The following is a 40,598-nucleotide window of genomic DNA, read 5'->3' as shown; positions in this document are numbered from 1 at the left end:
ACGAACGCCTTGTCCCGGCTCAACTTGAACGTCTTCGTCAAGTGCGGCTTCAGTTGGTGACGCTGCCAGATGCGCCGGACCGTCGCTTCACTGAGGCCTTGGGCCTGCGCCATCGTGCGCGTGCTCCAATGGGTCGCGTTCGGCGGCGTGGTGTGCAGCGTCGCCTCCAAGACGGCCTGCACTTGCGGCTCGGTGATCTGCGCCAACCGACCAGGGCGCGGCGCGTCCTTCTCCAACCCGCGCAGGCGCAACGCCAGAAACCGCTGCCGCCACAATTGCACGGTCGGGCGCGACACACCGAGCGTGGTGGCGATATCCTGGCTGTCCATGCCGGCGGCCGCGAGCTGCACGATCTGCGCGCGCTGTACCTGGCGCAGCGGCAGGGTCCGACTGCGCCCCCACGCCAACAACGTCGCGTCTTCGTCGGAGCTCAACTCGATGGGCGCAGCCTGTCGACTCATGAACGCAGTATAGCGCCAATGAGTCAATATGTAAAGCTATTTATGACGCACTACACTAGTGCCCGTGACTCATTGTACGTCAGTTTGCTCGGTACTATCGCGTTGAGGACATCAGCGCACGGATCGTACCCCGTGAAGCTTGACAATGTTGCAGTCGAAAGGCTCGCTTGCGGCTTCATGTATTTGAAGCCAGACGCGTCCAACTTCATCGTTGGAATCCCGCCGTACTGAACCCAGGGAAGCGCCGAGGTTGCGCCAGCGGCTCCTCTCATCGGTTGCTCGCAGTCCGGTATTTCGTCGGCGAGGACAGGACCGCAGTCTGGGTCTGGCGGCGACCATTCTGATGCCGCCAATTCAAGATCCAAGACCATACTGTCAGCTTCGATTCGCTCCTGAAAGTATGTCGCGAAAAGCGGCAGCTGCTCATTGCTCAGCAGAATCCGTTCGTTGGGAGTGCCGCTTGCGGTCAGCACACCCGCTGGCAGATCCAACCGAAAGTCTTGTCCCGTCCCGTTATCGTGAAGCACGAAAACTCCGGGAGACTGCTGGTAGCTAGTTGCTCTGACGCGCTCGGGTTGATCGCGCCGATCGTCAGCCGCGAGGATTCCCGAATCACTGCATCCCACTGCCGCACATAGCATGATAGCCGACATGCTGACCTGCTGAATCCGCAATCTCATCTCATCTACTCCGGTAATGGAAAATGACATCCTCGTTTTGCAAAGGTGCAAATCGAGCAAACCGCCGCCCCCAAGTGCATGGCAAATTGATTCGACACATCGACCATTGAGCACCAGAGTCACTACCGCGCGCTCAGTATCGTGGCGGTTCCTGAGGTTGTCAATGTCAAAGAATATCGGAAATAGATTTGAGTCTTAGCGGACTCCACAATGTCGGTGCTCGTCGTGTTCCTCCTGAGAACTCTTCGAGTGCTTGAACGGTCAACGAACGTGTCTCGCAATCGTAAGTGAAATGCGACGCCGAGAGCTGATGAAATCCGTGATGGCTAAATGAGCGCACCCTCGATATTCGCTGTGTACCTTCAGCCATTCAGACTCTACGAAAAGCTGTTGCGTCGGGTCGATCAAGTCATCCCGGTACGCGAGGCGAGCGAGATGTGTGTGAGAAGCCGCGTAGCGGAGGCGCCGAGGGGATCCTGACGAGGGACTTGGCGCGCGTTGACCATGAGGCAACCGCTTCACGCTCCTGCGGAAACGTCGGCTGTTCAATCCGGTGGTGTCATACTATGTCGAAGGTCTGGGCAAGAGGGCGGCAGAGATTAAGCCGTTGCTACTGTACACCCGTCCCTGGATACAAGTGGACCGCGAAGTGTACTCAAAGGGATTTCGCCAATCCGTCGAGCAGTCAAAGTCGAATGGTGAAAGACGCGTCGACGTAACTCGCTGCATGTGCGAGAGCGACGAGCCGCTTCAAGCTGACGGTCGCAGGTACGCCTTTACCAAGATGTGGGGGACGAACACTCTCCCATCGCTCGTGGCGCTGAAGGCGCACTTTCGCGGCGCTCATTTCATCTACTCGCCGAGTCCTGACGAGTAGCAGTCCTGATCGGCATTACGATCTTCGCGTTGGTGCCAGTTGCCTCAGCGCTTCGGCGAGCTGTTGTCCGCCGACGCTGACTTCGGTGCGAGCACCTGCGGCGGCGAGCCCCCAGCCGAGTATCTGAATGGCCGCAACGTTCCCCGCCGCTATCGGGAGCTCGATCTCTGCGTCACCGGCGGAGAGGACGAGCACGAAGGAGATCACGGACTTCGAGCGGGGGACGACCACCTCAAATACGCTGTCGTCGATCTGTCTTGCCGTACCGCCCGCCACAGCCGCCTGGCCGTGGAGCTCGCGCACGACCAGCATGGTCGGCGCATCCCCGTGGAACTCGATGGTCTCCGGGTGCACCAGTGAGACCTCCGTGCTCTGCAGCGAGGCCGACACACCGGACAGAGCTGCCGCTTGAAATGCGTCGGACAGTGTGACTGAGGCGCGTGCCCGCCACGGGGCGTCCGCATCGACGAGAAAGGAGAGGGCGTGCGTGATCATGCGATGACTGGGCCGAAGGGGATCAGGCGAGTCCGAGCGTGTCAAACGCCTTGACCACGGCGCTGACCATCGGGCCTTCACGCTTACCCTGCGGATGCCTCGCAACGACCACTGCGACCCGTTGTCCGTTCGGAAGCGTCCATCGACCGGAGCCCTGCACGAACGCCTCGTCGGGATGCCAGGTCATGCCGTGCGTTAAGAACGGCGCGGCTCAGTCGTGGCCAGCCATAACGAGGAGCCGCTTCGAGCCCAATCGCGCCACGTCGCTCTCGAGTAGACGCGCGCAGGCGGCCGCTTGAAGGCCGATGAGACGTGACCCTGGGTTTCCGCTTATGAGTGGGGCGACGTGATACAGGTTGGTCCACGCGAGGGATGAGGACCAAACTGCGTCGTCAAAGCGTGGAGCGCACACTTGACGGGCCACCTGCCTCGCCACCCGCCAGAAGGCGGAACGGCGCGTGTAGTATCCGTGAATAGGAGTCGCCCAGTATTTTGCGACCCAGTCGAGGTCCTGATGATCTGTCGACCTCTCCCAGCGCTCGATTCGTCGCTCACGCGCTTCGCGTGTGCTGAGATCCTGGACGGTAATCTCGTCCTTGGCGTCGAGTCCGTTTGGTGCCCGACCGCAGACCATCAGCTCTCGGTTCCACTGGCTGCCGGTCCTCGCAAAGCTGAGAACCAATTGGCCGAACTGGCCAGGCTGCGACGCCAACGTCGCAAGCAACTCTCTGTACGCGTTCTTTGTCGAGACTAGACTGTCGGACATTGGCACTCCTGAAGTTGAGGGGAGGATAACGCTCCACTCTGACAATCGTCGGCCATTCCGTAATCCGAGGCGCGGCACGGCTCGTGGTCCCTACGGTCGGCTAGGGAAGGCGGTCTGCCGCATTCCGGCGGTGAACAGCGCGCCCAATTTGTCACATTCGTTGTCACAACTGGACCACTGGAGAGGGGCAGCCTCGATCCCACAGAGGGAAGCGACCCAATGCACCGCTACACGCCGTAGGCTGAGGGGAACTACGGCGCGTACATCGAGGACTTGAAGCGGCGGAAGGGACCGGATGCGGATATGCCGACGCGGATCAAGTACAAGAAGTTGGTGCGCTCGTAATCGCGGTGTGCTGTTGATGGATCGTGGTGCGCGGGGGCTGGGCGCGGCCGAGGGTGTCCCAGTCGCCGCTTCCTGCGCGGGGGGTCGGGCGTGGTGGCTCGCCGGGTAGATTGCGCCCCCCACGCAGAGGCGGCTTTGGGACACCCTCGGCCGCGCCCGCCTGGGCGAGGGCGGTGTGCGCCACAGCTCGCGTGGACTCGCGTTGGCGCGGTGGGGCATACGCCTGCGGGCGAGTCGCTTACCGTATTTCAAACCCCGGATAGCGCGCAAATTCGTTTCGGTCCTGCGTTAGCAGCAGCATGAGTTTCGGATGCACGAAGAGCTTTTCCTTTGACACCGATTCCGTGGTCAGCACGCCGATCGATGTTAGCTGCTTTAAATACACCGATGCTGTTTGCCGCTTCGCGATACTGCGCTCGATGACGTTGCTGATGCGACAGTAGGGAAGGTCGAAGATCATTTCCACGAGTTCGCGGCTGTAGATCTTGGGAAGTTCGCGCGTTACGTACTCGACGGTATGCGCCCTGAGCGCACGGATGGCCGCGATCTTCGCGGTGGTCCATTGAGCGGTTTCGTGAACGCCTCGCAGCATGTACAGCAACCATGATTCCCAGTGGCCGTGACTCGTGACGCGTTGCAGCAGCCGGTAGTACTCCGACTTGCTGTTGTTGATGTAGCGGCTGAGGTAGAGAATGGGCAGCGTCAGCAGATCCTGCTCATTGAGAAAGAGGCTGTTGAGCACTCGCCCCGTTCTTCCGTTGCCGTCGGTGAACGGGTGGATCGCCTCGAATTGGTAGTGTCCGATAGCCATGCGGATCAGCGGATCCAGGTCGGTCGCCTCGTGCATGAAGCGCTCCCAGTTCGTGAGCTTTTGGCGCAGAAGGGGCTCGCCTTCCGGTGGGGTGTACACGACCTCTGTACTCGCCTGATTCGCGAGCGCTGTGCCGGGAAGTCGCCGCACGGTCATCTCCACGCCTTTGATGCGGCTGCAGATCAGTTCGGCAGTGCGCGTGGTCAGTGGGTGCGCAGAAAGTGCGCGGAAGCCGTCGAAGAGCGCGCGGCTGTAGCGTAGTGCTTCCTTGGTAGCAGTGTCCGCGTGTGCGTCATCGCTCACATGTTGGAACAGTCGATCCGCGGTCGTGACGATGTTTTCGATTTCGGAGCTGGCCCCGGCTTCGAGCAGCGGTAACGTACCAATCAGGACAGACTGATTCGGGATGAGTTCGGCCGCTTGCCGCAGCTCGGCGAGTGACGCTCGGGCGGTGATGCATTGTTTGAGCACCGCCTTGGTCTCGACGTCGGCGCGAGGAGGGAGGTTCGGAAGCGTGATGTTTGGCCGATCGGGCCGCCATGCCGCTTCGTCGGCGTCGCCGTGCCCATACGCGTCGGGAAGTTCGTCTGGAACCGGTGCCGTGCCGAGCACGCGAGCTGACGCACGTGGAAACCGTCGGCTATCTCTGCGAGTGTGAGATCGCGCCGAAGGATGCGCGGCGGATCGACATGGCAATCGGGCTCGCGCGGCGATCACTGCCGGTTACACGGTCGTGTTCACCAGCGCGACCACGCAGATCGCGCAGCTCGTCAAAGCGCACACGCAGGGGCAGCTCGACGAGAAGCTGCGGCACGTTGCCAAACCGGAACTGCTCATCATCGACGAGCTGGGCTACCTGCGACTGCGATCCTCGACCCGCGGTCTGCATCATAGTCACGTCATCACGATCCGCAGCGAGCGCTATCGGCTCAAGGACAAGCGCCGGGCCGGGCTCCTGACGGCGCACCGGCAACACGATCAGCACACCGCACCCTCACCCTCACCCTCACCCCAAGGGGTCACTTCCTGATGTCGTGAAGGGGTCACTTCCTGATGTCGCTTGACATGCCCCAATCGCGGCACCACACTCAACACGGCGCTCTGCACCCCCGTCCCGCATGATCCGGGCGCTGGAACGTTTCGTCCCACCCCGAGGTCGGAGCGCGCCCTCGACCGCTCGATACCTGGTAGTGGCGTGCCGGTCGCATCGGGCCTCTAGCTCGTGCTTCGCCCCTCGCTTCCTGCCAAACCGCACTGTGCACGTCGCTGGTCGACTTTTCTGCGCGCCCAGACCTCGCACGGGCGTGCGTCCGACGCCTGTGCCGCCGAATCGTGCACGCGGCCTCGTCGCCTTCCGACTACTCGCGATCCTCGCTGCGTGTCATGCGACCGTTGCGTCGCTCGCCGCGCAGGACCGTGTCGCATTCCGCCACCTCACCATCGCCGACGGGCTGTCGCAGAGCGCGATCTCGTCCATCGTCCAGGACCGCCGCGGCTTCATGTGGTTCGGCACCAAGGACGGACTGAATCGATATGATGGACACGAGTTCGTGGTCTTCCGCCACGACGCCGCAGATTCGACCTCGGTTTCCGGCAGTGAAATCACTGCACTGTTCGAGGACAGCCGGCGGCGGCTCTGGGTCGGCTCACACGGCGGCGTCGATCGCTTCGACCGCATCCGCGAGCGGTTCGAACACGTCGCGTCGAGTCCGACCCAGGACGTCTCCGGATTTGCGGAGGACCACGACGGCAACGTCTGGGTGGCTGCGGGCGCGGAGGGCCTGTTCCGCCTGAGCGCCGGGAGCGCCGGGCCGGTCGTCGTCGAGCGGTTTGCGCACTCTCCCACCGATCCGTCGAGCATCGGCGGCGGCCGAGTGCGGGCGGTGCTCGTCGACCGGCGTGGTGAGCTGTGGGTCGGCACCGATTCTGGGCTCGCTCGGCGAGCGACATCCGACGGCCGCACCGTGACCTTCGCGCGCGTGAGCGGCGGCCTCGAAGCACCCGGTGGCGCGATCGACCCGTCGGTCTCCGCACTGCACGAGGATGCGGGCGGCCGACTTTGGGTCGGCTCGCGCGCCGGTGTGAGCGTGCTCGATTCCGCACGAACCGGCACACGACGCTACTACCACCGGTACCGCTCCTTCCGTTTCGGCTGGGGCGAGGCGATCGGACTCGCCGTGGACCGCGCGGGGTCGCTCTGGATGACGACGCGCTCGGAGCTGATGCGACTCGATCCCGCGACCGGCGCGTTCACGTACTATCGCCACGAGGCGCAGGACGCCGCGAGCATCAACAGCAACCTCCCGACCGCCATCTATCGCGACCGGTCCGATGTGCTCTGGGTGGGCACGAACGGCTACGGCATCAGCGTGCACGATCCGAAGGCGGATCGGTTCCACACGTTCCGTCGCCCCGAGACGTCTCTGTCGCGTCTGTCGGGGTTCAGTGTGTATACGCTGTTCGAGGATCGCACGGGCACGCTCTGGATTGACGCCGGGCTGTTGTACACGTGGAACCGTTCCACGGGCGCACTCCGGAGTTTCGAGACCACGTCCGACCGGCCGAACGACTTCGGCAATACAGGTGTCTGGTCGGTCATTGAAGACCCACGCGGGTTTCTCTGGGCGGCGACGTACCAGGGCCTGTATCGCCACGAGATCGCGACGGGTCGATCGCGACTGTACCGGCACGATCCGCGAGACTCGGCCGGACTGCCGGAGCAGACCGTCTACGACGTGTTCCGCGACCGCGAGGGCGCCGTGTGGGCGGTGACGGAGAACTTCCTCGCACGACTCGCCGATCCGGTGCGCGGCCGCTTCGAGACGTGGCGCCACAAGACGGTCGCGACACAGCGCCGCTGGATCTTCCCGTCGACGATACAGGACGCGCAGGGCGCCCTGTGGCTCGGGTCCGATCAGGGGCTCACGCGGTTCGATCCGCGCACGGGCGCGCTCCGGCACTACCGCCATGACCCGCGCGATCCGCGGAGCCTGAGCAACGATGCGCTCCGCGCGATCCTCCCCGATCCGCGACGCCCCGATCGATACCTGTGGGTCGGCACCGCGGGCGGTGGACTCAATCGTCTCGATCTCGACTCCAACACGTTCACCGCGCTCACGGAACGCAACGGCCTGCCCAACAACGTGGTGTACGGCGTGCTCCCGGACCGTAGCGGCCGGCTGTGGATCAGCACGAACAAGGGGATCTCGCGCTTCGATCCGACGACTGGACAGTTCCGGAACTACGATGCGAACGACGGGCTGCAGGGCAACGAGTTCAATTCGGGCGCCGCCTTCCGCAGTCGCAACGGAGAGCTCTTCTTCGGTGGTACCAAAGGCTTCAGCTATTTCCGCCCGGAAGCGGTGACGGACAATCCGCACGCGCCCGCCGTCGCGATTACGGGCTTTCGGCGGGGCAACCGCTACGAGACGGTCCGCGACAGCGGGACGGCGCTCCTCGCGACAATCTCGGAGACCGACACGCTACGTCTCTCGTATCGCGATGCGGTGCTCACGTTCGAGTTCGCGGCGCTCGAGTACTCGGCGCCGGCAAAGAACCGGTTCGCATATCGCATGGTCGGCTTCAACGATGACTGGTTCGAAGCGGGCGCCGTGCGTGCGGCGACGTTCACCAACCTGCCGCCGGGCCGCTACACGTTCCAGGTGCGCGCGAGCAACAACGACGGTGTATGGAACCGGCAGGGCACGTCGCTCGTAATCATCATCACGCCGCCGTGGTGGCGCACCTGGTGGGCGTACGCACTGTATTCCTCGATTGCGCTGGCGCTACTCGTGGTCGCCCGCCGCTATGAGGTCGGCCGGTTGCGGCTGGCGAGTCGCCTTGAGGTCGAACACATGGAGACGGAGCAGCTCCGGCGCCTCGACCGCGCGCGCAGCCAGCTGTTCGCGAACGTGAGCCATGAGTTCCGCACGCCGCTCACGCTCACGCTCGGACCTCTCGACGATCTCCTCGCCGGCGCGCACGGCCCGCTGTCGCCGTCGGCGGTGGAGCAGGTGGATCTCGCACGCCGCAACGCGGCGCGTGTGCTCGACCTGATCAACGAAATCCTCGAACTCGCACGCGCTGAAGCAGGGCGCGTGACCGTGCGTGCGCGGCGTCTCGACCTCGGCCCGTTCGTCGACGACGTGGCGCGCTCGTTCCTGCCGCTCGCCGAGCGCAAGGCGATCGCCTACGACATCCAGGTGCCCGCAGAGTCGATCGTCGCGGTCGGTGACCCCGAGCTGCTGGAGCGTGCCCTGTCGAACCTGCTCGCGAACGCGTTCAAGTTTACGCCGGACGGCGGCACGGTACGCGTGATCCTCGCCCCCGGCGACGGCACGGCGCTCATCACCGTGCGCGACAACGGTCCTGGCATCCCGGCCGCCGATGTCGATCTGGTGTTCGATCGCTTTCATCGGGCAGCGTCGACTGCGGGTGCGCACCCCGGCACGGGGATCGGGCTGGCGCTGGCGCGCGAGCTGGTGCTCCGCCACGGGGGATCGATCACCGTCAAGAGCGAAGAGGGGTTCGGGAGCACGTTCGTGGTGACGCTGCCGACCGGGAGCACGCATTTGCCTCCGGAGCCCATGGCCGACGACGGCGCCGCGGCGCCGTGGGTGCCGCGCGCGCGACCGATGCTCATGCCAGCCGACTCCCTGGCCATCGAGGCCGCAGTGTCCGGCACAGAAGCGATGGCAGACGCGGACGACGTGACGACGGTGCTGGTGGTGGACGACAACGCCGAGATCCGCGCGTACGTGTCCCGGCACCTTTCGCCCCCGTACCGGGTGCTCGAAGCGGCGGACGGGCAGCAGGGGCTCGAGCTAGCGCGCCGGTACCTGCCCGACCTCGTGCTCTCCGACGTGATGATGCCGGTCATGGATGGCTACGCGCTCTGCCGCGCCCTCAAGTCCGATCCAGAAACCGACTTCCTGCCCGTCATCCTGCTCACGGCGCGGGCGGAGGCGGAGGACCGGCTCGCCGGGCTGACCGAGCGCGCCGATGACTATCTCACGAAGCCGTTCGACGTGCCGGAGCTGATCGCGCGCATCGCGAACACGATCGCGATGCGCCGCCGATTGCGGGAGCGCTACGCAGGGACGAGCATCGGCGTTAACCAGCTCATGCCTTCAGCATCCGCCGACGCAGAGCAGGCCGCCGTCATCCCGGCCGACCATCGCCTGCTCGACCAGGTGCGGGCGGCGATCGCAGCGAACCTCGGAGACGAGGGGTTCTCCGTGGAACGACTGGCCGCGGCCGTCGCGCAGAGTCGTGGCAACCTACATCGCCGGTTGCGCGAGCAGTGGGGTGAGACGCCGTCCGAGCTCATTCGGCGGATGCGGCTCGAGCGGGCGGCCGAACTGCTCGACGCGGGTGCCGGCTCGGTGGCCGAGGTGGCGTACGCGGTGGGGTTCAAGAGCGTCGCGCATTTCTCGAACGCGTTTCAGGCGCTACACGGGAAGAGGCCGTCGGGTTGGCGCGCTCGATCGCTCGTCCCCGGCGCAACGAAACCGGCGCCGCTGGTGCCCACGGCGGGCAGCGAAGGGGGCTGACTCGCTTTTCCGGACCCCCGGGTCCGGCCTGGTCGGAGGCGGGCGCATGCGTCAGGGTCGCACATCGTTGCGCCTACGTCGCATGTGACGTACGCGCATGACCCCGCGACCTGAGCGCTCGGTGCTGTGGGGCGGTTCGGCGCATGGTAGGGCAACCAGCAGCCGCTCGAGGCGTGCACGTCACTCCTCGGTTCCCGGTTTCGCATCGATGCCCACGTTTCATCCCGTCAGGACCATTTCGCCATGGACGTTCAGCCGCTGACTGTACTGCTCGTCGACGGCGACCCGGACATGCGGTACTACCTGCGCGGCTGCCTCCGGCACCACGCGTCCCCGGTCGCGCGCATTGTCGAGGCGGGCGACGGACTCGAGGCGCTGCGCGCGGTGCGCACGGGCGCAGTGGATCTCGTGATCAGCGATGTCGCGATCCAGGCGCTCGACGGACGCCGCCTCGCGCGTGCCATCCGTGATGACCCGGCGCTCGGCCACGTCGCGGTCCTGCTCATCGGCGGCGACGGGCGCGTGGCCGACACCATGGGCGTGACCACGAGCGACAACCCGGCCCACGGCTTCCTGACCAAGCCGTTCAACGCGGCGCAGCTGTTGGCCGCCCTCGCGGCGCTCCCCCCGCGCTCGGCGGCGGCGCGGACCGAGGAGCGCTCTCCGTGACGCTCGCCCTGGACGTCTCAACTGCCGCCGCGGGTCGGCGCGCGCCGTGACGACGGGATTCTACGTCGCGGACTACTACGGCGGATCTCGCCCTGCTACAACGGGCTGCGCGGGCGCGACGATTTCGTGGGGGGCGTGGCCCGCGCTCGGGCGCGGGAAGCGGAGTTCGTGGCGGCCGTAGGCTGAATGCACACTGCTTCCGGCGCTTCCCGAACATCGTGTGCACGGACTTCCCACAGCCGAATGCCGAAGACTCGTTCTCATCCCAACCAACCATAGCCATGTTGAATCTATACGCGCTGCTGCTGGTGCTCGCGCCGCAGATGCAGGAGTCAGTCGTACCACCCACCGCGCGCGAACCGCTGCCGCGTCCTGTCGCGAACGCACCGCTCGCGCGCGTCAACCAGAATCGACATCCCGCTGGCACGCGGGTGCGCGATACGCTCACGCTGTCGCTCGACATTGTTGAGGCGGCGTACCAGCCGGAGGGCGCGCACGATCCCGTCGTGCGCACGCTCGCCTTCGCCGAGCGGGACAAGGCGCCCGAGGTGCCGGGGCCGCTGCTTCGGGCGCCTGTCGGGACGACCGTGCGGCTCTCGGTGCGCAACCGCTCCGACTCCGCAATCACGCTGGGCGGGCTCCGCCGCTCCATGCCCGCCGAGCGCGACACACTGCAGATCGCGCCGGGCGCGACGCGCGAGCTCACGTTTCGGCTGGATCGCACTGGGAACTACTTCTACTGGGGCGCGCTCGCCGGCCGCAGGTCGAACGACGACCGTGAATGGCTCGACGGGCAGCTCACCGGCGCATTGGTCGTCGATGCGGCGGGTGCACTGCCCGACACGGCGCAGGAGCGGGTCTGGCTCATCACGGAATGGTTCCACCCGTTCCCCAAGAGCGGGAGCTTCGACGCTGCGCTGACCTTCAACGGCAAGGCATGGCCGTACAACGAGCGCCTCACGTTCCGGCAGGGCGACTCGGTGCACTTCCGCATCATCAACGCGTCCGCCGTCGTGCACCCGTTGCACTTGCACGGGTTCTACTTCCGCGTCGCGCGACACGGTGGCGCGCGGGTTGACACCGTCGTGCCACCGGCACTGCAACCGCTGCAGAACATGCGGACGGTACCCGTTGGCGGGTCGCTCTCGCTCGCGTTCGTGCCGACCACGCCGGGCAACTGGGTGTTCCACTGTCATTTCGCCGGTCATGTCGGCGACATCGTGAGCCTGCACGGTTCGCCGGACCCGTACGTGCTGCCGGCGGCGAACGGTGAGCACGCAATGCCCGCGCACGATGGCCCGGGCGGTCACACCATGCGCGGTCTCGTCATCGGGATGCACGTCACGCCAGCGCCGAGCTACAAGGGGGTTGGCGTCGCGAACGCGCGCACGATCGACCTGCTGATCCAGAAGCGGCCGAACGGTTTGGTGGGTGGACAGACGGCATACGGTTTCGTCGTGCAGCGCGGCGACGCAGCACCGTCGCGCGACTCCGTGCAGCTCCCCGGTCCGACGCTCGAGCTCCGGCGCGGCCAGCCGGTGCGCATCGTCGTGCGCAACAACCTCGATGAGCCGAGTGGCGTGCACTGGCACGGGCTCGAGATCGAGAGTTTCCCGGACGGGGTGCCGGGATTCAGCGGTATTGGCGAGCGCATCATGCCACCGATCCCGCCGGGTGAGACGTTCGTCGCGGAGTTCACGCCGCCGCGCAGCGGCACGTTCCCGTATCACTCGCACCTGCACGAGCTGCGGCAGATCGGGTCGGGGATGTACGGCGCGATCATCGTCAGCGACGCGCCGCGCGACCTCGCGCGCGATCACCTCGTGGTCGCCGGAGGCGGCGGGTTGCCGGTGTTTCACAAGCAGGCGCCTACGTTCCTGCTCGTGAACGGCAGCGTTTCGCCGGAGCCGCTGCGCATGACAGTGGGTGAAACGAACCGTGTGCGAATCGTGAGCATTCACGCCGACGAGCTCCTGAACTTCCGCTTCGGCACGAACACCGAGGTGGCGCGCTGGCATCCGCTCGCGCGCGACGGCGCCGACCTGCCCACGGCGCTCAGACGCGTGCAGCCGGCGGTGATGCGCATGGGGCCGGGCGAGACCGCGGACTTCACCTACGTTCCCACGCAGCCCGGCCGCATGGTGCTGGAAGTGTGGATCGAGGGCGGGCAGCGCATCGCCCTTCCGGTGGACGTTCGCGCGCGCGCGGTCGCGGCGGGACGATGATCGACGCACGCGGGGCGCAGGCGATGTCGGTCGGCAGCGTGCACGCCGGCGGCGAACGCGCGACATCCGTGCGCTGGCGCATCGTGGCCTGGATCGTCCTCGCGAGTCTCGTCGCCTACGTGCTGCGGTTCAACATGTCGGTCGCCGCACCCACGATGATGCGCGACCTCGGCCTGAGCGAGACGCAGCTGGGGCTCATCCTCGGCGCGTTCGCGTGGACGTACGCCCTCTGTCAGGTGCCGGGTGGAATGCTCGGTGATCGCTTCGGACCACGCCGTGCGATGACGGCGCTCTTCATCGCCTGGTTCGCGACGACGGCGCTCATGGCGTCAGTGCCGCGCGGGCTCCCGGTGCTCGTGGCTGTCGCCCTGCTCGTGATCCTTCGCGCGGCACAGGGCGCCGTGCAGGCGCCGCTGTTCCCAGTGACGTGCGGCGGTTCGATGTTCGCCTGGCTTCCGGCAAGGCACTGGGCCCTCGGCAACAGTCTTTCCACCGCGGGGACGACGGTCGGCGCGGCCCTCGTCGGGCCCGGTGTGACGTGGCTCGTTCTCACCCTCGGCTGGCGGCAGTCGTTCTTCCTTGTCGCCCCCCTTGGTCTGCTGCTGGCGGCGATCTGGTGGCGTGACTACCGCGACGAGCCATCGACGCATCGCGGGGTGAATCGCTTGGAGGAAGCGCTGATCACCAGTGGGCGCGGTGCAGCGGCGCGCGAGGCGCCGGTCGGGTGGACACGTCTCCTCGCCGATCGCGAATTGCTCCTGCTCACAGCGAGCTACTTCTGCTCGAACTACGTCTTCTATCTGTTCTTCAACTGGTTCTACTACTACCTCACCGAGATCCGCCACGTGCCGGCGACCACGGCTGGGTACTTCCTCGCCGCGCAGTGGACGGTCGGCGGCGTCGCCTCGCTGGCCGGCGGGATCGCCTGCGACCGACTCTCCGCACGGCTGGGCCCGCGCACGGGATGCCGTGCGACTGCCGTCGGAGCGCTCGTGCTCGGCGCGCCGTTGCTGATCGCGGGTACGCTCGCGACCGCGCCCTTGTGGAGCGTGGCCCTCTTGTCGGCGAGCTTCGGCTGCGTGCAGTTCTCCGATGCGGCCTACTGGTCGGCGGGCATGCGCATGGCCGGTTCCCAGGCACAGGGTGCCACGGGCCTGATGAACACCGGCGGCAACGTCGCCGGAGGCGTGGGGGCGATGCTCGTGCCCGTCCTCGCCGCGTCGTTCGGGTGGACGGTCGCCGTCGCGTCCGGCGCCGTGTGCCTGCTGGTGGGAGCAGTCCTCTGGCTTGGCATCCGCGCCGACGTGACGATCCAGAGTCGCGCGGTTGCCCAGCCTGCGCCATCAGGTTCGCTCCGAGACACGCTGGTGGTGTCGTGACGGCCGGTGGCCACGCGAGTGGCGTGGTCGCGCTCACCCCCATGCTCACCCCCACGCTCACCCTCATGCTCGCTCCCACGCTCGCTCCCACGATCACGCTCGCCTTCCACCTGAGGAGCCTTTTCATGGCCGACGCCGGGCTCACCGACCTCGCGGTCCGATACGCCGCTGCCTGGAGCAGCGGGAGCCCGGATCGCCTAGCCGCGTTTTACGCCGACGATGGGTCGCTGCAGGTGAACGCGGGCGCGCCGTCGCAGGGCCGCGCGGCCGTGCGCGCGACGGTTGCGGCGTTCATGGATGCCTTTCCGGACATGGTGGTCCGGCTCGACAACGTAGTGCCGACGGACAACGGGGCACGCTTCAGCTGGATCTGGACCGGCACGAACACCGGTGCCGGTGGCACGGGGCGGGCGGTCCGGATCACTGGCCACGAAGACTGGACCCTCGCTGCCGACGCACGCATTACCCGGTCGCGGGGCCACTACGACGAGGCCGAGTACCAGCGGCAGCTGCACGGGCCCACAGCGAGTGCCGACGCCGATGTCTGATCCTTCTCACCTCTCACGAACCCCCTCCCATGACACGAACTGCCTGCCTGATCCTGCTGGTGCTCCTCGCCGCATGCTCGGCCACGCCGTCCGCCGAGGGCGTGCCCGTGGCCACTACAGCCACGACCGCCGTCGATTCCGCCGCGCGCGACTCCGCCGCGCACCAGGCGCACGTGAACTACGTGCGGGTCATCAACTCCAACAAGGTCGACTCGTTCGCGACGATGGTGACCGATGACGTGGTCTTCCTCGCGGCGGGAGCGAAGCCCCTCGTTGGAAAGGCCGCGGTTCGCGCGTGGGTGGATGGCTATTACAAGGCCTTTCGCACGAACTGGGACAAGCCCGTCGAGGAACTCGTCGTCGCGGGCGATTACGCCTACGAGCGATATCGATGGACGTCCACCGACACGCCGGTCGCAGGCGGCACGCCCATCGTGGACACCGGATGGGGACTGCTGGTCTATCGTCGCGAGGCTGATGGTGTGTGGCGTGTCGCACGCGATGCGTTCGGCCCCGATCACGCGCCGGCCGCACGCTGACGCATCACTTCACCCTCGAGGGAGCGTGTCATTGCACAAGACCGTGGTGGTGACCGGCTGCAGCTCGGGCTTCGGCCGCGAGGTCGGGGAGCGCATGGCACGACGCGGTGATCGCGTGTACGCGACCATGCGTGACATCGACGGAAGGCATGCGGGCGTCGCCAACGGCATGCGGGCGCTGGCGAGCGCCGACGGCAACGACCTCCGCGTACTCGAGCTCGACGTGTGCTCGAAGGCATCGGTCGACGCCGCGGCGGCGACGATGCTGGCCGCGATGCGGGTGCGACGCGCGCGGGCGCGCGCGTCGCCGGGAAGACGTGGCCTCAGGGCTTCGCTGGCACGGCAACTCCACATGGAACGGTGTTCTCGCGATAAGCGCCACATTGACAGCAGCAGGCCGCAGGTTCCGAATGAACGACAGAGCGTAGACAGTGACACCCGACTTCCTCGCACAGCTGCAGGCAGATCTGACCGGCACCTTTTCGCTCGAGCGTGAGCTTGGCGGTGGCGGGATGTCGCTCGTGTTCCTCGCGACAGAAACGGCGCTCGGTCGCTGCGTCGTCATCAAGACGGTGCCCGGCGAGATGCTGTCCGGCGCCGCGGCCGAACGGTTTCGCCGGGAGATCCTGACGGCGGCCCGGCTGTCGCATCCGAACATCGTGCCCGTACTCGCTGCAGGCGACGCCGGTGGCGTGCCGTGGTTCTCCATGCCGTGGGTCGAGGGTGCGTCCAACGCGCATGCGCATGGCGTAGCGCATCGCGACATCACCGCTGCCGATGACGGTCGTATTTGCACCCCGCTTTGTATCCCGACAAATCGTCCAGTAACCGCCTGCGTGGGACGTGCCCTGTAGAATGCTGTGGTACAACACCTGGCCGATGGCCCCCGCAGAACAACACGATCCACGTTCGTGGTTTGAGGGGAACTACGGGGCCTACATCGAGGACTTGAAGCGCCGCAAGGGCCCGGATGCGGACATGCCGACGCGGATCACGTACAAGAAGTTGGTGCGCTCGTAATGGCGGTGTGCTGTTGATGGATCGTGGTACGCGGGGGCCGGGGCGGCGGTCCGTGATCGGGTGGGGGGCGATTAGGAACGGTGCGGATGCGCGGATCTGCGAATGGCGCGGGGGCGTCGACGGTGGCGGCGGACACGTAAGTCACCGGCGCGAGAAGCGGCACCAGCGTCGGTGCTTGCGCGGCAGCCGACTACGCCGTACGGTCGACTGACGCTGATTGAGTTTCCTCGTCTCCCGCCGGTCTGTGATTCCCATGACCCGTCTGTCGGCTCGGCTGGTTCGCGCGTCGTGCGTGCCGGTATTCGTCTTCGCCGCCTTCGCGGTGGCTGGCTGCACCTCGGTGCAGGCCCCAGCGCCGGCGGCGCCCGGCGCGACCAGCACCGAGATTCTGTGGGACACGTACGGTGTGCCGCATATCTTCGCGCCCGATCATCCGAGCCTCTTCCAGGCGTATGGCTACGCGCAGATGGAGGCGCACAGTGAGCTGCTGGTGCGGCTGTACGCGCAGGCGCGCGGTCGCGGCGCTGAGTTCTATGGGGTGCAATACCTCGAGTCCGACAAGTGGGTGCGCACCAACGGTCTTCCCGCCACCGCCAAGCAGTGGGCGGCGGGGCAGAGCAATGAATTCGCGCCACTGATTGCGGCCTTCGCCAAAGGGTTGAACGCGTGGGCCGCCGAACATCAGGCCGACCTGAGTCCCGAAGCCAAGGGCGTGTTGCCGATCACCGTGGAAGATGTGTACGCGCACGGATTGCGCGTCATTCACTACGACTGGATCGTGAGTCCGCGCCGCCTCGAGAGCCGCTTGGCGCGCTGGGAGCAGGACGTGCATGGCTCGAACGAATGGGCCATCGCGCCAGCACGCTCGGCCACCGGCAAAGCGCTGCTCATGAGCAATTCGCACCTGCAGTGGGGTGACATCCACACGTATTTCGAAGTACAGCTGACCGCGCCCGGCGTGACGTCGTACGGCGCCGTGTGGGTCGGGTTTCCCGTGCTGCGCCAGTGTTTCACCGAGTACGTGGGTTGGACGCAGACCACCAACAATCCAGCGGAATCCGACCTCTATAAGTTGGTGCTGAAAGATGGAGGCTACGTGCTCGACGGCCAGGTGAAGCCGTTCGATACGCACACCGAGATCATGAAGGTGAAGCAGGCCAACGGCGGGATGAAGGACGAAGCGCTGGTCGTGCGGCGCACGGTGCACGGGCCAGTCGTGGCCGAACGCGGCGGCTCGCCGATTGCGATGCGTGTGGCTGCGCTCGATCGACCGAAGATGTTTGAGCAGTTCTGGCGTATGGGTCTGGCCAAAAACTTCGCCGAGTGGGAAGCGGCGATGCGCATGCAGCAACTGCCGCTGTTCAATACGGCCTACGCCGATCGTGATGGGCACATTGGCTACTTCTACAACGCCACGTTGTGGAAGCACCCGACCGGCGACTACCAATTCTGGCAGGGCGTAGTGCCTGGCGACAAGTCGGCGCTGATTGCGAACGAGATCGTGCCGTGGGACAAGATTCCCAAGGTCGTCGATCCGCGGCAGGGCTGGGTGCAAAACTCGAATGACATGCCGTGGACGTCCACGTATCCGATCACGCTCGACTCCAAGAAGTTCGCGGCCGGATTCGCCGCGCCGCAGGGTATCACGCAGCGCGCGCAGCGCGGCATACGCATTCTCAGCACGGCGCCCAAGAAGATCACGTTCGACGATGTGAAGGCGTGGAAGTTGTCGACGCGTGTGGAGACCGCCGATCAGTTCGTCGACGATATCGTCGCCACCGCCAAGGCGAGTGGCACGGTGCGGGCCAAAAAGGCCGCTGACGTCCTTTCGAAGTGGGATCGTCAGGGCGAGGTGGAGAGCGACGGCATGCTGCTGTTCTTCAAGTTCATGACGGCGGCGGGATCGTCATTCGAGAACATCGGCGGCTTCAAGGTGCCAACCGATGACGCGCGTCCGCTGGACACGCCGCGCGGCTTCAAGGACTCGGCCAAGGCGATGGCCACTCTCGATCGCGTCGCCGGCGACGTTGCGAAGGAATACGGCGTGCTGAACCCCAAGTGGGGAGACGTACTGCGCTTCCGCCGCGGCACGGTCGATGTTCCGGGCAACGGCGCACCGTCGCAGCTGGGCGCGATCCGTACGATCGGTGTAAGTGCCTTCAAGGACGGGAAGGTCGAGGCGGTTTCGGGCGACACCTTCTTCGCCATTGTCGAGTACTCGGTGCCGCAGCGCGCTGAGGTGCTGCTCAATTACGGCAACTGGTCGAAGCAGGGGTCGAAGCACATCGACGATCAGTTGCCGTTGGCATCGAAGAAGCAGATGCGGCCGATGTGGCGGACGAGAGCCGACATCATGGCGAATCTCGAGAGCCGCAAAACGTTCTGAGCGCGCGCATCTGCCCGTCGCGCAGTGTACCGCTTGAGGTCGGCCGTTAGCTTTCGGCATGCCACCGAACGACGTCGCGCCACGTCTCAATCTCTACAGCCTCACCCGCACCGCGCTGCAGCAGCAGCTCGTGCACTGGGACATCAAGCCCGTGCACGCCGCGCGGCTCTGGAAATATCTGTACATCGAGCTCGTGTCATCGCTGGACGAGATGCCGGAGCTGTTGCCCAAGCTGGCCGAACGACTGCGGGCAGAGGCCACACTTGGTGTGCTCCCCACGGCACTGGAAACCGCGTCCAGCGATGGATTCACGCGCAAGTATCTGTTGTCGCTCCCCGACGCTGAGCGGATCGAGACGGTGCTGATGCGGTTCTCCGGTCGCGTGACGGCCTGCGTGAGTTCGCAGGTGGGTTGTGCCATGGGGTGTGTGTTTTGTGCGACGGGGCAAATGGGCTATACGCGTCATCTCACGCCGGGCGAGATCGTGGCGCAGGTGGTGCACGTGGCGCGTGTGCTGCGCCACGAGGCGCCGACGGGAGCGACCAAGGGGACCACGCGCGCCACGCGACATGCGCTCGGTACGCGCCTGCGCAACGTGGTCCTGATGGGGATGGGTGAGCCGCTCCACAACTACGATGCGGTCATGCACGCCGTCGATATCATGCTCGACCAGAGTGGGCCATCGCTGGCGGCGGAGCGCATTACGCTCAGCACGGTTGGGGTGGTGCCAGGCATCCTTCGGCTGGCCGCTGAGCAACGCCCGATTCATTTGGCCGTCTCGCTGCACGCGGCCACGCAGGCCGAGCGCGCCGCGCTGGTGCCGGCGGCGCGCAAGTGGCCGCTCGATGAACTCATGGCGGCGTGCCGCACGTATAGCGAGATCACAGGGCGCCGCATTTTCTACGAGTGGACGCTTATTGAGGGGAAGAACGACAGCGAGGAACAGGCGCGCGCGGTGGGCGAACTGCTGCGCGGACTTCCCGCGCATGTCAATCTCATTCCACTCAACCCCACCGTCGGCTACGGCGGTGCGCCTACGCACAGCGATGCGGGCAACCGCTTTCGAGAGATTCTGCAACAAGAGTTCGCGTTGCCGAGTACGATGCGGCAGCGGCGCGGGATCGATATCGCGGCCGGGTGTGGGCAGCTGGCGGTCGTCGCGCGGTGATCGGATAGCCGATTGATGCCGTCGTAACGCTGGTTGCGGGATCGTGGTACGCGCGGGCCTCGGCAGGGTTGCCGTCCAGCGTGCATAGATGGCATCGTGGTCCGTACCGGTGCGGTCGCTTGCGCGGACCGGCGGGTGTGACGTATCCTCCTACCACTGGAGGTATCCATGCCAAAAGCTAAAGTTGCCGTGACGCTCGATACGTTGACGCTCCGTCGCGTAGATCGGCTGGTTCGTGACGATCGGTATCCCAACCGCAGTCAGGCGATCGAAGCCGCGATCGACGCGCAGTTGGACCGCCTCGAGCACCGCCGACTCATCGAGGAGTGCGCCAAGCTCGACCCCGCCGAAGAGCGCGCGCTGGCGGAAGAAGGCCTCGCCGCGGATCTCGCCGAATGGCCAGAATACTAAGAGGCGAGATCCGCTGGGCGGAACTCAACCCGAATCGTGGCAACGAGCAGGCGGGCCTCCGGCCAGTCCTGATTCTCAGTGCCGACGTGTTCAACGCGCGTTCGGGGACCGTCATCGCCGTCGCACTTTCCAGCCAACCGCAGCGCGCCGGGTTCCCCCTGACGCTCGAGTTGGCGAGCCCGAAGCTCGCGAAGCGCTCGTGGGTCAAGATCAGCCAGATTCGCACGCTTGCCACCGAACGCATCGGAAAGCGGCTTGCACGTGCGACCCCCGAGGAAATTGCCCAGGTGCTGGAAGGTCTGAACGAGATTCTCGGCGCTTAGCGGAGGGCTGCACCCGAACACTGGACACCATGACACGCACGCCGATCGTCGCCTGTTTCTGTCTGATCGCGACCACCACGCCTCTGGCGGCGCAGTCCCGCGGCGCGAGATCCGCAACACAGCCGGATCCACAACAGCAGGCAGTAGATGCGCTGTTCGCCGCGTTTCAGTCACCGGGTTCTCCCGGCTGCGCGGTCAGCTCTCGCTTGATGCGAACGTGCGCGACTTCGCACCCGGTAGCAAACATCTCTACAGCAACACCGGCTACGCCCTACTCTCGCTCATCGTCCGCAAGGTGGCGGGTCTCTCGCTCCGGGAGTTTGCGGCGAAAGAATTGTTCGCACCGCTCGGGATGACGGGCACCGTGTTTCGCGACCATCACACCACGCCCGTGCCTCGGCGCGCCACGGCCTACGAACCACTCGCGAGTGGTGGGTTCCGCACGCGCCTGCCGGGGTTCGATGTGGTCGGCGACGGTGGGCTGTTCACCACTGCAGAGGACTTGGCGAAATGGAATCCAACGGCACTTGACGGCGCACTGAAAACGCCAGGACTCTCGGCGCTGATGATCACGCCTGGGCGTCTCGCCTCGGGAGACACTCTCATCTACGCCACGGGACTGTATTTCGATACCTATCGCGGACTCCCGATCGTTCGGCATGGTGGTACATACGCCGGCTATCGCGCCGAATTCGCCGTCGTTCCGTCGGCCGATATGACCATCACGATTCTGTGCAATATCAGAACGGCCGAACCGTACGTTCTCAAGAATCGCATTATCGATGTGTATCTCGGCGATCGACTCGCAACGCCGACTCCCGCGGCCGCAGCGGCCCCACTCAGTGTTCCGAGGCAGCCCGCAGGTCCAAGTCTCCTGAAGGTGGTCGGAGATCTCCCCGGCATATACTTCTCCGAGGAGCTCGATGTCCGATGGACCATCCTGCGAGGAGCCACCGGTGGCATCGCACTGCAGCGTCTGAGTCTGCCGCCGATGGCACTGGCCGCTCGTGACACCGCGGGCACCCGCTTCACGGTGATCGGCGCCCCGCCCGAGGTGCGATTCGAACGCGATGCATCCGGCAACGTGACGGGCTTCATCCTCGATACTGGCGATATCACCGGCATCCAGTTCGTGAAGCTGAAGTAGCCGACTGTTTTGCGTTGCGCGAAACGGGCCCCGTTCACCATCTCATCTGCCCCACGTGTTGCTCATCTACGGCGCCAACGGGTACACCGGCCAACTGATCGTCGAGGAATGCATGCGCCGCGGATTACGGCCCGTGCTCGCCGGGCGTCGGGCTGAGTCGCTCGCCCCGCTCGCCACGAAGCACGGCCTCGACGTGCGCATTGCATCTCTCGATGATGCGGCGGCACTCGGCGCGATGCTGGCTGGCATCACGGTGGTCGTGCATGCGGCCGGTCCGTTCTTTCGCACCAGCGCTCAGATGGTGCGCGCTTGTCTCGCGGCGCAGGTGCACTACCTCGACATCACCGGCGAAATCGCCGTGTTCGAAGCCTGTCGTGCGCGGCATGATGACGCGAAGCAGGCGGGCATCGTGGTCATGCCGGGCGTCGGGTTCGACGTGGTGCCGACGGACTGTCTCGCGGCGCGATTAGCCGAACGGCTCCCGGGTGCACAGCTTCTCGAGCTGGCGTTCGCCGGCGGTGGCGGTTTCAGTCGCGGGACGCTGAAAACGATGGTGCTCGGCTCCCCACAGGGCGGCGCCATCCGGAAAGACGGGCGCATCACGACAGTGCCGGCCGGATGGAAGACGCAGTCGATTCCGTTCCGCGACCGTCGGCGCGCCGCGGTCACGATTCCGTGGGGTGACGTGTCCACCGGGTACTGGACCACGAAAATTCCGAACATCCACACCTATCTGGCGATGCCGCCGAGCGCCGTGCGGATGATGGGCCTGACGAAGCTCGTGAGCCCGTTGCTCTCGATACCGTTCGTGCAGCGGTTGGTGGAATCGCAGATCGACCAGCGGGTGAGGGGCCCAAGTGCGGAGGTGCGCGCGAGTGCACGGATGCACCTGTGGGGGCGCGTGACGCAGGCGGATGGCCGAACGGTTGAAGGCACCGCGGAAACACCGGAAGGGTACCGGCTGACGGCCATGGCGGCGGTGGAGAGTGCGCGTCGTGTGCTAACCGCCGCCCCGCCCGCCGGCTACCACACGCCGTCATCCGCCTTCGGCGCAGGGTTCCTCGAGTCGCTTCCGGAGTGCACCGTGGTACTTGGCGCGTGACTCCGTTCTCGCCCCGCGGGGCGGAGGTATCGCATGCGTGACAAGGTCGTGCTGATCACCGGGCCGGCGCGTGGCATTGGCGCTTCAGTGGCCAAACGGCTCGTGCAGCAGGGTGCGCGGGTGGCGCTGGTTGGCTTGGAAGCGGAGCGACTGCAGGCGCTGGCTCACGAACTGGGCGCGGCCGCCACCTGGCACCGTGCCGACGTTACGGATCAGGTCGCGCTCGACGCGGCGGTCGCGACCGCCGTGGCGCATTTCGGGCGACTGGATGTGGTGATCACGAACGCCGGGATCGCGAACATGGGCACGGTGTCGATGGTGGATGTCGAGACGATGGCGCGCGTGATCGACGTGAACGTCATCGGCACGATGCGCACCATCAAGGCGGCACTGCCGCACATTCTGGCCAGCAAGGGCTATGTGCTGATCGTGTCATCGGCGGCAGCCTTCACGGCGATGCCGGGGATGTCGGCGTATGCAGCGTCGAAGGCGGCGGTGGAACAGCTGGCGAACGTGTTGCGATTAGAGATGCTGCCGCATGGCGTGAGCGTTGGCAGCGCGCACATGTCGTGGGTGGACACCGACATGGTGCGCGACGTGCAGCACGATCTCTCCAGCTTCCGGCGCACGCTGGCGAGGTTGCCCGGGCCGTTTGGCGTGGTCACGTCGCTCGAGGCGTGCACGACCGCCTTCGTGAACGCCTGCGAGACGCGCGCGCGGAAAGTGTTCGTGCCGGGAAGCTTGGGCGTGGCGTCGGCCCTGCGTCAACTGCTCAATAGCGCGTTCATGCAGACGCTCACGACGCCGCAGATGGCGCCCATGATGAAGGACTCGGAGGCGGAAATGCTCGCGATTGGCCGTGCGTTTGGTGCCACTAGCGTGGGCATGGGGGAGCGGGACGACGACGCACGATAGGGCGGGTACTGTTTTTTCAACATCGACCCTGTCAGGGCAGACTTACGACGAGGATCGTTTCGCCGTAGCGTTTGAGAGACGCGGGGCACGAGGGTGCACCCGCCCAGGCGATCCTCTGGAGGTATGTACCGTGAGCACGTTCGATCGACTTCTTGTTGTGGCGACACTACTGGCCGCGCGCGTCGCACCGCTGTCCGCGCAGGCGGTGAGCGAGATCAAGTACGAGGCCAACGCGTCGCCGCTGGTATTGCCACCATCGTTGCATTTCGGCGAAGTGACCGGCATCGATGTCGACCAGCGTCGCCACGTGTACGTGTTCACGCGTACGGGTGCGCGCAGCAGTGTGCACGACGGCGTCGCGTCGCAGCTGTTCGAGTTCGGCCCCGACGGAAAATTCATTCGTGAGATCGGCAAGGATCTCTATGGCTTTTCGTTTGCGCACACGGTGCGCGTCGATCCACAGGGCAATGTGTGGACCAGCGACGAAGGCACGAACATGATCGTGAAGTTCAACAACGCGGGCCGTGTGCTGATGGTGCTTGGCCGACGTGACGAAGCGGTCGAAGAGCGAGCCCCGCACGTGCCCGGTGCGCCCGAGCCGGCACCACGCTGGGGCGGATTCAATCGTCCGACCGACGTGGCGTGGGACAACGATGGCAACGCGTTCATTGCCGACGGCTACAACAACTCACGCGTGGTAAAAGTCGATAAGAATGGGCGTTGGATCAAAACGTGGGGTGAACGCGGCAAGGAGCCGGGCCAGTTCAACATCCTGCACACCATCGCGAACGACGCCAAGGGAAACATCTACGTTGGTGACCGCACCAATCGTCGCATTCAGGTATTCGACCCGAATGGCGCCCTGCTGCGGGTCATGACGATCGATGTGCCCTACACCAAAGACGTGAACGTCATGCTCGGCGCACAGCCGCGAGCCGGTACGAGCGCACTCGCCACGTCAGGGGCACCGTGGGCCATCTGCATCACCAAAGGTCCGACACAGTACCTCTACAGCGCTGATGCGGTCCCCGGTCGCATCTACAAGCTCACGCTCGATGGCAAAGTGCTCGGCGTGATGGGCGACGCGGGCAAAGGCGTCGGTGAGTTCGGGTGGATTCACCAAATCGCCTGTCCGTCAGAGAACGAACTGTGGGTCGGCGAGATTCTCAACTGGCGTGTGCAGAAGCTCACGCTTCGTCCGACGCAAGGGCAGCGATAGTGCGGTCGTAGCGCTTTCGGTTGGATCGTGGCAGGACGGTGTGCGATGGTCGCGGCGGCGGGCGCGCGCCTGTTCATGTGTGCGTCTCGATACATGTTGTGGCCTGGCGCGCTCGATCGGCGCGTGTGGTACCGGCCCCTCGGCGTCGGAATTCGCGTGCATGCTGCCGACCGCTGATGCTGCTGCAACACGCAGGCGTCGCAATTTCGCTGTGCCACGTGACGTGTTGAGGTTGAGGGTGGTTGTTTCTCTTACTGGACGTCCATCCTCAGCCACGGAGGCGCATGCTACCCATTCGTCGCGCTGCTCTTCTCGGTGCCTGTGCGGCAGTCAGTTTGGCGCTGGCGAGTTGTGGCAAGGACGTGCTCGAGCCGATGAGTTCCGTACAGATCGACGTGCGGGCAAGCGAGTTCGTTCGCACTCCTACGGGCGCCGCCACTATTCCGTTCGTCCTGAAGAACCTCAGCGACCGATCGGTCGGTATCCCACAGTGTGGGCCCTCCATCTCTGTCGAGGTTGACCGTCTCGAGCGGATTCGGTGGGTCGGCTACTCCAGCACCTACTGTGTCGCCATCGCGCTCATCGGTCCGGTAGCGCTGGTGCGAGGGGCCGAGCGCGCGGGCGCGACCGGTATCAGCGAGGCGGGGACCTACCGCATTCGGCTCGAGGTCGATGGGCACACGCATACGTCGCCCACGTTCGTGGTAAGGTAGGCGCGTCGCATGCGGTGCCTCATGATGGCCGAACGGCTACGACACCGCCAAGTATTGAGGTGGCTGAACACGTCGGAGCGAGTCTGCAGCGATCAATCGTAGATCTTCGCTTGAATTTCCACAGGCCTGCGTGGAGGAGGTACCGAGTGCGAGCGACAACCTGGGTGATGTGTGTAGTTTTGGCGACGTTGGTTGGTTGTGCCAGCGATCCGCTGCGCATCACGCGCCCGCAGGAACTTCCGCTCGCTGACGAACCTGCGTCGGCCGAGCGCGCCACGCGCCGGGTCGCGACGCTGCACTTTTATACCGATACGACGATCATCGAATTTCCCGCCGTGGTGCGGGCGGGAATACCGGCGACGGTTTTCGTGACGACGTATGGCGGCGGCTGTGTTGCCGAGGACACGATGGTGGTCACGGTGGTTGGCCTGCAAGCGGACATCGTGCCTTACCAGCGCGTCGCGGCGATCGGTCCGCGCACCGTGTGCACCTTGGAACTACGCGTCACTCGCCGGCCGGCAGTTGTCACCTTCGCGACGGCTGGTGTGGTGACGCTGCAGGTCACGGGGCGCCGGCAACCGGACGATGTGCTGTTCACAAGGCGGCGCACCTTTCGGGTCGAGTGATACGGATGCTGCGGGATGAAAGACCTCGTACGGTGCGTTGCTGACGAAGCGGTTGGACGTATTGACCACGCATCGCACGTCCACCACGAGGTCGAGCGCGAAGTCCGGGAATCCCTTCGGTATCGGCGCCGCGTGCCTCTCTCGCCGATCGTACGCGACATCGGGAGCCCGCACCGTATCGGCGCGTCAGCGCCGCGTCAGGCCTTGTCAAGGATGCCTTAATGTGTTTACGCCGAGTCGCATCAACTGTCGCGATCGCCCTCGTTGCCGTCGCTCCACTGGCCGCGGCGCTTCCGGCCCGCGTCAGCACGGTCGAAGTTGCCGCGATACCGGTCGAGCCCAACGATCAGCGTCCGACATATCGACATGGAGATCGAGAGTGTGACGTGGCGCCGGGACGCGAGAAAGAGCCAGCTCGACATGTCGATTCAACTGCGCGGGCTTGCTGATCGCGCGCTGAGCGACACTACCGTGGGGGAACTCAAGGGGTTCATGCCGCGCCCCCCACTCGTACTGGCCCCAGGCGCGACGCCCGAGGTGTAATTCACGCCGTCAACTCCGGCCACCTCGTGCTACTACGCGAACGTCGTGATTGATACGGTAGCGCCGCCTCGCGGTGCCCCCACGGGTGGACTCGATGGCGCCTTCATCGTGGACGCCGCCAATACGGTCGTTGATCCCGCTGAACGGATGTTCATGATCACGGTGGGGCTCAACCTCTCGCTCAACGGTTTGGAATGGCCGTGCACGGAGCTGCTGCACTACGCCGAAGGTGAAACCGTGCGCTGGCGGGTGATCAACATCAGCGGTGACCACCACCCCATGCACCTGCACGGTTTCTACTTCACCGTGAAGGCTCGTGGGGACACTCAGCGCGACACTGCCATTCGTGCGCCGCAGCCGCTGTCGGTAACCGAAGACATGCTCCCCCGGTACACTTGCAAGGCGCCCCCCCCCTGACTCGGCGGCGGTTGCTGCAACCCACGAGGTGGCCGACATGTCCGGCGGCATGCCGCGGGACATGCCGCGGGACATGCGATGGCTGAACTCATCATGGGCATCACGGTTTCCCCGCGGACCGCGGCGGCGAAGGCACTGCCCGCCAACACCCGTCGAATCGATTTGTGAACCGGCACGCAGCCGCGGCGGTTCGGCAACGACGCGGGGTACGGCTTCGTGCTGCAGCGCGGCTCCGAGCGTCCGGCGCCCGATTCGATCGTGGTGCCGAGTACGCCGCTGGTGCTCACGCGCGGCGAGCCGACGCGTATCGTGGTGCACAATAGCCTACCCATTCCACTGTCGGTGCATTGGCACGGCATGGAGCTCGACAGCTCCTACGACGGCGTTGGACACGGGAGTGGTGTCCAGGGCCATACACGATCACCGATAGTGCCGGGTGACTCTGATGAGTGTATTCATGACACCGCCGCGCAGCGGATCGTTCATGTATCACATTCATGGTGGACCGCACGCCGAATTACAGCAAGGGCTCTATGGCGCGCGGCTCGTGATAAAGAAGGGTGAGCGGCTGCCTGCCACAACCGAGCGCTTCGAACTGGGTACCACCTACCGGTTGCGCTTCCTGCACATCAGCACCACCGACGTAAAAACGGTGCGACTGCTCAAGAACGGGAAGCCGGTGCAGTGGCGCCCCCTAGCCCGCGATGGCGCGACACTGCCTACGCACATGCGCACCGCAGTCGAAGCGTCACTGCGCACGGACGTTGGGCAAACGGTCGATATGCAGTGGATGCCGACTGCTCCGGGCATCTACGTACTCGAGGTCGCGACCGCGTACCTCGGTACGCCAGGGCCGCCAATTCAACGTGTGGCGTTCGGCGTCGGAGCGGTGTCCGATGACGCGCTCCGGATCGCGACGACCGGAACGGCACGTTTGCTTGACGATCCTTCGAGCGAGATGCTGCAGACGCTGGTCGGCACCTACGGCGACCGGCGTACGGAGATCGTGAGCGTATGGAATAGCACGGCGGGTCTCAAGATCAGTCGGACAGTCGCGAACGTGGAGTCGCCGCCGGTCGCGCTGATGCCGCTGGCGAACGGTACGTTCGTGCCGTTTACCACCGAGCGTGGTCTGATGAGGGAAGTCGTGCCGCTGGTGCCGTATCGCTTCGACGGCACCTCGATCACGGTAGGCTCAGACGGCAGCGCACGGCGCGCGACGCGTCTCGTGAACTATACCCCCGATGCGGCGACGCTCGTGCGCTACGCCGGTCGTTACCGCGGGCTGACGTTGATGCTGAATGACGGCATACTCACCGTCCGCGTCGACGGCGGAACAACGGCGCGGCGCCAGCATCTGCGAAGTTTGCCGACGAGACGGGCGAGTCGGAGATCGACCTGTCGCGTGCTTCGGGAGTCGGCGCGCGCTGGCCCATCGCCATCGCTGACCATTGCGCGCCGAATCGCGTAGTCAGGTCGCCGGCTTCACTCCGGTCCGCGACCACTGTACGAGATCGTGGAAGGCTGACACCACGTCGCTGAATGGATAGGTGCAATGGTATTCGGAGGGCAGTGTACGCTGCAGGAGGAACTGTGTGCTCCCTGCGCTCGTGGCCGCGGCCAGGTATGCCGCTTGATTGAACGCCGGCACGTTCGGATCGAATGACCCAGACAACATCAACATTGGCCGCTTCAGTTTGCCTGACGGGGTGTAGTTGTTGTTCATCCCGTTCAGTGTGCTCGGCAATGCACGGTACCGGGCGATGCCCGCGTTGATCGTCTGCAACTCTGACGCAGGCAGGGTCGCGCTTGTGTACTGCGTGGACGCGTTGTCGAAATACGGGTTCCCGTTCGGGACCAACGAGCCGAGAAAGAACTGGTTGAGGCCGAGTGCGAAATAAATGCCTCTGACCTGGTGGTCAAAATCGATTCCCGGAACCGGCGTCTGCGTGATCGCGATGATCTTCGAGACAGGACTCCGATTGTCATACATGGCATTGACCGCGGGCAGGGCGATGTCAGTGAACCAGTCCACGCCTGGAGGGAGCGCGGCAGCGTTGCCCGGCAGCACGCCAGGATAGTAGTAGTCGAAGAGGGCCCAAACATTCGCGTCGTAGTCCGCCTGACGCCGAGTGCCCCCGGCAACAGAGCAGATTGGCAGCGAACCTGCGTACTGGGTCGGATAGTCCTCAGCGAGCTTGATTGCGATGAGTCCACCCATCGATTGGCCGGCGACGAACGTGGTGGTCGGTTGTCCAAACTTCGAGGTGAACAACCCATTCAGTTGGTGGGTGCGCTGAGCGCCGTCCTTGATATTCCACCCGCTTTCCGAAAAGCTCGAAAACGCGACGGCCACCCCTTCCTGAGTCAGCGCGTTGACAAAGCGTTCGCCGACGATCGGGAGGGCGACCGGGTCTTCGGCACCCGTCGAGCCGTGGGCATACACCAACAGCGTGCCATTCCAGTTGGCTGGCTTGACCATCTTGTAGAGCGAACCAGGTCCAGTCGAACCTTCGATCACTACGTTGCTGCCGAGCGAGGCACTCACCTCGAGCTGCGGCCCGACCATTGTGGCAGGGGCAACGCCTTGCTCGCTGCAGGCGGCAAACAAAGCGATCGCAACGATACATGCGGAAAATCGAACGTTCACTTTGATCTTGTGGTTTTTGGTTGGACACCGCTAGCCGGCGGTGTGATTCATTGGTGTTCGGATAAAGGTAGCACGGTCGTAGGCGTCATTTCCCCTTTGCGAGGTCCTATGTTCTACTCACGGCCCACCGTGTTGCGCGGTGCTTCGGCATTCGCGCTGGCTATCACGCTACTGGCACCTCGCGTGCTCGTTGCGCAGTCGGTCGCCGTACCCGCCGCACCGTCGATCGCCACCGACCCCGATGTCCTCGGCGCCGAGCGACTTTTCTCGGCGTGGATGGAAGGACAAATCGCCTATCGCGGTCTGCCCGGCATTGCCGTTGGCGTGGTGTACGATCAACAGCTGGTGTGGGCCACGGGATTCGGTTTCGCCGACGTCGCCAACAAGGTCGCGATGACGCCGCAGACCAAGTTCCGCATGGCGTCGCACAGCAAGATGTTCGCGGCGATCGCGATCATGCAGCTGCGTGAAGAGGGCAAGCTGCGCCTCGACGATCCCGTTCAGAAATACTTGCCGTGGTTTACCGCGAAGCCTGCCGGAGATGACGACGGGCCGATCACCATCGAGCAACTGCTCTCGCACGTGTCGGGGTTGCAACGCGAGGCCGGTGACCATTGGTCGACGAATGAGTTTCCCACTGAAAGTGAGATCAAGAAACTCTACGCCGACCGTCAGGCCGCGTTCGCGCCGAGTGTGCGGTGGAAGTACTCGAACCTGGCGTTCGCGGTGGCGGGGTTGGTGGTCGAGCAGATCACCGGTCAGAAGTGGGCCGACTACGTGGCCACAAACATGTTCACGCCGCTCGGTATGACCGAGTCGAGTGTGGACAAGACGGTGCCCGGTCTCACTGTGCCGTATGGGCGCCGCATGCCCGACGGCACGCGCGCCATCATTCCGTTCATCGATGCCCGCGGTATGGCGGCGGCCACCGGTGTCACGTCGAACGTGACAGATATGGCGAAGTTCGTGTCGGCACAGTTTCGCCGCGGACCACGCGGTGGCGCGCAGATCGTGAGCAGTGGCTCGTGGCGCGAGATGCATCGCGCGCGCGCGGTGGATGAGACGTGGGTGAGCGGCACGGGGCTCGGCTTCGACATTCGCCGCATCAACGACCGCTCGTGGGTGGGGCATGGTGGAGGCTATCTCGGCAACACTACGCAGACGTTCTTCCAGCTGGACGACAAGGTGGGGGTGATTGTGCTGACGAACACGAATGACTCAAACGTGGGCGACATCGCGCGACAGCTAATCGTCACGGTCGGTGCCGCGGTGGCGAAGGCCGGCGCGCCGAAGCCGGTGGTGGTGGCATGGGACGCGTCGTGGTCGCGCTTCGCCGGTCTGTATCGCGGCGCTTGGAGCGACGCGCAGGTGGTGCTCCTGAACCAGAAGCTGGTGCTTATCACGCCGAACGGTGCGAATGTGGACACGCCGGTGACACTGGAGCCGCTGGGTGGCGGACGCTTCCGCTATACCGCACGCACGGGGGGCGCCGAAGTGGGCGAGGTGGTGCGATTCGTCGAGGAGAATGGCCGGGTCAGGCGGATCATTACGGGCGACGGGTTTTTCGATCGCGTGCCGTCGAAGTGAGCGCGTCGCGTGAGGCATGAACATCGGATCGTGCTGGGAACGTCAACTCTTGGGGAGTGAGCAGTGAGTATTCATGTGGTACTGGTGCACCCGGAGATTCATTGGAACACGGGGAACGCGGGGCGCACGTGTCTGGCGTCGGGCGCTACGCTGCATCTGATCGAACCGCTGGGCTTCTCGCTCGATGATGCGCAGGTGAAGCGCGCCGGGCTCGACTACTGGGAGCACGTGGACGTGCGCGTGTGGCCCAGCTGGGAAGCGTTCGAGCGCGAATTGCCGCGGTTCGGGGCGCCGTTTTTTTTCGAGACCAACGCGACGCAGCTATTCTGGGATGTGCCGCTCGCGCCGGCGGAGGGAACGGTGCTGGTGTTCGGGCGCGAAACGGGTGGATTGCCGCTGGCGCTGCGTGAGCGGTATGCAGATCGGATCGTGGCGTTGCCGATGACGTCGGAGCGGGTGCGATCGCTGAATTTGTCGACGTCGGTGGCGGTGGCGGTGTATGAGGTGCTGCGGCAACGGCGGCTCGTTTCTTGACTCCTCCCTCCCGATAGGTTGGGTATTCTCGCAAGGGGGGGCTGCCAGTGGCAGCGCCCCTTTCTTTTTAGCGGACGTGATATCGGCACCGGTAGATCGTTCGTTACCAAACTGTTGCGGGTTTGTCGCCATAATCTTGACGGTTTCGTTACATATCTCGACTATAGCACCCGACTTGAGTAGTTCATCCTCCAACGCATGTCACAGCTTCGCAATCTGTCGTTGAGCACGCTGCTGCTCTGTACTGCCCTGTCGTCAGCACTCACCGCGCAAAGCACGCCGGCGCGCCCTGTCGCGACGCCGTGGTACGAGAAGATCCGAATCCGTGGCTACGGTCAGGTGCGCTACAACCGGCTGCTTGAGACGAACCGGGAGTTGAACTGCGAGCAGTGCGACCGCAGTCTTGGGAATAATGGCGGATTCTTCATCCGTCGAGCCCGCATCATCTTTCAGGGGCAGGTGCACCAACGGGTGTACATCTATTTGCAGCCCGACTTGGTGAGCTCGGCCGGCACCACGGGCCACGTGGCGCAGCTGCGCGACTGGTACGCCGACGTGGGGCTCGATGCCAAGAACGAGTTCCGCATTCGGTTCGGGCAGAGCAAGGTGCCGTACAGCTTCGAGAACATGCAGAGCAGTCAGAATCGACTGCCGCTCGATCGCGCCGACCCGACGAACAGCGCGAACGCGAACGAGCGTGATCTCGGCGCCTATTTCATGTGGGCGCCCAAGAAGATCCGCGACCGCTTCTCGAGTCTGGTGAACGACGGGTACAAGGGCAGTGGCGACTATGGTGTGTTGGCGGTCGGCGCATTCAACGGGCAGACGGCGAACCGGGCAGAAGCCAACAACAACCAGCACCTGGTGGCGCGACTCACGTACCCGTTTGCGGTGAAGTCGCAGATCATCGAGCCGTCGATCGCTGCGTACAGTGGACGTTACGTCGTGACCGCCGATCAGCGAAGTACTGGCGTGAAGGGGCGCGCCGATTGGAACTACGCCGACCAGCGTGTGCTGGGTACACTGTCCATCGCTCCCAAGCCATTCGGTTTGCTCGCCGAGTACAATGTGGGTCGCGGTCCGGAGTACAATCCGGCAAGCGATAGTATTGAAACGCGTTCACTCCGCGGCGGCTTCGCAACTGGTTCGTATCTGCTGAAACGTAGAGGACAGATGTTTCTGCCATTCGCGCGATATCAGGTGTACGAAGGCGGGAAGAAGCACGAGCGCGATGCGCGCAGCTACTCCGTGAACGACATCGAAGTGGGGATCGAGTGGCAGCCGAATCCAGCGTTTGAGTTGGTGACCGAGTGGTACCATGGTGATCGTCGATTCGAGGACAAGCTGAAGCCGCAGAACGAGCAGCGCGGGAGCACGTTGCGGGTGCAGGCGCAGTTCAACTTCTAACACGCGAGCGACTACCGGCCGATTACCGGTTGGCGGTGTCGTCGTGCGTCAGTCGCCGAATGGCGCGCATGCCATCGTATCCGATGTCGAGACTGTGTGCGTTCACGTACAGCGCGATGTGCTGCGCACACACCTCGTCGGACAGTTCCTGCGCGTTGGCGCGGACGTACTCGCGGCTTGCCTCGGGATGATCGAAGGCATACTGCACCGACGCGCGAATAGCGCGCTCCACTTCGGTCGCCGTATCGGCGGCGAGGTCAGCGCGGGCACAGATACCCGCGAGCGGTACTGGCAAATTCGTCTCCTGCTCCCACCAGTCGCCGAGATCGACGGCTTTGTGCAGCCCGTGATCGGCGTACGTGAACCGGCTTTCGTGAATGATGAGCCCCGCCTTTACCTCGCGACTGCTTACGGCCTGCAGAATGCGGTCGTAACGCATCTCAACCGCCTGCTCCAGCGACGGGGCGGCCAGGCGCAGCAAGCGATACGCCGTGGTTTCGCGTCCTGGAATCGCCACGACGCCACTCACGGCCTCGGCCAGTGACATGGGCGTGCGCGTGACGACGAGCGGTCCCACGCCGTGGCCGAGTGCGGCCCCGCTGCGCAGCAGCGTGTAGCGATCGCCGACTGCTGCGAAGGCGCCCACACTGAGCTTGGTGAGATCAAACTCGCCGTGATGCGCACGACGATTGAGCTCCTCGATATCGAGCAACACCGGCGCAATCCGGATGGATGTGTCGATGAGTCCGAACGTGAGCGCGTGAAACGCGAACGTGTCGTTGGGGCAGGGCGAGTAGCCGAAGGTCAGTTCACGCATCGTGCTGCCCATTCGTCAGGCTCGCGGCAATGGCGCGCACAAGCTGTGGCGTCGCGGCCGTGATGGCGGCGAAGGCGGCGTCGAAATGCCAGCGCGCGCGGTCGGCCTCTTCGATCTCGTTTGAAATCGCGCGCACCTCAATGGCCGGAATGCCGGCGCGCTGTGCCGCGCGGAGCACGCCGAATCCCTCCATGGCTTCCACGTCGCAATGGATGGTGCCGCCGACGCGGGCGCTGGTGCCGATTGATAGCGTGGGCGCGTCAGGGAGTACGCGTTGCACCGCGAGCAGTAACGCAGGTGAGGCCGGCACGGTATGTGGTGCCCACTCCGCGGGTACGTTGATATCGCCGTAGCGCGCGTCGCTGCCGATCACGAGCGATGCCGGCGCGAAGGCGCGACTACGCCGCGCGCCGGCGATGCCGACGTGCAGAATCGCGGCTGGCCTGAGTTCGGCGATGGCCGCTGCGGTCGCGGCGGCCGCTTCTACGGGTCCCACACCGCACAGCAGCGTAAGCCAGCCGTTGGCCGTCGCGAGTTCGCGCCCGGTGGCCGCCACTACCAGTATTCGCGCGACTTCGCTCATGCCAGCCTCATGGCATGAAGTGTAAGGCGCTGCGGCTTAGTCCACGAGTTCGCCGCCCCAAGTGGCGGGATCGACATCGGCGATCGTTTGGGTGAGCGTCCAGGCGTGTCCGGCCGGGTCGCGCACCGACGCTTGACGCTCGCCAAAGGGGAAATCGGCCGGTGGGGTGAGCCCGGTAAAACCCAGCGCGAGGGCGCGCTCGTACGCCGCGTTGACGTCGGGTACGCGCACCATGAGCACCGCCGGCGGACGTCCGCCGGTGGCGGGCGTGGCGGCCGCGTCCCAGGCGGCGACGACCACGGCGCCATTGCCGACGGTGAGTTGTACGCGATGTGGTCCGGTGTCATCCGCAACGCGCAGGCGTTCGCGCGCGCCGAGTACCGCCCGTAACCACGTCACCGCGGCGTCGACGTCCGGATAGCTTCGCACGGGGATGAACGTGGCGTCGGGCAGCGAGCGGTTGCTGCTCAGCGCACTGGCCGATGGCTCGACTGAGCCAAGCGCCTGCAGCGCGGCGTCCTGATGGGCGAGGATCAACGGCCACGCTTTCTCGTGCGCGTCGCGCGATTCTCGTGTGACAAAGCCCTCGTGTGTGAGCGAGACCTGCGTGAAGTCGCCCGCGATCGCATCGAGATGCACGGTGAGCACGGTCTCGGCGCCTTCCGTGCCGCCTACGCCGGTGACCCAGTTGAGCGACACCAGGGCGGTCGGTTCGAGTCGCAGAAAGCGCCCGTAGTGCGGATGCCGTATCAGATCGCGTCCGTCGTCGAAGCGTTGCGCGACGGCAAAAAAGAACGGCTCGCCGACGGCGGCCCGCACGCGGGCGGAGTCGGGCTCGGCGAACCACGTACCCCAGCCTGTGGTCCAGGCGCGATACAGCGCGGTGGCGGGGAGTGGCGAGGTACGGGCGATGGTGAGGTCGTACATCAGTAACCGCGGGCCAAGCCAAAGCCGCGAGGCTCGCTCACGCCGTCCCACCCCTTTCCGTCACCACGCCGCATGATGCTGTGCATCCACGCGAGGCTTCCCCACGGCGATGGCTTGACCGCGTGCCCGAGCGGCGCCATCATCGCGGCCGCCGTGTCGGCCCATGCGCCGCGCTCCACAATGAGCGAGTCGGGCACGTCCTGATGATGAAACTGGGGCGCGGTCATGGCCTCATCCAGTGGACGGTGGTAGTCGAGCACACTCACGATGAGGTGGGCGACCGCTGTGATGATGTAGGCACCGCCGGCGGCGCCCGTCACCAGCACCGGAGCACCGGCCGAGTCCAGCACGATCGTCGGCGTCATGCTCGACAGCATGCGCTTCCCCGGCGCGATCGCGTTCGCTTCGCCCTGTACGAGACCCATTTGATTCACGGCACCGACCGCAGTTGTGAAGTCGTCCATCTCGTTGTTCAGGAGAAACTGCGCGTCGGGAACGGTGAAGCCGGAGCCGTAGGAATTATTGATGGTCGTGGTGATCGACACCGCGTTGCCCTTGGCATCAACCACGGAGAAGTGCGTGGTATGGCGTTTTTCCCGTGCGGCTGCTTGCGGCGAACCCGTTGTCGCCATCGCACCGATTTCCGCGCGTAGTGCTGCTGCCGTATCCTTGCTGAGAAATGACGCGACCGGAATTTTCACGAACGCGGGATCACCGAGCAGTGTGTTGCGGCGAACGAAGGCACGACGCTCGGCTTCGGCCAGCAGATGAATCGCCTGCGGCGTGCGCCAGCCAGGCGCTGGGAGATCCATCCCCTCGAGAATGCCGAGAATGAGCCCGAGTGTCAGTCCACCTGACGACACCGGCGGCATCGAGACGATCCGATGACCATGGTAGGTGAACTCGATCGGCGCACGCCAGATGGCGCGGTACGACGCGAGGTCGTGTTGCGAGATGATCCCGCCGCCCGACTTCATGGCCGCGACGATGAGGTTGGCAGTCTCACCCTTGTAGAAACCGTCTCGACCGTTCTCGGCGATACGCTGCAGGGTGGCCGCGAGTCCGGGAGCGCGCCAGCGGCTGCCGACTGTGCGCGCGTGACCGCCCGCCAGAAAGAGCTGCGCACTGGTGGAGTCGCAAGCCAGTCGTGACGCCGTGCCCTCGCCGTCTTCGATGAATGCGCTGTCGACCACGAAGCCGGAGTCGGCGAGGGCCACGGCGGTGCGCAGCAGATCCCGCCACGGTAGCGTGCCGTATTTCCGGTGTGCTTCGAACAGGCCAGCCACCGAGCCGGGGACGCCGGCCGCGAGGGCCCCATTCACGGAGCGGTCGGTGAGTTTTCCTGCGCTGTCGAGATACATGTCGCGTGACGCCGCGCCGGGCGCGGCCTCGCGAAAGTCGAGTGCGACGTTCGATCCATTGATGCGCGCGACCATGAACCCGCCGCCACCGAGATTGCCGGCGGACGGATACGTGACGGCCAACGTCATGGCCACGGCGACGGCGGCGTCGATCGCATTTCCACCGCGTCGCAGCACGCTGAGTCCGGCATCCGTGGCAAATGGAGAAGCGCTCGAGATCATCGCCGAATCGCCGGTCGCTGTCTTCGCTGTGCGCGGAGCGGGTACCGTTAAGGGTGCGGCGGGCTGACGTTCGGCTGGACGTTCGGATGTGCTGCACGCGAAGAGGGCGGGTAGCACCCAGGGGCAGAGAGCGAGTAGGCGCATAAATGGGAAATAGGCGACGCGGCACGGGCGTTCAACAATGAAACGGCCACATTAGGATATTTTGCGGCGGCGTGTCGGTAGGCGACAGCCCGCAACACAATAAATCATTCAGGGGTATGCTTCGGCTCTCATTGCGCTCGGATTCACGGAGTGTCAAATCTGCGGGAGCACGTTGACCGAAACCGATGATATTCTGGGGTTCTTGGATTGGGTCGACTTGACGTACCCACAACGCGCTGACGCGCCGGTACCTCGTCGATGCTTCGTATCCCGGGAGCATCGCGTGGAGTTCGGTTACGCGTTCAATGCAACGAATCCGCGTGAGCGCTTGGGCGAAGACGGAGGGTATATCCCACGTTCCCGAAAGTAGGCGCCCATCGCAATGAATGACGAGAATGCCGAACGCGCTAGCCTCGCATTATCGTTCATCATGGATCGCAACGAACCCTGCCCGTGTGGCTCCGGCCGCAAATACAAGAAGTGTCACGGCGCAGCCGTGCCCCCCGAAGCCGCCGCCCTTGCCCCCGACGCGCGCGCCGAATGGCTACGCGGCGACACGGTGTTGCAGCGGCAGAAGCGGGTGGGGCAGGAGTTGCTCGACTGGGCCGAGCGCAAGTTGGGCGCCGACTGGGTGGACCCAGCGCTCGACGCGTGGGGCGTGAGTGAGGAGGACGATATCAACGAGGCGGTGGCCGACCTGTTCACCGCGTGGTCACTCTTCAACTACACGTCGGCGAAGCTTGCGAAGCCGATCGCCGCGGCCTGGCTTGACGATGCCATGGGTCGCAAGGCCGATGAGGACACGCGCCGCCTCGCGACCGCCGCGCTGTCGTCACCCCTCGGGCTGTGGGAAGTGGAGACCGTCGAAGCCGGCGTGGGCACCACGCTCACCGATCGACTCAGCGACACCACCTGTTTCGTGCACGAGCCGGATCTCACGCACGACCTTGGACCTGGCGAGTTCATTCTTGCCTACGTGATCGAGACCGACGGGGTGCGTGTATTCTCGGGCCTTCACGCCGACTCGTTGTTGCTGATGGACGGCAAGACGTTACTCGCGAGCGTATTCACGGACGCCGGCGTGAGCGCGCCGCCGATTCCGCGCGAGCAGCAGACCGACCCGGCGTGGCAGATCCGACTCGCGCGGCGTTGGACGGACACGGCGGATGCGGCGTATGGCGATGACGACGAGTATGACGAGGAACCCGAGAGCGAACGATAGGGTGAGCGTGCGGCGTTAGCGTGCGGCGTTAGCGTGCGGCGTGAGCGTGCGGCGTTAACGTGCGGCGTTAGCGGACCGTGCGATTCGCTTTGGTGGCGTTGCTGATCTGCAGGTCGTAGCCGTCGGGCGTGGTGCGGTGATAGTGCGTGTACTTGGCGACAGTGGTTGAAAGCCGCCGCGGATCACGACACCGCCCACACGGCTGCTGTCGAGCACGGCCTGCGTGCCGTCGTCGCTGTGCAGTGCCCCGCTCATGAGCGCCGAAAAGTAGGCCGTTTCGCGCTTGTAGTCGGTGGCTTGCATGGCAGAGCGATCGAGAGCACGTGGTTTCCAGCCCGTGGGGGCGAAGGTCGCTTTGCCGGCCGACGTATCGAAGGTTGGTGTGGCGGCGCGAGCACCGCTGCCGCGGCCGTGTGAGCTGGCGTTCCTCGTTGGGACTGAGAATGCGGCGAAGGGGGGATCCGGCTGACGAAGATCGGGTGACATGACAACTCCGAGCTCGGGGAGCCGGCCGTGGTGACGCGTTGTGAGGACCAAGGCGGCAGACAGGCGGTTACGCGGCGGCGGATACAGCGTTGCATGGTGGAGGATGGCGAACGGCCGGACCCTGTTGAGTGTGCTGCATGACCGGATCGTCGCGAAGCATTACAGCGGGCGAACGGAGGAGGCGTATGCGCACTGGGTGCGGCGGTACGTGCGGTTTCACGGGCGCCGGCATCCGCGCGAGATGGGCACGGTACAGGTGCGCGACTTCCTGACGCATTTGGCGCGCGACGAGCAGGTGAGCGCGAGCACGCAGAACCAGGCGCTGGCGGCGCTGTTGTTTCTGTACCGCGAAGTGTTGGCGATGCCGATCTCGGGCGAGATGCAGCATTTGCACGCCAAGCGGCCCGTGCGGCTCCCGGTGGTGATGACGCGGGACGAAACGCAGCGCGTGTTGCAGGCGATGCGCGGGACGACGCGCCTGATGGCGTCGCTGATGTACGGTAGTGGGATGCGGGTGATGGAGTGCTGTACGCTGCGTGTGAAGGATGTGGACCTGTCGCGCGGCGAGATTGTGATCCGATCGGGGAAGGGTCAGAAGGATCGCGTGACCGTGTTGCCGCAGCGCCTGCTGCCAGCGTTGCGGGTGCATCTTCAGCGCATGGCGGCGCAGCACGCGGCCGACGTGACCGCTGGCGGCGGGTACGTGGCGCTCCCTGATGCGTTACGCCGCAAGCTTGGCGACCGTGCGGCGCGGGACTGGCCGTGGCAGTGGATCTTTCCGGCCACGCGGAGCCACCGTGACGCTGCAACCGGCGAGCGTCGGCGACATCATTTACACGAAAGCGTGCTGCAGCGTGAGGTCACGAACGCCGTGCGCGAGGCGCAGATCGGCAAGCGGGCCACGAGTCATACCTTCCGGCATAGCTTCGCCACCCACCTGTTGGCGTCGGGGTCGGACATTCGCACGATTCAGGAACTGCTGGGGCACAAGGACGTGCGGACGACGATGATGTACTTGCACGTGATGAATCGGGGCGGGCTTGGGGTACGGAGTCCGTTGGATGGGCTGGGGTGAAGGGCGAGTAGGGAGTAGGGAGTAGGGAGTAGGGAGTAGGGAGCAGGGAGGGCGGAGCAGGGAGGGCGTCGTGTGCCGCGTTGTTATGCGTCGGAGGCTATCGAGGCGTTGCGCGTTAGATCGGTCGAGCTAACGCCGCGGCCGGTGCTGGCGGCTGGGACGACGCGTGGGGTTTGAGCATGCCGGACGACTTGCGGTGTGGCGTGCCGAGTGGGAGAATGGGGGAGTGCTCATGTTAGATTGTAG

Annotated in this window: 40 protein-coding genes; 28 read left to right on the top strand and 12 right to left on the bottom strand. The window is 65.0% G+C overall.

Annotated elements, in window-relative coordinates; all coding sequences use genetic code 11:
* From ACLL97_RS18025 to fic, 5 genes are all read right to left on the bottom strand, one after another.
* Positions 1 to 461: helix-turn-helix domain-containing protein (locus ACLL97_RS18025; RefSeq protein WP_411281863.1), on the bottom strand; the 461-nt coding region annotated here is incomplete at its 3' end.
* Positions 462 to 511: 50 nt separating this feature from the next.
* Positions 512 to 1,264, bottom strand: coding sequence for a hypothetical protein (locus tag ACLL97_RS18020; RefSeq protein WP_411281862.1), 753 nt, complete (start codon positions 1,262 to 1,264; stop codon positions 512 to 514).
* 769 nt (positions 1,265 to 2,033) lie between these two features.
* Positions 2,034 to 2,513 carry a hypothetical protein gene (locus tag ACLL97_RS18015; RefSeq protein WP_411281861.1) on the bottom strand — a complete coding sequence of 160 codons (480 nt, stop codon included), beginning with the start codon at positions 2,511 to 2,513 and terminating at the stop codon, positions 2,034 to 2,036.
* A gap of 22 nt (positions 2,514 to 2,535) precedes the next feature.
* A complete protein-coding gene (locus ACLL97_RS18010; RefSeq protein WP_411281860.1) occupies positions 2,536 to 2,700 on the bottom strand; it encodes a hypothetical protein in 165 nt (54 codons plus the stop codon).
* 1,162 nt (positions 2,701 to 3,862) lie between these two features.
* Positions 3,863 to 5,047, bottom strand: coding sequence for a protein adenylyltransferase Fic (gene fic, locus ACLL97_RS18005; protein WP_411281859.1), 1,185 nt, complete (start codon positions 5,045 to 5,047; stop codon positions 3,863 to 3,865).
* A 100-nt stretch (positions 5,048 to 5,147) separates the two neighbouring features.
* Between fic and ACLL97_RS18000 the strand changes: the two genes are divergently transcribed.
* The 19 genes from ACLL97_RS18000 (at position 5,148) to ACLL97_RS17910 (ending at position 26,377) form a co-directional block, all read left to right on the top strand.
* Positions 5,148 to 5,465 carry an ATP-binding protein gene (locus ACLL97_RS18000; protein ID WP_411281865.1) on the top strand — a complete coding sequence of 106 codons (318 nt, stop codon included), beginning with the start codon at positions 5,148 to 5,150 and terminating at the stop codon, positions 5,463 to 5,465.
* A gap of 274 nt (positions 5,466 to 5,739) precedes the next feature.
* Positions 5,740 to 9,987 (top strand): two-component regulator propeller domain-containing protein, encoded by a 4,248-nt coding sequence (locus ACLL97_RS17995; protein ID WP_411281858.1) that lies wholly within the window; start codon positions 5,740 to 5,742, stop codon positions 9,985 to 9,987.
* A gap of 243 nt (positions 9,988 to 10,230) precedes the next feature.
* Positions 10,231 to 10,656, top strand: a complete 426-nt coding sequence (locus tag ACLL97_RS17990) for a response regulator (RefSeq protein ID WP_411281857.1) — start codon at positions 10,231 to 10,233, stop codon at positions 10,654 to 10,656.
* Positions 10,657 to 10,937: 281 nt separating this feature from the next.
* Positions 10,938 to 12,881, top strand: coding sequence for a multicopper oxidase domain-containing protein (locus ACLL97_RS17985; protein WP_411281856.1), 1,944 nt, complete (start codon positions 10,938 to 10,940; stop codon positions 12,879 to 12,881).
* Positions 12,878 to 14,260, top strand: coding sequence for an MFS transporter (locus ACLL97_RS17980; protein WP_411281855.1), 1,383 nt, complete (start codon positions 12,878 to 12,880; stop codon positions 14,258 to 14,260). Before ACLL97_RS17985 ends, ACLL97_RS17980 begins: the two co-directional genes overlap by 4 nt.
* Positions 14,257 to 14,808: a nuclear transport factor 2 family protein gene (locus tag ACLL97_RS17975; protein WP_411281854.1), complete on the top strand. Its 552-nt coding sequence runs from the start codon at positions 14,257 to 14,259 to the stop codon at positions 14,806 to 14,808. The genes ACLL97_RS17980 and ACLL97_RS17975 overlap by 4 nt, the downstream gene beginning before the upstream one ends.
* Positions 14,809 to 14,837: 29 nt before the next feature.
* Entirely contained in the window at positions 14,838 to 15,347 is a 510-nt protein-coding gene (locus tag ACLL97_RS17970) for a YybH family protein (RefSeq protein ID WP_411281853.1), read from the top strand.
* Positions 15,286 to 15,843, top strand: a complete 558-nt coding sequence (locus ACLL97_RS17965) for an SDR family NAD(P)-dependent oxidoreductase (protein ID WP_411281852.1) — start codon at positions 15,286 to 15,288, stop codon at positions 15,841 to 15,843. Before ACLL97_RS17970 ends, ACLL97_RS17965 begins: the two co-directional genes overlap by 62 nt.
* On the top strand, positions 15,779 to 16,201 hold the full coding sequence (locus ACLL97_RS17960; RefSeq protein ID WP_411281851.1) for a hypothetical protein: 423 nt from the start codon (positions 15,779 to 15,781) through the stop codon (positions 16,199 to 16,201). The genes ACLL97_RS17965 and ACLL97_RS17960 overlap by 65 nt, the downstream gene beginning before the upstream one ends.
* Before the next feature lie 419 nt (positions 16,202 to 16,620).
* Entirely contained in the window at positions 16,621 to 18,753 is a 2,133-nt protein-coding gene (locus ACLL97_RS17955; protein ID WP_411281850.1) for a penicillin acylase family protein, read from the top strand.
* Positions 18,754 to 18,811: 58 nt separating this feature from the next.
* Positions 18,812 to 19,921, top strand: a complete 1,110-nt coding sequence (rlmN, locus tag ACLL97_RS17950) for a 23S rRNA (adenine(2503)-C(2))-methyltransferase RlmN (protein WP_411281849.1) — start codon at positions 18,812 to 18,814, stop codon at positions 19,919 to 19,921.
* 168 nt (positions 19,922 to 20,089) lie between these two features.
* Positions 20,090 to 20,332, top strand: coding sequence for a ribbon-helix-helix domain-containing protein (locus tag ACLL97_RS17945; RefSeq protein WP_411281848.1), 243 nt, complete (start codon positions 20,090 to 20,092; stop codon positions 20,330 to 20,332).
* A complete protein-coding gene (locus ACLL97_RS17940) occupies positions 20,317 to 20,655 on the top strand; it encodes a type II toxin-antitoxin system PemK/MazF family toxin (RefSeq protein ID WP_411281847.1) in 339 nt (112 codons plus the stop codon). The genes ACLL97_RS17945 and ACLL97_RS17940 overlap by 16 nt, the downstream gene beginning before the upstream one ends.
* A gap of 217 nt (positions 20,656 to 20,872) precedes the next feature.
* Entirely contained in the window at positions 20,873 to 21,802 is a 930-nt protein-coding gene (locus ACLL97_RS17935; RefSeq protein ID WP_411281846.1) for a serine hydrolase domain-containing protein, read from the top strand.
* 55 nt (positions 21,803 to 21,857) lie between these two features.
* The gene (locus ACLL97_RS17930; RefSeq protein WP_411281845.1) at positions 21,858 to 22,904 is read left to right on the top strand and encodes a saccharopine dehydrogenase family protein; all 1,047 of its coding nucleotides are present in this window, start codon (positions 21,858 to 21,860) and stop codon (positions 22,902 to 22,904) included.
* A gap of 33 nt (positions 22,905 to 22,937) precedes the next feature.
* Positions 22,938 to 23,819, top strand: a complete 882-nt coding sequence (locus ACLL97_RS17925) for an SDR family oxidoreductase (protein WP_411281844.1) — start codon at positions 22,938 to 22,940, stop codon at positions 23,817 to 23,819.
* Positions 23,820 to 23,949: 130 nt separating this feature from the next.
* On the top strand, positions 23,950 to 25,038 hold the full coding sequence (locus tag ACLL97_RS17920; protein ID WP_411281843.1) for a peptidyl-alpha-hydroxyglycine alpha-amidating lyase family protein: 1,089 nt from the start codon (positions 23,950 to 23,952) through the stop codon (positions 25,036 to 25,038).
* 284 nt (positions 25,039 to 25,322) lie between these two features.
* Positions 25,323 to 25,751 (top strand): hypothetical protein, encoded by a 429-nt coding sequence (locus tag ACLL97_RS17915; RefSeq protein WP_411281842.1) that lies wholly within the window; start codon positions 25,323 to 25,325, stop codon positions 25,749 to 25,751.
* A gap of 146 nt (positions 25,752 to 25,897) precedes the next feature.
* Positions 25,898 to 26,377, top strand: coding sequence for a hypothetical protein (locus ACLL97_RS17910; protein WP_411281841.1), 480 nt, complete (start codon positions 25,898 to 25,900; stop codon positions 26,375 to 26,377).
* Positions 26,378 to 26,619: 242 nt separating this feature from the next.
* Here ACLL97_RS17910 and ACLL97_RS17905 read toward each other — a convergent pair whose 3' ends face one another.
* On the bottom strand, positions 26,620 to 26,745 hold the full coding sequence (locus ACLL97_RS17905; RefSeq protein ID WP_411281840.1) for a hypothetical protein: 126 nt from the start codon (positions 26,743 to 26,745) through the stop codon (positions 26,620 to 26,622).
* Between ACLL97_RS17905 and ACLL97_RS17900 the strand changes: the two genes are divergently transcribed.
* From ACLL97_RS17900 to ACLL97_RS17885, 4 genes are all read left to right on the top strand, one after another.
* Positions 26,744 to 26,920 carry a hypothetical protein gene (locus ACLL97_RS17900; protein WP_411281839.1) on the top strand — a complete coding sequence of 59 codons (177 nt, stop codon included), beginning with the start codon at positions 26,744 to 26,746 and terminating at the stop codon, positions 26,918 to 26,920. The two genes, ACLL97_RS17905 and ACLL97_RS17900, sit on opposite strands and share 2 nt — an antisense overlap.
* A 45-nt stretch (positions 26,921 to 26,965) precedes the next feature.
* Positions 26,966 to 27,337 (top strand): multicopper oxidase domain-containing protein, encoded by a 372-nt coding sequence (locus ACLL97_RS17895; RefSeq protein WP_411281838.1) that lies wholly within the window; start codon positions 26,966 to 26,968, stop codon positions 27,335 to 27,337.
* 216 nt (positions 27,338 to 27,553) lie between these two features.
* Positions 27,554 to 27,901: a multicopper oxidase domain-containing protein gene (locus ACLL97_RS17890; RefSeq protein WP_411281837.1), complete on the top strand. Its 348-nt coding sequence runs from the start codon at positions 27,554 to 27,556 to the stop codon at positions 27,899 to 27,901.
* A complete protein-coding gene (locus tag ACLL97_RS17885; RefSeq protein WP_411281866.1) occupies positions 27,795 to 28,808 on the top strand; it encodes a hypothetical protein in 1,014 nt (337 codons plus the stop codon). Before ACLL97_RS17890 ends, ACLL97_RS17885 begins: the two co-directional genes overlap by 107 nt.
* On the opposite strand, the gene ACLL97_RS17880 is transcribed toward ACLL97_RS17885, so the two are convergent.
* Positions 28,809 to 29,906 (bottom strand): alpha/beta hydrolase-fold protein, encoded by a 1,098-nt coding sequence (locus ACLL97_RS17880; RefSeq protein ID WP_411281836.1) that lies wholly within the window; start codon positions 29,904 to 29,906, stop codon positions 28,809 to 28,811.
* 189 nt (positions 29,907 to 30,095) lie between these two features.
* Between ACLL97_RS17880 and ACLL97_RS17875 the strand changes: the two genes are divergently transcribed.
* From ACLL97_RS17875 to ACLL97_RS17865, 3 genes are all read left to right on the top strand, one after another.
* Positions 30,096 to 31,574, top strand: a complete 1,479-nt coding sequence (locus tag ACLL97_RS17875) for a serine hydrolase domain-containing protein (protein ID WP_411281835.1) — start codon at positions 30,096 to 30,098, stop codon at positions 31,572 to 31,574.
* A gap of 63 nt (positions 31,575 to 31,637) precedes the next feature.
* Entirely contained in the window at positions 31,638 to 32,108 is a 471-nt protein-coding gene (locus ACLL97_RS17870) for a tRNA (cytidine(34)-2'-O)-methyltransferase (RefSeq protein WP_411281834.1), read from the top strand.
* Between the two features lie 198 nt (positions 32,109 to 32,306).
* On the top strand, positions 32,307 to 33,515 hold the full coding sequence (locus ACLL97_RS17865; protein ID WP_411281833.1) for a porin: 1,209 nt from the start codon (positions 32,307 to 32,309) through the stop codon (positions 33,513 to 33,515).
* Between the two features lie 22 nt (positions 33,516 to 33,537).
* On the opposite strand, the gene ACLL97_RS17860 is transcribed toward ACLL97_RS17865, so the two are convergent.
* From ACLL97_RS17860 to ggt, 4 genes are read right to left on the bottom strand one after another with little or no spacing between them, the layout of a single operon-like run.
* Entirely contained in the window at positions 33,538 to 34,332 is a 795-nt protein-coding gene (locus ACLL97_RS17860; RefSeq protein ID WP_411281864.1) for a 1,4-dihydroxy-6-naphthoate synthase, read from the bottom strand.
* On the bottom strand, positions 34,325 to 34,915 hold the full coding sequence (locus tag ACLL97_RS17855) for a hypothetical protein (protein WP_411281832.1): 591 nt from the start codon (positions 34,913 to 34,915) through the stop codon (positions 34,325 to 34,327). Before ACLL97_RS17855 ends, ACLL97_RS17860 begins: the two co-directional genes overlap by 8 nt.
* A 36-nt stretch (positions 34,916 to 34,951) precedes the next feature.
* A complete protein-coding gene (locus tag ACLL97_RS17850; RefSeq protein ID WP_411281831.1) occupies positions 34,952 to 35,842 on the bottom strand; it encodes an SRPBCC domain-containing protein in 891 nt (296 codons plus the stop codon).
* Entirely contained in the window at positions 35,842 to 37,425 is a 1,584-nt protein-coding gene (gene ggt / locus ACLL97_RS17845) for a gamma-glutamyltransferase (protein ID WP_411281830.1), read from the bottom strand. The genes ACLL97_RS17850 and ggt overlap by 1 nt, the downstream gene beginning before the upstream one ends.
* A 574-nt stretch (positions 37,426 to 37,999) precedes the next feature.
* Here ggt and ACLL97_RS17840 point away from each other — a divergent pair.
* The gene (locus tag ACLL97_RS17840) at positions 38,000 to 38,791 is read left to right on the top strand and encodes an SEC-C domain-containing protein (protein WP_411281829.1); all 792 of its coding nucleotides are present in this window, start codon (positions 38,000 to 38,002) and stop codon (positions 38,789 to 38,791) included.
* A 54-nt stretch (positions 38,792 to 38,845) separates the two neighbouring features.
* Here ACLL97_RS17840 and ACLL97_RS17835 read toward each other — a convergent pair whose 3' ends face one another.
* Positions 38,846 to 39,277, bottom strand: coding sequence for a hypothetical protein (locus ACLL97_RS17835; RefSeq protein WP_411281828.1), 432 nt, complete (start codon positions 39,275 to 39,277; stop codon positions 38,846 to 38,848).
* Positions 39,278 to 39,380: 103 nt separating this feature from the next.
* Here ACLL97_RS17835 and ACLL97_RS17830 point away from each other — a divergent pair, with 103 nt between their 5' ends.
* Positions 39,381 to 40,352, top strand: a complete 972-nt coding sequence (locus tag ACLL97_RS17830; protein WP_411281827.1) for an integron integrase — start codon at positions 39,381 to 39,383, stop codon at positions 40,350 to 40,352.
* Positions 40,353 to 40,598: the final 246 nt, after the last annotated feature.

Source organism: Gemmatimonas sp. (genome assembly GCF_046594945.1).
In the GTDB taxonomy this organism is placed as follows: Bacteria; Gemmatimonadota; Gemmatimonadetes; order Gemmatimonadales; family Gemmatimonadaceae; genus Gemmatimonas.
Note: the sequence above shows the minus strand (reverse complement) of the source record. Positions and strands in the feature narration are given on the sequence as shown.

What these genes read in the sequence shown, in the direction of transcription:
- ACLL97_RS17990 (WP_411281857.1), top strand. Translation starts at nt 10,231, where the DNA reads ATGGACGTTCAGCCGCTGACTGTACTGCTCGTCGACGGCGACCCGGAC.
- ACLL97_RS17860 (WP_411281864.1), bottom strand. Translation starts at nt 34,332, where the DNA reads ATGCGTGAACTGACCTTCGGCTACTCGCCCTGCCCCAACGACACGTTC.
- rlmN (WP_411281849.1), top strand. Translation starts at nt 18,812, where the DNA reads ATGCCACCGAACGACGTCGCGCCACGTCTCAATCTCTACAGCCTCACC.
- ACLL97_RS17965 (WP_411281852.1), top strand. Translation starts at nt 15,286, where the DNA reads ATGGTGTGTGGCGTGTCGCACGCGATGCGTTCGGCCCCGATCACGCGC.
- ACLL97_RS17980 (WP_411281855.1), top strand. Translation starts at nt 12,878, where the DNA reads ATGATCGACGCACGCGGGGCGCAGGCGATGTCGGTCGGCAGCGTGCAC.
- ACLL97_RS17985 (WP_411281856.1), top strand. Translation starts at nt 10,938, where the DNA reads ATGTTGAATCTATACGCGCTGCTGCTGGTGCTCGCGCCGCAGATGCAG.
- ACLL97_RS17865 (WP_411281833.1), top strand. Translation starts at nt 32,307, where the DNA reads ATGTCACAGCTTCGCAATCTGTCGTTGAGCACGCTGCTGCTCTGTACT.
- ACLL97_RS17915 (WP_411281842.1), top strand. Translation starts at nt 25,323, where the DNA reads ATGCTACCCATTCGTCGCGCTGCTCTTCTCGGTGCCTGTGCGGCAGTC.
- ACLL97_RS17830 (WP_411281827.1), top strand. Translation starts at nt 39,381, where the DNA reads ATGGCGAACGGCCGGACCCTGTTGAGTGTGCTGCATGACCGGATCGTC.
- ACLL97_RS17905 (WP_411281840.1), bottom strand. Translation starts at nt 26,745, where the DNA reads ATGTCGATATGTCGGACGCTGATCGTTGGGCTCGACCGGTATCGCGGC.
- ACLL97_RS17835 (WP_411281828.1), bottom strand. Translation starts at nt 39,277, where the DNA reads ATGTCACCCGATCTTCGTCAGCCGGATCCCCCCTTCGCCGCATTCTCA.
- ACLL97_RS17900 (WP_411281839.1), top strand. Translation starts at nt 26,744, where the DNA reads ATGGAGATCGAGAGTGTGACGTGGCGCCGGGACGCGAGAAAGAGCCAG.
- ACLL97_RS17840 (WP_411281829.1), top strand. Translation starts at nt 38,000, where the DNA reads ATGGATCGCAACGAACCCTGCCCGTGTGGCTCCGGCCGCAAATACAAG.
- ACLL97_RS18015 (WP_411281861.1), bottom strand. Translation starts at nt 2,513, where the DNA reads ATGATCACGCACGCCCTCTCCTTTCTCGTCGATGCGGACGCCCCGTGG.
- ACLL97_RS17955 (WP_411281850.1), top strand. Translation starts at nt 16,621, where the DNA reads ATGACCCGTCTGTCGGCTCGGCTGGTTCGCGCGTCGTGCGTGCCGGTA.
- ACLL97_RS17885 (WP_411281866.1), top strand. Translation starts at nt 27,795, where the DNA reads ATGACACCGCCGCGCAGCGGATCGTTCATGTATCACATTCATGGTGGA.
- ACLL97_RS17855 (WP_411281832.1), bottom strand. Translation starts at nt 34,915, where the DNA reads ATGAGCGAAGTCGCGCGAATACTGGTAGTGGCGGCCACCGGGCGCGAA.
- ACLL97_RS17880 (WP_411281836.1), bottom strand. Translation starts at nt 29,906, where the DNA reads ATGGTCGGGCCGCAGCTCGAGGTGAGTGCCTCGCTCGGCAGCAACGTA.
- ACLL97_RS17925 (WP_411281844.1), top strand. Translation starts at nt 22,938, where the DNA reads ATGCGTGACAAGGTCGTGCTGATCACCGGGCCGGCGCGTGGCATTGGC.
- ACLL97_RS17850 (WP_411281831.1), bottom strand. Translation starts at nt 35,842, where the DNA reads ATGTACGACCTCACCATCGCCCGTACCTCGCCACTCCCCGCCACCGCG.
- ggt (WP_411281830.1), bottom strand. Translation starts at nt 37,425, where the DNA reads ATGATCTCGAGCGCTTCTCCATTTGCCACGGATGCCGGACTCAGCGTG.
- ACLL97_RS17875 (WP_411281835.1), top strand. Translation starts at nt 30,096, where the DNA reads ATGTTCTACTCACGGCCCACCGTGTTGCGCGGTGCTTCGGCATTCGCG.
- ACLL97_RS17945 (WP_411281848.1), top strand. Translation starts at nt 20,090, where the DNA reads ATGCCAAAAGCTAAAGTTGCCGTGACGCTCGATACGTTGACGCTCCGT.
- ACLL97_RS17970 (WP_411281853.1), top strand. Translation starts at nt 14,838, where the DNA reads ATGACACGAACTGCCTGCCTGATCCTGCTGGTGCTCCTCGCCGCATGC.
- ACLL97_RS18010 (WP_411281860.1), bottom strand. Translation starts at nt 2,700, where the DNA reads ATGACCTGGCATCCCGACGAGGCGTTCGTGCAGGGCTCCGGTCGATGG.
- ACLL97_RS17940 (WP_411281847.1), top strand. Translation starts at nt 20,317, where the DNA reads ATGGCCAGAATACTAAGAGGCGAGATCCGCTGGGCGGAACTCAACCCG.